Here is a 53,722-nt window from a genome sequence, read left to right on the forward strand (position 1 = left end):
AGAACCGCGCGCCGGTTTCGACCATTTCGGACATGGCCGACCATATCGACCATATCCGCGCGGTGGCGGGGATCGACCATATCGGCATCGGCGGGGACTATGACGGTATGCCCACCGGCCCGATCGGGATGGAGGATGTCACCGGCTATCCGGCGCTGTTCGTCGAACTCGCGCGGCGCGGCTATACGCAAGCCGAGCTCGAGAAGATCGCCTCGCGCAACATGATGCGCGTCATGCGCGCGGCGGAAGCCTATGCGGCGAGTGCGACTGATCTGCCGCCGTATGAATATCCGGCGGGCGAACCGCGCGACGGGGCAGAATAGGCCCCCGCCAGCGCGCGGTTTACAGTTCCTCGAGCGTCAGTGGATCGCGCTCGCCGCCGAAGAACTGGTCGAGCGCGTGCGCAAAAACCTGGGTATCCTCGTCGTCGCACGCCGCTTCGAACAGCGTCATCGAACTGCGGAACTTCATCGCATCGACTGCGCCGAGGATATCCTCGGCGTCCATCGTGCCGGCCCAGTCGAGCATCGCTTCGGTCGCTTCGAACAGCCGCGGACCCAGATCCTCGTGGCGGCAATAGGCGCGTGCTGCGCGGCGATCGGCAAGCGCGAACTTGCGCGCGGTGGCGCTTTTGCCGAGCCCGGCAATCTGCGGGAAGACGAACCACATCCAGTGGCTGGTCTTCGCCCCGGCACGGATTTCATCGAGCGCCCGCTCGTAAACTCCGCCGTCCTGTGCGGTCAGGAAATGCGCGAAGCCCGCAGGCTCAATCGTCGTCGTCGTCGACATGCTCGGGCAGGCCGTCGAGATCGGTCGAGGCGTAATCTTCCAGTTCCTCTTCGGTCATGGAATCGTACATGTCCTTCGATGAGCCCCTGAGGTCGCCGACCTTGGTGTCGCCGCGCTTGGCGGAAAGCGCCGCTCCGGCGGCACGCTGCTGGGCTTTGGATTGTGCAGGCATCAGTCTTGCTCCGACAGCTCGGAACCGCGTTTCAGCACTTTGTCGCCGTCTTCCTGTTTGATGAGATAGGCGGGGTTGTCCCCGTCGCCGTCCTTGGTGACTTCGGTCCCCTGCAGGGTGCGGGTGACCTCGCGTTCGAAACGCTCCTTCACTTGGCCCCGGCCTGTGCCGTTACCCCAGTTCCATTCGACATATTGGTCGGTCTGGAAGCTGTTCGGATTGCTCATGCGACCTCTCTTTCGCCGGCGCTCAATTCTCGACGATTTCGAGGCCGTCTTCGGTGGTTGCCTGGTCATCGGGTGTGGCGATCTGGTCGTCGCCCAGATCGGTGATGATGCTGTCGGTGGCGTCGCCGTCATCTTCCGTTGAGGAGATCTGGCCACTGACCGTGCCTTCCTCCTCGACATCGCCCGTGCTCAGCGCAGGCACGATCCAGGTGATCGAGAGCAACAGGATCGCCAGCAGCAGGCCGCCAGCCAGCACCCAGCGCACAACGCCTTCCTTCGACCCACCGCTTGCTTCGGTGTCGGTGACGTGGATTTCTTCGCCTTGCATGAAACTGTACTCCCTCGATGGACGCGATCCCGCGTGTGTCAGGGAGATTTACGTTTCTGCGCGGCGAATGTTCCGTATCGTCAGTCGCGCAGCAGCTCGTTGATGCCGGTCTTTTCGCGCGTCTGCACGTCGACCGTCTTGACGATCACCGCGCAGGCGAGGCCGGGGCCGCCATCCTTGCCGGGCATGGTGCCGGGCACGACGACCGAAAAAGGCGGGATATGGCCGCGGATGACCTCGCCGGTGTCGCGGTAGACGATCTTGGTCGACTGGGTGATGAAGACCCCCATCGCCACGACGCTGCCTTCGCCGACGATCACGCCCTCGACGATCTCGCTGCGCGCGCCGATAAAGCAATTGTCGCCGATGATGGTCGGGTTGGCCTGCATCGGTTCGAGTACGCCGCCAATGCCGGCGCCTGCGGAGATATGGCAATTCTCACCGATCTGCGCGCAGCTGCCGATGCTGGCCCAGGTGTCGACCATCGTGCCCTTGCCGACATAGGCGCCGATGTTGACGAAGCTGGGCATCAGCACGCAGCCGGGCGCGATATAGGCGCCTTCGCGCGCCACCGCGCCGGGGACCACGCGGAAACCGGCTTTGCGAAAAGCGGCATCGTCCCAGCCGGCGAACTTGCTCGGCACCTTGTCGAACGCCGGATGGCCCGCGCTGCCGCCTTCCATCACGCGGTTGTCATTGAGCCGGAAGCTGAGCAGCACTGCCTTCTTGAGCCACTGGTTGACCGTCCAGCCGCCCTTGCCATCAGGCTCGGCCACGCGGCCGCTGCCGCTGTCGAGCATGTCCAGCGCCGCTTCCACCGCCTCGCGCACGTCCGCGCTTTGCGGCGTGACATTGGCGCGGTCTTCCCACGCAGCTTCGATGCGGCTTTCGAGGTCGGCGCTCATGCTGGTCTCCGTTTGCAATTCCGGAGCGTTCGTTAGCAGCGTCGGCGCGCTAGTCCATCCCTGCAGCCTGCGCGAACTGGTACGCTCGCTCGACCAGCGGCGCGACGCGTTCGGACATCGACTTGGCATGTGCGCTCGATGCGGTCCCGTCGATCACGCGCTTCTTGATGCCCTGCATGATCCCCGCCAGCCGGAAGAGATTATAGGCGAAGTACCAGTCCATCGGCGGGACAGGATAGCCGGTGCGCGCAACGTAGCGTTCGACTGCTTCATCCTTGGTGGGAATGCCCAGTGCCTCGAGGTCGAGCCCCTCCAGCCCCGCGCGCCCGTCATGCGGGTTGTGCCAGTTGAGCATGAGGTAGCTGAAGTCGGCGATCGGATCGCCCAGCGTCGACAGCTCCCAGTCGAGCACCGCGATCACGCGGTTCTCGGTCTTGTGGAAGATCATGTTGTCGAGCCGGTAGTCACCATGGACCACGCTCGATTCGTGCTGCGGCGGGATCGTCTGGGGGAGCCATTCGATCAGCCGTTCCATCTGCGGCATATGCTCGGTCTCGGACAGCTTGTACTGTTTCGACCAGCGGCTGATCTGGCGTGCGCAGTAATCGGTCGGCTTGCCGTAATCGCCCAGCCCGATCGCCTCGGGATCCTTCAGGTGCAGATCGGCAAAGGTGTCGATCATCGCATTGTAGATCGCGCGGCGTTCTGCGGGCGTGTTGTTGGGCAGCGAGCCGTTCCACAGCGACCGCCCGTCGGCGAGACCCATCACGAAGAACTTGCTGCCGATGACCCCGGGATCCTCGCACAGGCCATAGGTCTTGGGCACGGGGAAGCCGGTCGGACCGAGCGCGTGCATCGCCTTGTATTCGCGGTCCACCGCGTGCGCGCTGGGCAGCAATTTGCCGAAGGGCTGGCGGCGCAGCACGTAGCTGCGGTCCGGCGTGTCGATGCGATAGGTCGGGTTCGACTGACCACCCTTGAACTTGGTGTAGCTGATCGGGCCGGAAAAGCCGTCGACATTGGCTTCGAACCAGGCCGTGAGCGCAGCAAGGTCGAGCTGGTCGGCTTCGGGCACTGCGACCGTGCCGACCATCTCCTTGTCGAAATCGATAGGCTGGTCTTCCGCCATCAGTCGAACACCACCACGCTGCGGGCCGAGGTGCCCTGTTTCATCTTCTCGAAGCCTTCGTTGATCTTTTCGAGCGGGATGCGTTCGGCGATGATCGTGTCGAGATCGAGCAGCCCGCGCATGTAGAAATCGACCAAGCGCGGCAGGTCGACGGGGAAGTGGTTCATCCCCATGATCGCGCCCTGCAGCTTCTTGCCCGACAGCAGATCCATCGCGCCCAGCCCGACCTTGCAGTCGAGCGGCATCATGCCGAGGATCGTCGCGGTCCCGCCGCGGCGCAGCACCTTGACCGCGAGGTCGGCGGATGCCTGCCGGCCGACCGCCTCGATCGCGTGGTGCACGCCGCCGCCGGTGATCTTCATCACCTGTTCGACCGCATCGTCGGCCATGGCGTCGACCGTATGCGTCGCGCCCAGCACTTCGGCCAGCTGGCGCTTTTCCGTCAGGGGGTCGATCGCGATGACCTTGCCCGCACCGGCGATCTTGGCGGCATTGATCGTCGCCAGCCCCACGCCGCCGCAGCCAATGACCGCGACGGTTTCGCCGGGTACCACCGAACAGGCGTTGAAGATCGCGCCCGCCCCGGTGGTCACCGCGCATCCGATAATGGCCGCGCGGTCGAGCGGCATGTCCTTGTCGATCGCGACGCAGGCATGTTCGTGGATCAGCATCTGCTCGGCAAACGCTGATAGGTTGAGCATCTGCGCAACGGGCTCGCCGCCATTGCGCGTGATGCGCGGCGCGGCGGTCTGCGCCCGGCGGGTATCGCCGCCGAGGCACAAGGCCATCCGCCCGGTCACGCAGAATTCGCAATGGCCGCAGAAGGCGGACAGGCAGGAGACCACATGGTCACCCGGCTTGACCGTTTTCACCTCGCTGCCGACCGCGCGCACCACGCCCGCTGCCTCGTGGCCCGGAATGGCCGGCAGCGGGTGCGGATAGGCGCCGTCGATAAAATGCAGGTCCGAATGACACAGGCCGCAGGCCTTGGTGTCGATCAACACTTCGTGCGGTGCGGGATCGGCCAGCTCGACCTCACCGATGGTGAGGCCGCCGACCTGCTCGAGGATTGCCGCCTTCGCCATCAGCGCTTCGCTCCCATGTCGCCCGAGCTGAAATTGGCATTGCCCGCATTGGGGATTTTGCCGTCACGCAGCGCATTGGCGCTGGGGCCTTCCTCGGGCAGATGCTTGGCAAACTCCATCCGCGCGATCGAGCGGGCATGGACTTCGTCGGGGCCATCGGCCAGCCGCAGCGTACGCTGGTGGGCATAGGCATTGGCGAGACCGTAATCGTCGCTCACGCCGCCGCCGCCATGCGCCTGGATCGCATTGTCGATGATCCGCAGCGCCATGTTCGGCGCCTGCACCTTGATCATGGCGATTTCCTGCTTGGCGGCCTTGTTGCCGACCGTGTCCATCATGTCCGCGGCCTTGAGGCACAGCAGGCGGGTCATGTCGATATCGATGCGCGCCTGCGCCACGCGCTCTTCCCAGACCGAGTGCTTGTAGATCGGCTTGCCGAAGGCTTCGCGTTCCTGGAGGCGCTTGCACATCTTGTGCAGCGCTTCCTCGGCCACGCCGATGGTGCGCATGCAATGGTGGATACGGCCCGGCCCGAGGCGGCCCTGCGCGATCTCGAAGCCGCGGCCTTCGCCCAGCAGCATGTTGCTGGCGGGGACGCGCACGTCCTTGAGTTCGACTTCCATATGGCCGTGCGGCGCATCATCATAGCCGAACACGGGCAGGTGACGCAGCACGGTGACGCCCTCGGCATCGGTGGGCATCAGCAGCATCGACTGCGCGGCATGACGGCCGGCCGAGAAATCGGTCTTGCCCATCACGATGGCGACCTTGCAGCGCGGATCGCCCAGGCCCGAAGACCACCACTTGCGGCCGTTGATGACGTATTCGTCGCCGTCCCGCTCAATCCGGGTTTCGATGTTGGTGGCGTCCGAAGATGCGGTGAAGGGCTCGGTCATGAGGAAGGCGGAACGAATCTCGCCATTCATGATCGGGGTAAGCCATTTGTCCTTCTGTTCGCGCGTGCCGTAGCGGTGGAACACCTCCATGTTCCCGGTATCGGGCGCGGAGCAGTTGAACACTTCCGAAGCAAAGCCGATGCGGCCCATTTCCTCGGCGCACAGCGCATATTCGAGATTGGTCAGGCCGGGCCCTTCGAACTCGAAACTTTCCTCGACATGATGATGGCCGTCGTTGCGGGGCGGCATGAAGAGGTTCCAGATACCTTCCTTCTTGGCCTTGGCTTTCAGTTCCTCGACCACGGGAATGACCTTCCAGCGATCGCCTTCGGCGTCCTGCTGCTTGTAGGTCGGCACGGCGGGGCGGACGTGATCTTCGATGAAGTTCTTCACCCGGTCGCGCCAGTATGCTTGCCGTTCTGTCGGTTGGAAATCCATCGTCTGATCCTCTTCTCTCTCAAATCGGTTGCGCCATGAAACTGGCAGAAGGTTGTGGCCAAGCCAAGTCCCGGCTCGGGGGTCAGGGGGTTATCGTATGTCCATCGGGGTCGGCGCGGACTGCCTCGTCCAACGGGTCACGCTCCGCCGGATCGGGATCGCGCGACCGGCGCGCCGCCACCCGCGCTTCGTGCTGCTCGCGTGAAATCGGGAAGCGCGACAGCCAGAACGCCGCCACCAGTGCCAGCGCAGTGGCCACCAGCATGAACAGCCATACGAGCCGGGTCACGGTTTCGGGCGCGACCTCGGCCTGCGGCGTGCCGGGCGCCAGATCGATCGACTGCACGATCAGGCTGGTCAGCAGGATGCCGCCGCCGGTCGCGCATTTCTGCACCAGCCAGTTGCCGGCGTAGAACGTGCCTTCGGCGCGCTGCCCGGTGCGTTCCTCGAAGGCCTCGACGATTTCCGCGACCATCGAGGTGGCCGAGATGATCGAGACCACGCTGGCGGTATTGGCGCAGACCAGAAAGCCATAAAGCAGCGCGGTCGATGCGGTGGTGCCCGGCGTCGGCCAGGCTCCCGCGAGATAGAGCGCATAGGGGCCGCAATAGAAGACCAGCCCGACCAGCGCGCCGATTGCCGCCGATTTGGGCTTGCCCCAGCGCCGGTGCAGCGGGCCGACGATGACGAACATCAGCACCACCGAAAGGAACAGGGCGACCGGGTAAAGCTGGAAGGCAAGCTCGGAAAACTGCCAAACGTAGAGGTTCACATATTGCGTGATCGAAAAGGTCATGCCCTGCAGCACATAGGCCGCCAGCCCGCCCAGCGCGAAGATGACGAACGCCTTCTCGCGAAAGGCATCGAAAATCTCGGCAAAGGCCCCGCGGATCGAAAAGGGCGGCGGGCGGCGCGCGGGCAGCTGCGCCACGATATGGTGCTGCGCCGCTGCCGAGCCGATCACCGCCAGCGCCATCAGCGCCGCGCCGAACATGCCGTAGCTGGCATAGCCTTCGGGCTCTAGCTGCGAAGCGGGCGTGGGCAGGAAGACGGTGAACGCCAGCACCATCATCAGCAGCCCGCCGAGCCATCCCGACAGGAAGCGATAGCGGAACAGCGTGGTGCGATCGTCATAGTCGTCGGTGATTTCGGGGACGAGGCTGACCGAGGGGACTTCGCAAGCCGACAGCAGCAGCCGTACGCCCACCGCCAGCGCTACGATCTCCCAGAAGCCCGGGGTCCCGGTAAAGGGCGGCGACCACAGCACCGTCCACAATAGCGCGAGTGGCCATGGCGCGAGATAGAGCCACGGCAGCCGCCTGCCCCAGCGGGTATAGGTGCGGTCCGACAAATTCCCGATCAGCGGATCGACGATCGCGTCGATCAGCAGCGCCGTCGCCAGCGCGGCGCCGACCGTGCTGGCATCGACCCCCAGCACGAGATTGTAGAACGGCAGCAGGAAGAAGCTGAAACCGCTGTCCTTGACCCCGAAGGCCACCGCACCGAAGCCGTGGACCAGCTTGAGGCGCTGGGGGAGGGGGCCGGTAACGAAAGGCATCAGGCGGCGGGCTGCGCCGCCTTCTTCGCCTGTTCTTCCATGGCTTCCAGCGCCGCGAACAGCCGGGGCTCCTCGGGGTCCCAGCTGTGCCGGGGGCCGAGCGTGATCCCGCCGTCGACGATCAGCGATGCGCCGGTCATGAAACCGGCTTCCTCGCTGGCGAGGAAGGCCACCGCATTGGCGATATCGATCGCCTGGCCGCCGCGCGCCACCGGCTGCGCATTCGAAGACATCTGCGCGATCGCCGCCTTGGCCATGGTCTTCATCTCGCCGGTCATCTCGAGGCTCGAGGTGAAGATATTAGTGTTGATGAAGCCGGGCTGGACTGCATTCACGCGGATGCCGTGCTGCGCCAGGTCGGTGGCGGCGCATTTGGTCAGGTGCAGCACACCCGCCTTGGCCACCGCATAGGTGGTCGGTGAATAGCCCGGGCCGACTGCGGCCACGCTGGAAACATTGACGATGCTCGCACCCTTGCGGTGTTTCATATGCGGCACCGCATAGCGGATGCCCATCGCCACCGAGCGCAGCAGCAGGTCCATCGTCCGGTCCCACGCGTCGGGCTCGACCTCGTCGATTCCCTCGCGCGCACCGCCTGCACCGGCATTGTTGAACAGCGTGTCGATCCCGCCGGTTTCTTCCGCGGCACGGTCCATCAGCGCCTTGATCGCCGCCGGATCACACACGTCGCATTCGACGAAGCGGACGTCGCCCTCGCTATCGGCGGCGAGCTGCTGGCCGCCCGCGACATCGATATCGCTGGCGAAAACCACCGCGCCTTCGCCCGCGAACAAGGCAGTTGCCGCCGCGCCGATACCCGATGCCGCGCCGGTCACGACGACGGTCTTTCCCGAGAATCGCATCCCTACTCTCTCCCCGAATTTCTCCGCGTGCAGCTTAGGGCAGCGGCGCATCGCGTCAACGAATTCCGGCTGACGTTACGGAAATGCAGGCGGCGGCAACTGGCCTTGCATAGGCGGGGCGAATCACCCTAACGTAAGCGTCAACATACCGCTGTTTTGAAAAGAGAGGATTCGGCCAATGTCCGACAGCGCCCTTGAAGCCTTCCGCGCGGAAACGCGCGCATGGCTCGAAGCGAATTGCCCGCCCGAAATGCGCGAACCCGTCCGCGACGAGGACGATGTCTATTGGGGTGGCCGCAACGCGACCTTCAAGAACGATGCGCAGAAAGCGTGGTTCGAGGTCTGCCGCGACAAGGGCTATACCGTCCCCGCCTGGCCCAAGGATTATGGCGGCGCCGGGTTGTCGCCTGCCGAAGCCAAGGTGCTGCGCGAGGAAATGACCCGCATTGGCGCGCGTCCGCCGCTGTCGAGCTTCGGCATCTGGATGCTCGGCCCCGCGCTGCTGCATTTCGGCACCGAAGGCCAGAAGCAGCGCTTCCTCAATGAAATCGCGCGCGGCGAAATCCGCTGGTGCCAGGGCTATTCGGAACCCGGTTCGGGCTCGGACCTCGTCTCGCTGCAGACCTATGGCGAAGACAAGGGCGATCACTGGGTGGTCAACGGCCAGAAGGTGTGGACCTCCTATGCCGACAAGGCCGACTGGATCTTCTGCCTCGTCCGCACCGACAAGGACAACAAGTACCAGGGCATCACCTTCATGCTCTACGACATGGCGAGCGAAGGCGTGGCAACCAAGCCGATCCTGCTGATCAGCGGCAACAGCCCGTTCTGTGAAACCTTCTTCGACGATGTGAAGGTGCCCAAGAGCTACGGCGAAGACGTGCCCGCCCAGGTCGGCGAGGTGAACCGCGGCTGGGACGTGGCGAAATATCTGCTCGGCCACGAACGTGAGATGATCTCGGGCGCCGATGGCGGCAACACCGGAACCATCGGCGCCGCACTGGCGCGCGCCAATGGCGACATCGATCCGGTGCTGCGCGCCGAACTGGCGCAGTTCGACGTCGATGCGCTGGCCTATGGCGCGATGGGCGAGAAATTCCTCGACGAAATCAAGGTCGGCAAGGCGCACCCCGCGCAGCCGAACATGATGAAATACGCCGGGACCGAGCTGAACAAGCGCCGCCACGAACTGATGATGGCGGCAGGCGGTTCGACCGCGCTCGAATGGGACAGCGAGGAGACCGGCGGCGGCAAGCCATCGCGCAACTGGCTGCGCACCAAGGCGAACAGCATCGAGGGCGGCACGTCCGAAGTCATGCTCAACGTCATTTCCAAACGTATTCTCGACCTGCCGGGAGCCTGATCGATGCCTCTTTATTACGACGACGACCAGGCGATGCTGGCCGATTCCGCAAGCCAGTTCATGGCCGAGGAAGGATCGACCAAGAAGCAGCTGCGCCATTGGCGCGACCGCGACTGCAAGGATGGTTTCGGCCACGCGCTGTGGCAGCAGTTCGCCGAAATGGGGTTCACCGGCATGCTGGTGGACGAAGATGACGGCGGGCTCGGCATGGGCCAGGTCGAAGCCAATATCGTGCTCGAGGAAATCGGCCGCAATCTGACCCCTTCGCCTTTCATGGCCTCCTCCGTGCTCGCGGCCACTGCGCTGAAGCACGGCAGCAATGATATGAAGGGCCGCTGGCTGCCGCACCTCATCTCGGGCGAGAAGGTCTATTCGGTCGCGATCGACGAAGGCGCCAAGCACCGCCCCGAACGCATCGCCTGCAAGGCGGAAAAGTCGGGCAATGGCTTCAAGCTGTCGGGCAGGAAGGACTTCGTGGTCTATGGCGCCAGCAGCGAGATGATCGTCGTCGCCGCGCGCACCTCGGGCAGCGATAGCGACAAGGACGGCGTGACGCTGTTCGCCGTACCGCAGGATGCCACCGGGATGAGCCATGACAGCGTCCGGTTGGTCGACAGTTCGATGGCCAGCCATGTCACCTTCGACAATGTCGAGCTCGATGGCGATGCGGTGATCGGCGAGGTCGATGGTGGCCGCGCCGTGCTCGATGCCATGCTGGTGGCGGGCCGGGTCGGCTCGGCTGCGGAAGGCGTGGGCGTGGCCCGCAGCGCGATGGATATGACCGTCGATTACCTCAAGCAGCGCAAGCAGTTCGGTAAGGTGATCGGCGAATTCCAGGCGCTGCAGCACCGCGCTGCGCATCTCTATTCGGAAGTCGAGATTGCCCGTGCCGTTACCGTCAAGGCTGCGCAGCTGGTCGACGGGGGCAGCGAGAAAGCCGATCTGATGGCCTCGGTCGCCAAGGCCAAGGTGGCCAAGGTCGCCGGACTGGCGGTGCGCGAAGGCGTGCAGATGCATGGCGGCATCGGCATGACCGACGAATACGACATCGGCCTCTATATGAAGCGCGACCGCGCGCTGCAGGAATTCCTCGGCGACCAGTATTACCATGCCGGACGCGTCGCGGAGCTCAGCGGCTACTAGAACCAGGACCAGCACCAAACCCAGTCATTGCGAGCGGAGCGAAGCAATCCAGGAAGCGGCACGATGGATTGCCGCGTCGCCTGCGGCTCCTCGCAATGACTGAAGTGGGAGAGAATTGAATGAACCTAGAAGACCTGTTCAGCCTCGAGGGGCGCGTTGCGCTGGTGACTGGCGGCAGCCGCGGCATCGGCAAGATGATTGTCGAGGGCTTCCTCGCCGCGGGCATCGACCGCGTCTACATCAGCGCGCGCAAGATCAACGAGATCGAGGAAACCTGCGCCGAACTGGGCGACCGGGTGATCGGCATCCAGGGCGATCTGTCGACCATCGACGGGATCGAGGCGCTGGTGGAAGAACTGTCGGGCCGCGAAAGCAAGCTCGACATTCTCGTCAACAACGCCGGGGCTGCCTGGGGCGTCGATTATCTCGACTTCCCCGAAGCCGGCTGGGACAAGGTCATGGACCTCAACGTCAAGACGCCCTTCTTCCTCACGCAGAAGCTGCACAAGCTGCTGACGGCGGGGGCCAGCGCGGACAAGCCGGGCAAGGTGATCAACATCACCTCGATCGACGGCCAGCGCGTCAATCCGTGGGAAACCTACAGCTATCAGGCATCGAAGGCCGCGCTGATCCACCTCACCCGCCGGATGGCCGCGCGGCTGGTCAAGGATCACGTCTATGTCACCAGCCTGGCGCCGGGGGCCTTCCCGTCGAACATGAACCGCGCGGCGCGCGACCACGAAGACGCGAGCGCGGCGGGCATTCCGTCGAAGCGCGTGGGCGACAAGTTCGATATGGGGGGCACCGCGGTCTATCTCGCCAGCCGCGCGGGCGATTATACGATCGGCGAAACGCTGACGGTCGATGGCGGGATCGTCAACGCCCTGCTGCCGACCCACTTCGCCGAACCCAGCTAAGGCCGGGTCGGCGGGGGCGACCCGTCAGGCGCAGAGGATGCAATTGCGGCCCGCGGCCTTGGCTCGATAAAGCGCCTGGTCCGCCTGCCGCAGCGATGCCGCATTGGCCTCGGCCCCGCCGGTGGCCAGTGCGACGCCGCCCGAGAACGAGATCAGCCCCATCGGCTCGTCGGTCTCGCGCAGCTTGAATTCCTTGTCGGCCAATTCGCTGCGGGCGAAATCGAGCAGCTTGACCGCCGCGGCCGCTTCGCCGGACGGAATGACGACGATGAATTCCTCGCCGCCCCACCGGCCGACGAAATGCGGGCTGCAGGCGTCGTCCAGCGTATCCGCAACCAGCTTGATCACGCGGTCGCCGACATTGTGGCCATAGCGGTCGTTGACCGATTTGAAGTGGTCGATGTCGCACAGCGCGATGATCCGCGGTTCGCCTTTCGCCGCGAGTTCGCCGAGATAGCCGTCGATCGCCCGGCGATTGGCAAGGCCGGTCAATTCGTCGCGCTGGGCATCGTGGCGCGCCGCCTCGAGCTCCTCGCGCAGCGCCTTGACCTCGTCCATCGCCGCGGTCAGCCGGGTCTGCGTGTCGAGTGATTGCTCGATCATCCGCGCGACGATCGACAGCGTATTGCTGCTGTCGCCCGAAAATGCGCCCGCCTCTTCGCTCAGTTCACGCGCGAAGGCGCCGGTGGCATCGGCTGCCGAGGACGCGAGTTCGCCCAGTTTGATCGCCTGGTGCCGCAGATGCGCGGTCAGTTCGCCGTCATTGCGTTCCTGCGACCCGAATATCGCGATCCCGCCGTGGCGATCGAAAATCTCGTCCGCCTCGTCCTGCTTGATGCGGTAGCCTTCGGCGATGATCGCCTCGACCGCGCGGCCCATGGGCGAGCCCGCGTCGTTCAACGCGATATAGGCGAGCGTGTAATTCTGCGGGGAGGGCGGCAGCCGGTGGCGTTCGAGGAACGCCATCACCTTCGCCGCATGATCGGACTGCATCGGGGACATATCTATCCGGCCGCCTCGAACTCTTGCCAAAACCCTGCCCGCCTAACGGTTGGCGGCGTGAAAAGGGCCCAAAGATTGAACATGAGCATATACTGCGGGGTATCCCGGGCCCGTGTCAGGCCATCAGTTCGCGCACGAAGGGGATCAGCCCCGTCTGGCGCTGGCGCTTCATGCGTTCGGCGTCGAGGATTTCGCTGACTTTGTCGAAGCAGCTGTCGACATCCTCGTTGATCACTACGTAATCATAGGCGTCCCAGTGGCTGATCTCGGCGCGGGCGCGTTCCATGCGTGCGGCAATCACCTCTTCGGGATCGGTATTGCGGCTGCGCAAACGGCGTTCGAGTTCGGCGATGCTCGGCGGCAGGATGAACACCCGGACGACGTCCTGCTGATCCTTCTGGAACAGCTGCTGCGTGCCCTGCCAGTCGATGTCGAACAGGAAGTCCTGCCCTTCCTTCAAGGCATTGCGGATACGCCCCTTGGGCGTGCCATAGCGATGGCCGAAGACATGCGCCCATTCGTAGAAATCGTCTTCCTCGACCATGCGATCGAATTCGGCATCGTCGACGAAATAGTAATGCACCCCGTCCACTTCGCCCGCGCGCGGCGGGCGCGTGGTGACGCTGACCGAGAGCTTGATCTCGTCGTCGCTGCCGAGGAGCATGCGCGAAATGGTGGTCTTCCCCGCCCCGCTGGGCGAGGAAAGGATGAACATCAGCCCCCGGCGGGCAAGCGTAGCGGATTGCAGGGTGGATTCGGCCATGCGCGCTGTTGCCGCATCGGACGCCGCCAAATCAACCCCTGCGCGCAGTATCCTGTCAGATCTTGCTGTCGGAGGACGCCTGTTTGTGCAGCATGCGGTCACCCTTGCGGCGCGCCTGGCGCTTCGACTGGCTGCGATCGAACAGAACCTTCAGCGCGAGTCCGGTGGTCACCACCAATGCGCCGGGCACCGACTTGGTCGCGACCTTGGTCACGCCGTAGGCCGCCAGCGTGTGCACGAGGCTGCGGCTTTCGACCGCATCCTTGGCAAACTGCTTGCCATATTGCCGGCCCAGCACTGCCTTTTCGACTGCCATGCGCGACAGCCGGCCCGCGCTGCGCAGCAGGATGTCGTGGATGATCAGATTGGTCGCTGGATTGGTGCTCGGGCCCGGCACCGGATCGTCATGTGACGGCGACCGGTCGGTCACGCGTTCGAGCCCATCGCCGACCACATCGGTCAGATGGTTCGCTTTGTCTTCGTCGGTCAGTCCGAGTTTCGCCATGTCATGTCCCGCTCTACCGGGAAGACCCGGCGCTTACTTCTTGCGGCCGAAATCGACCGTGACGACATTGGAGCCGTCATCTGCCCCTTCAACGGCTTCGCCTACCGCCTGTTCCGTCCCGTCATTATCGGGATGTTCGGTCGGCGCGGGGGCCATGTCGGCGACGGTCGCCTGGAACTGCAGTCCGAAATCCACCGCCGGATCGACGAATTGCGTGATCGCGGCATAGGGAATGTCGAGTTCGGCGGGGACCTGGTTGAACGACAGGCCGACGGCGAAGCCGTCTTCGCGCACGTTCAAATTCCAGAACTTGTTCTGCAGCACGATGGTCATCTCGTCGGGGAACCGCTCGCGCAGGGCGGCCGGAATCGAGACGCCCGGGGCGTGGGTCTTGAAGGTAATGTAGAAATGATGCGCGCCGGGCAGTTCGCTGCCGCCCTGCTCGATTTCGCCCAGCACGCGCCCGACCACGGCGCGCAGGGCTTCCTGCACGATGGAATCATAAGGGATCAGGCTGTCGGGCGTATCGTCGCTCATGCCGCGCTAGGTGGAGTGGCATGCGGGCGGGGTCAAGCGGTTTAAGAACGCCTTTACCGTGTAAGTGGTGCATTATCTTGCGCCTCGCCGCGCGCGGCTCTAGCGCGGCGGCATGCGTACAGGCCGGATCGAGCGAAACACTGCGGAAACCAAGATCCTCGTCGAGATCGATCTCGACGGGACGGGATCATATCAGGTCGAGACCGGGATCGGCTTCCTCGACCACATGGTCGAACAGTTCGCCAAGCATTCGCTGATCGACGTCAGGATGAAGGTCGATGGCGACCTTCATATCGACCAGCATCACACCACGGAAGACAGCGCGCTGGCGCTGGGCCAGGCGCTCGCCGCCGCGCTCGGCGACAAGGGCGGGATCGCGCGTTACGGCAGCGCCTATTCGCCGATGGACGAAACGCTGGCCCGCGTCGCGCTCGATATTTCCGGGCGCCCCTATCTGGTCTGGAAAGCGGGCTTCAGCCAGGAAAAGCTGGGCGAATGGGACACCGAGCTGATCGAACACTGGTTCCATTCGGTCGCGCAGACCTGCGGGCTGACGCTGCATGTCGAACTGCTCTACGGCAGCAACAACCATCATATCTGCGAAGCGATCTACAAGGGTTTCGCCCGCGCGATGCGCGCGGCGGTCGAAGTCGATCCGCGCAAGGGCGGCGCAATCCCCAGCACCAAGGGGCAGCTCGGTGGGTGAAATCGTCGCGCTTGTCGATTACGGCGCGGGCAATCTGCATTCGGTTGAGAACGCGCTGCGCCGGGTCGGGGCGACCGTCAAGGTAACCGCCGATCCCGATGTGCTGCGCGCCGCCGACCGGATCGTGCTGCCGGGCGTCGGCTCGTTCAGGGCCTGCGCCGAGGGGCTGCGCGCCGAACACGGCGTGATCGAGGCCATGCGCGAGCGGGTCTTCGTCGGCGGGGCGCCGTTCCTCGGCATTTGCGTGGGCATGCAATTGCTCGCCACGCGCGGCCTCGAACATGGCGAGACACCCGGTCTCGGCTGGATCGACGGGGCGGTGCGCAAGATCGAACCGAGCGATATCAGCGTGAAGGTCCCGCATATGGGCTGGAACGACGTCGCCCCGATGCCGCATGCGCGCGGGCACGATGTGCTGGTTGGCGGCGAGGCCTATTTCCTGCATTCCTACCATTTCAAGGTGCGCCACCACGAAGACGTGCTGGCGATGACCGATCATGGCGGCGGGCTGGTCGCCGCGGTCGGGCGCGACAATGTCATGGGCGTGCAATTCCATCCCGAAAAGAGCCAGGCCTACGGGCTCGACCTGCTGAGCAAATTCCTCGAATGGAAGCCGTGATTTCGCTCATCTCGCCTCGCTGCCCCCCGGCCGAAGCCGCACTGGACACCAGACCATGATCGTATTTCCCGCCATCGACCTCAAGAACGGCCAGGTCGTCCGTCTTGCCGAAGGCGATATGGACCGCGCGACCGTCTATGGCGACGATCCGGCGGCGCAGGCCGTTCTGTTTGCCGAAGCGGGCGCAGACCATTTGCATGTGGTCGACCTTGACGGCTCTTTCGCGGGTTCGGCGCAGAATCGCGGCGCGGTGGAGGCGGTCGTCGCCGCCTTTCCCGGGCGCGTCCAGCTGGGCGGCGGCATCCGCACGCCCGCCGATGTCGAAGGCTGGTTCGCGGCGGGCATTGCGCGGATCGTCATCGGCACTGCGGCGCTCAAGCAACCGCAATTCGTCAAGGACATGGCGCGCGACTATCCCGAGGCGATCGTGGTCGCGGTCGACGCACGCGACGGCATGGTCGCGACCGATGGCTGGGCCGAAGTATCCGACGTTCCGATCGCCGACATGGCGCGCCGGTTCGAGGATGCGGGCGTCGCCAGCCTGCTATTCACCGACATCGGGCGCGACGGAATGCTCGAGGGCGTCAATATCGATGCCACGGTGGGGCTGGCGCGGCAGGTGGATATTCCGGTGATCGCCAGCGGCGGGGTCAAGGGCCTCACCGATATCGATACGCTCGCGCAATTCGCGAAGGATGGCATCGAGGGCGTGATCACCGGCCGGGCGCTCTATGACGGGCGGCTGGATCTGGCCGCTGCGCTACGCGTGGCGACGCGCGCATGACCGTCCGCATCCGTGTCATACCCTGTCTCGACGTCCGCGACGGGCGCGTCGTCAAGGGCGTGAACTTCGTCGATCTGCGCGATGCGGGCGACCCGGTCGAACAGGCGCAGGCCTATGATGCGGCGGGTGCCGACGAGCTCTGCTTCCTCGACATCTCCGCCAGCCACGAGGGGCGCGGGACGCTGCTCGACATGGTTCGCCGTACTGCCGAGGTCTGCTTCATGCCGCTGACCGTGGGCGGCGGGGTGCGCAGCGTCGAAGATGCGCGCGCGCTGCTGCTGGCCGGGGCGGACAAGGTCGCGGTCAACTCGGCCGCGGTGACGCGCCCCGAACTGGTGCGCGAGATCGCCGAGAAATTCGGCAGCCAGTGCGTCGTCGCCAGCGTCGATGCGCGCGCATCGACCAGCGGCGATGTGCGCGGCTGGGAGATCTACACGCATGGCGGGCGCAAGCCGACCGGGATCGACGCGGTCGAACACGCGATCCGGCTGGCCGAGCTCGGGGCCGGCGAACTGCTGGTTACCTCGATGGACGGCGACGGCACGAAGAACGGATATGATGTCGATCTGACCCGCGCGATTGCCGATGCCGTGTCGGTGCCGGTCATCGCCAGCGGGGGCGTCGGCCAGCTCGACCACCTCGTCGAAGGGGTGACGCGCGGCCATGCGAGCGCGGTCCTTGCCGCCTCGATCTTCCATTTCGGCGAACACACCGTGGCCGAAGCGCATGCCGCGCTGCGCGCCGCGGGGTTGCCCGCGCGCGGCTGACGCGGGCGTCCCTTCACGGGACAGGGCCAGCGCGGTTCATCCTGTGTAGCAGGGATCCGTGATATGGAGCATCCATGACCAGCCAGTTCATTTCACTGGCCGCGCTATTCGCGGATCTCGGCGGCCCCGCCGGTCTCTCCGCGCGGCTGGTCGAACCGAGCACGCTGACGCTGGTCGCGGTCGGGATTGCGGGCGTGCTGGTCGGCCGCTTCATGATCGGCTGCAACTGAGATTGACGCTGTGCGCAGGCGCCGTGCATAGCATGCCGCATGGACACGCTTTCCCGTCTCGCCCAGACCATCGCGCAACGCCGCGCGGCCGATCCGTCGCACAGCTATGTCGCCAGCCTCCATGCCAAGGGCTTGCCGCAGATCGCGCGCAAGCTGGGCGAGGAAGGCGTCGAGGCCGCCATTGCGACCCTGTCGGGCGATGACGGAGAACTGGTCGGCGAGGCGGCGGACATCCTCTTCCACCTGCTCGTCGCGCTGGATGCGCGCGACATCGAATTTGCCGACGTACTGGCCGAACTCGACCGGCGCGAGGGCGTGTCCGGGATCGACGAGAAAGCCAACAGGAGCGCATAATGCCGATCGACCCGACGCTGCCCTTCGATGACGACAATGTCTTCGCCAAGATCCTGCGCGGGGAAATCCCCTCGACCAAGGTCTATGAGGACGAGTGGGCCTATGCCTTCGAGGACATCAACCCGCAGGCCGAAGTGCACACGCTGGTCATTCCCAAGGGGCGTTATGTCAGCTGGGACGATTTCAGCGCCACCGCGAGCGCGGAAGAGATCGCGGGCTTCGTCCGCGCAGTCGGCCAGGTCGCGCGCGACAAGGGGCTGGTCGAACCCGGCTATCGGATGATGGCCAATATCGGCGCGCACGGCGGGCAGGAAGTGCCGCACCTGCATGTCCATATCTTCGGTGGTGAGCCGCTGGGGCCGATGATCGCCCGGCGATAGGGCGCGCGGGGCGCGACCGGCGCGGTCGGTTGGATACCTTCTGCGCACCCGAATAAGGTTGACCGAATCCCCGCCGCCCGTTAACGGCCCGCTTGATTTCGACGCGTCGGGACACCATTTCCGGCGCGCATTTATTTCCAGAGAGACATCATGAAGATCCGCAACAGCCTCAAGTCGCTCAAGGCCCGTCATCGCGATTGCCGCGTCATCCGTCGCCGCGGGCGCACCTATGTCATCAACAAGACCAACCGCCGCTTCAAGGCCCGCCAGGGCTAATTGGCGCGTCGCCCGCTGGGCGGCAGTCTTGCAGATCGGCCCGGCTCCGAGAGGAGTACGGGCCGTTCGCGTTTGAGGTGATGTGATGCAGGTTGAAGCCGTCGTATTCGATGTGGGCCGCGTGCTTTACCAATGGCAACTGGCGCATCTGTTCGAGAAGATCGTTTCCGATCCGGGCCGTCTCGCCAAGCTGCTCGACGAAGTGGTGACCGAGGAATGGCACTTCGAGGCCGATGCCGGGCGCGCGCTCGCCGACATGGTCCCCGAACGCATCGCGCTCTACCCCGACTTCGAAGCCGAGATCCGCGCCTATGCGGCGCGCTTCAACGAAACCATTCCGGGTCCTGTCCCGGGCAGCCATGCGCTGGTCGAGCGACTCGATGCGCGCGGCATGCCGCTATTCGCCATCACCAATTTCGGGGCCGAGTTCTGGGCGGGTTTTCGCCCCACCGCGCCGATCTTCGATCGCTTCGGCCATATTGTCGTCTCGGGCGAGGAAAAGCTGACCAAGCCCGACCCGGCGATCTTCGCGCTGGCGCAGGGCCGCTTCGGCAAGCCTGCTGAAGCCATGCTTTTCATCGACGACAACCCGGCCAATGTGGAGGCCGCCGCGGCCTGCGGCTGGCAGGTTCATCATTTCACGCAGGCTCCCGCGCTCGAGGCGGATCTCGCGAGTCGCGGGCTGATATGAAAAAGGCCCCGGCGATCGAATCGCCAGGGCCCGCAAGGTAGCCACCCGAAGGAGAGGGGTGGGATCGGATACGGATCAGCCGTTGCACTGCGCCAGCTTGTCGGCCTCGAGAACCTTGTCGTCCGCGGTGAACGCGGCGATTTCGCCATGTTCGCGCTGAAGTTCGCGGCACATGCGCAGCGGGCGCGAGCGGCCCTTCTGGGCGACGCAGGTCGTGCCCTGGCATATCCAGGCGACGCCGCCGGCCACGGTGGTGGTCCGTTCGGCAACCGGCTGCGCCAGTTCGACGGTGTAGAAAATGCCGTTGGAACGGGCTTCGGCAGCGGTCGGTGCGAGCAGCGCGCCGAAGGTGAGCGAAGTGTAGGCAAAGGCGGCGGCGATAACGCCGACATTGATCGACCGGGGGAGGGGGGAGGTCATGGGGAAGTCCTTCCTGATTGCAATTATATCAACAGGGCTTGTGATCCACGCAATTGAGTTTCATTTAGCAACCTGTTGTGGGAAGGCTGTCTAGTCGTATAGGTTGCGTAATGCAACCCACATATCTAAAAATTTGGCAAAAGCCGATTATTCGCTAGATAGGTTGCTGGAAAAGGACTGAATTTATGGGTGACATCCGCGAACCGCTCCGTGAACTGACCGAATGCGGCCTGCCGCAAGCACTCGAAGTCATGGGCGAGCGATGGTCATTCATGATCCTGCGCGCCAGCTTCAACGGCCTCCACCACTTCGAGGAATTCCTCAGCGAACTCGGGATCGCGCGCAACATCCTGTCCAACCGGCTGGCCAAGCTGGTCGAGCACGGGATCCTCAAACGCGATCCCTGCGCCGATGACAAGCGCAAGATCGAATATCGCCTGACCGACAAGGGGCTCGACCTGCTTCCCGCCATGGTCGCGCTGCGCCAATGGGGCCAGAAGTACGGCGCCGAAGTGGTCGAGAACCCGGTGCTGGTCGACGAACGCGACCGCCTGCCGATCGGCCCGACTGCTATTCTCAGCCATGACGGCCGCATTCTCGGTCCGGCCGATCTCCATTTGGTGGAACGCGCCAATCTCGGAATTCGCGCCGATGGTAGCAAGGCCGAAGCCGGCGCCGCGTTGAAGCGTGGCGGCGTGGTCGACATCGCCAGCGCCCGCAAGGCCAAGAGCGCGGCCTGAACGACTCGGTCGAGCGTACCGGCGACGGACGCTATATCATCGTTCGCGGCCGGTTGTGGCGCGCCAGCAATCCCGCCCTGCCCGAGGCCGAACGCCAGCGTCTGGTCGATCGGCTGATGGATGCCCGCCGCGCGGTGGCGGCCGCCAAACGCGCGCAGGATGCCGCTGCCGAAAGCGCAGCCCGCGCCCAGGTCGACGCTGCAAAATTTGCGCTGGGAGAGCGCGGGCCGGTGTGGTGGGACGACGGCGCGCCCGACTACAACCGCCATCTGATCAAGAACACGCCCTATGCGGAGGCAGCACCAGAAGCGGATTAATTGCGCAGCCGCCGCCGCGCCGCTTCGCCCGGATCGATCTCGTAGGAGATCCTGATTCGCACCCATTCGCCGACCATCGGGCGGCCCCCGCGCTGGGGCGGGCGGACCTTGAATTGCCACGCTGCCGCCAGCACCGCCTGGGCGATACCCGACCCCTGCGGCGATTCGCCCACCACGACGCAATCCTCGACGCGGAAATCGGCTACGGTACGGCAGTCGATCAGCCCCCAGCCGGGCCCCTGCGCGGTCGACAGATACCCGGCGAGCTCATCGTCGTAGGGCCGCCGATACCACCGCGCGGCATAAAGCGGTTCGCCGTTTGGCCCGCTACCCGCGATCCGCGGCGTGTCGCCGGGCGAGGAGGTGTCGGGCGGACCATAGGCCTGCGGCTTCTCGGCCGGCGCTGGCGGGGCCTGCCGGGGCACGCGTTCGAGCGAGAAATCATTGCGCAGGACCGGGCGCGGTACGGGCAGCGGCGGGGCGACTTGCGGGCGGGGCTCCACTGCCGCGTCCTCAGGCTGCGTTTGCGCGACCTGTGGCTGTGCCGCTTCGGGGATCTCCGCAGGCATGGGTGCGTCGGCGACCGCCTCCTCTTCGTCTTGCGACGATGTGGTGAAGGCGACCAGCGTATCGGTCATGGCGACCACCTCGCGCTTCACGCTGCCAAGCGAGAGCAGCACCAGCACCAGCAGGATCTCGACCGCCAGCGCGAGAGCGAGCGCGGGAATGCGCTGACGCCATTCGGGCGGCAGGTCGTCATACCGCTGCCGCAACCCGGCGATCGGGGAGGCGGGTTCGGTCACGGGAACAGGGTTTCTCGAAATCGCGGTGTCTCGCCGGTTACCGGCACGCGCCGGTCGCACATCTACGCCCCACATCTGCGCGCATGGGCGATTGCGCGCGCGCCTTCAAGCAAAGACTGCGGGCCGGTAACGATTGCCGCGCCCGCCCCACCGAACGCCGCAGTGGCACCGTGACGTCATTGTTAAAACGATCTCAACAAGTCGCTGTCACAAAGCACCATTGTAACGAATCCACCCAGCAGAGCCGGACCTGCCTTGTGATCGAAATCGAAGTTCAAAACGAGACGCACCAGGATGTGCACCGCATCAAGGTGATGAACGTGCCACGCATTGGCGAAGGTATTCGCCTGCGCGAGCCCAGCGGCCAGTGGGCGTCCTACGATATCCTCGACGTGTGGTACCAGCAGGCCGAATATGGTGAAGTCTGGGTGCCCTATATCCACGTCCGGATGACGCCCGACGAGATGAAGACCGCCGAAATGGCGCGCGTGAACCCCTTGGTCGACAAGGGGCAGCAGGTGCCGATCGAGGATTTCCTCAAGAAGTTCGAAGGCGACCACGAGCACGAAACGGTCAAGCTCAACCTCGACATGAGCGAGGACGTCTGAGGCTCAGGCGCGCGGCGGTTGCCGCCGATAGCTGAGCGCTTCGGCGACATGGATGCGCCCGACCTGCCCGGTCCCCGCCAGATCCGCAATCGTCCGCGCAACGCGCAACATCCGCGTATAGCTGCGCGCCGATAGCCGCATTGCGGTCGCGGCCTGCAACAACAGCTGCCGTCCGGCCTCGTCGGGTTCGGCGAATTCCTCCAGTGCGCTGCCCTCGAGCTCGGCATTGGTCCGCGCTGCGGTTGCCTCTGCGCGCGCCGACTGGCGCTGGCGTGCCGCCGCGACTCGCGCGGCTACGTCTGCGCTGCCCTCCGCGGGCGGGGGCAGCGCCAGATCGGCGGCGCTGACCGGATCCACCTCGACATGCAGGTCGATGCGGTCGAGCATGGGGCCCGAGACCTTGCCCTGGTAATCGGCGGCGCAGCGCGGGGCGCGGCTACACGCCAGCGCAGGGTCGCCCAGATGGCCGCAGCGGCACGGGTTCATCGCCGCGATCAGCTGGACATTGGCGGGAAAGGTGACGTGGGCATTGGCGCGCGCGACATCGACCTTGCCCGTTTCGAGCGGCTGGCGCAGCGAATCGAGCACCGCGCGCTGGAACTCCAGCATTTTAGCGCAGAGGGGACCAATAGGGCGTCCTTCCCATGAGGAGGGGTTTTCTAGGGGTAGGCGAGCCTACCCCTAGAAAATTTCGGACATCCGCCATCGCCCTCAGCGAAGCTTACGCTATTTTTGACGGCACGCGGTCACCGCGAGCCTACAGCCCGACCCGTGTTGCCGTCTTCGAAGGAGATGGTTTCATGGAAAAGGAAATTTCTACGGAAAGAGCTCGGCAGCTTTGGATCACAGCCATCATCGTATCAATGTTCGGGGTCTTTCTCATGTGGCCGCTCGACCAGGTCAGGGCTGCCACGGTGGAGCGGGTTCTCCCGCCATACGAAGTCCTCAATGAAGGAAAGCCCCGGCTCGTCACCGACTTTGTCGGAAATGGATCCGATGCGACCCTTTACCTCGATCCCGTGAATCTGGGATCCAGCCGCGGCATGCTCAATCAGCATGGGCTCCTCGCGTTGTTGTCCAGCACGGAGAGGAGCGAGGGTAATTACGCGCTCTTCGCTCCAGATTTCGGTGCCATCGAGAGCAAGAAAAGCAATGCCATCGAGAAGCAGGGAAAGATGGCGACCAGTCGTGCTGCCAAGATTCTCGATCATTATCCGCATGGGGACCGGACTGCCGGCTCTCACGTTCGCCGCCCAGTCTTCGATCAGGCTAATCCCGATCACCGCACATCGAGGGCGCATTCGCTCCTCAAACTCGGCGCGCTGAAGATTCTGAGCATCAGTAGCGACGGCGACCGCATCCACCGCAGCCTTCGTGCCGCGATGGACGTAGATGAGGGTGATTACGAGCAGCAGGATGCTCGCCAGCGTCAGCCACAGATTATACCAAGCCCAAAGCGCCGATTCTTTGGACCCCTGAGCGGCCTGCCATTGGGCGCACAGATCGCTATTGCGATACTCATCACCCTCTTCGCATGGCCTCTGTATCGGGTATTCCAATGGACGATCGATAAATCCTTGGCCACCGACGGTCCGTATGGCCTGGGCTTCACGGGTCTTGGATTCGTTATCGGCTACCTCTGGCTGGCCTCCGTCACCTACGCTTGGGCTAGCGCTTCCTACGGCATTCTCTGATGGAACAAGGCCTGTGGGCGGAGAGGCAGCCTCCAACGGGCAGGCCACGCAGACCGCCAGAATCGAAAACATCAGGAATTGTCGAATCAAATACATGCCGAGGCTGATGGCATCCGCATGGTCATGATCGCGTTAACGCTGATGATGCGTTAGCTTCTATTGCGAGGCTACGGAATGAAAGAAGGCAGGCCTCGCGGCTGTTGGAGTTCAGACCAAGGCTTGGGCCTGATATCATGCTTCCTCGGGGCGAACGGCTTCCGCGCCTTCCATTGTTTCCCGCCCGGCTGTCTGCGCTGAGCAGGCAGAGCGTCCCGTCCGAACAACGCGATGATGTCCTTCTGACTCATGCCTTCGGCCTCATCATCCGCAAGGTTCTCGTCCTCGATCAGCAGCGTCGCTTCAAGGTCAGGTTCTTCCGAAGTGATTTCCAGATGGCGCTGCCAGTATCCCTTCATCGTGCGGGAAACGGGATTGCCGAGCAGACCGATCAGGATCGACTGGAACCGCTCCCTCTGGGTATCCCTTCGCTTGTCTTCGCGCCACACGGCATCGCAGGCGTAGCCCCACAGGTAGTCGCCGGCGATATGATGGTGCGTTCCCATCTCCATCCGGTCCACGCGCGAGAAGTAGCTCTCCGCCTGGTTCGTGCAGATGCCCTTGTCGTAATAGCGCTGAGAATGGTTGACCTGGTCGATGTCGAAGGCCGCAGCCAGCGCGTCCCAGTGGCTGCCGTCGTCCGCATAGACCTTGGCGAACCGGTCGACGCTGTCCACGATGAAGGGACGTGAGTCGGCTTCGTGCGGCACGACCGTGCACACGCTCAGCCCCACCCGGTCCTTCGTGCTGCGTTCGCGGGCCACGACCACCGACATCTCCTTGCCGGTGATATTCCCGAGCTTGCGTCGGTCGATGCGTTCCGACTTCTCGTTCACCTGGTGATAGTAGCCGCCATAGGTCGAGCCATCGATCTCGACGATGCCCGAAAGCTGCCGGCCCAGCTGGTTCTTGATCTGCGCCTCGCGCATCTTGTGGGCAAGGACCCATGCGGTCTTGATCGCCATTTCGCCGTCAGCTCCCAGCTGGATCGACGAGATGCCCTTGGCGCCCGAGATGAACAACCTGATGGCCATCAGGATCGTCACGAAATCCTTCTTCCGGCTGTGGAGCAGGGTTCCGCTCGTGACGGAGAACTTCTTCCTGCACGGATTGCTCTTGCACCGAAACTGGCGCTTGTCCCCGGGTCGGGAATGGTCGCCCAGCGTCCATGCCTCTGAATCGCATTCAGGGCACTTGGGCACCCCGTCTTTCCATCGGGCCTGCAGAAAGATTTCATAGGCTTCCGCGTCACTCAGGCACGCGATCTTCCTGACCGGAAGGTCGCGATAGCGTGCCGAGAGGAGGAAGTTTTGAGCCAAGTATCACCGTCTGAGGATGTTCGCATCATCATATATGGTGTTGCCGTTCCGTTGTCGAGTCTAAATGTCATCAGATTCGATGTTCCGGAAATTGGAAAATGATGACGTCCACTTGGCATACGTGCCGATCCAATCCTACAAGGCAGCTTGCATGGAAAGGATCAGTGCGATGCCCATCGAAGAGAAAGCCTGGGAAGAGATGGTCAAGAACATACTGCGCGCCGAGATGATGCGCCGAGGGGTATCCTATGCCGGTCTCGCCGATCGGCTCAGCAATTACGGGATCGAGGACAACGAACTCAACCTGCGCAATAAGGTGAGCCGCGGTCGCTTCACCGCCGTCTTCTTCATGCAGTGCATGCAGGCCCTGGGCGTCGAAATCCTGCAGATACCGCATGCCATCGAGGAAGCCGCCAAAAAGGGCGGCGCACAGAAGCTGGCCAAGAAATCTAAGACACCTGAATCCTGAGCGCCAGGACCAGCAGCTGAGATAGGCGATGACCGCAGTAGAAAATCACAAGGAAGCGAAAGTTGCCTAGAGTCTTCGACAACATTTCTGATCGTCTTCTCGACGCCCTCGATCACACCATGGCGGACGCCGTTTCGGCCGACTTCTGCGTCGGATATTTCAACCTTAGGGGATGGCAGCGCATAGATCATCGTGTTGACCCTCTCGAAGGCGGACCGGGAAAGCAGTGTCGGGTCCTGGTCGGCATGCAGAAAGCGCCCGAACAAGAGCTGCGGGACATCCTCAGTGTGCACGGAGAGGATGGACTTCTCGATAATCAGGCCGCGTCACGGCTTCGGCAGAAACTTGCCGAAGAATTTCGAACCCAGCTGACGATTGGCATACCGACCTCGAGGGACGAAGAAGCTCTACGGCGGCTTGCTGCCCAGATTCGCTCGGGTCGCGTAGTTGTCAGGCTCTTCCTCAGGCATACGCTCCATGCAAAACTCTATCTTGTCGACAGGCGCGACACTGTGGCTAGCAAGGTCGGCTATGTGGGGAGCAGCAATCTCACTATGTCGGGACTCGCTTCCGGCGGCGAGCTCAACGTAGATGTGATGGACGACGACGCTTGTCGCAAGCTCGGGACGTGGTTCGAAGATCGCTGGAACGATCGCCGTTGTATCGACATCTCCACGGAACTTGCAGAAATTATTGAAACGAGCTGGGCACGTGAAGACGTCGTCCCTCCCTATCACGTCTATCTCAAGATGGCCTTCCATCTTTCGCAAGAGGCGCGTTCGGGGCTCGCGAACTTCCGCGTTCCGCGAGACTTCGACGAGGATATCCTCGGCTTCCAGGCGGCCGCCGTGCGTATCGCGGCACATCACCTCAATAAGAGGGGTGGCGTCGTGCTCGGGGATGTCGTCGGCCTGGGCAAGACACTCATGGCCACCGCGCTCGCCCGGATCTTCGAGGACGACTTCGGTCATGAAACCCTGATCCTGTGCCCCGTTAACCTAGTGAAAATGTGGGACGATTATCGGCAACGATATCGTCTCCGAGCCACAATCGTCCCTATCTCGCAAGCGCCAACACGTCTTGCTGAACTGCGGCGTCATCGGATCGTCCTGATAGACGAGAGCCATAATCTCCGAAATCGCGAAGGACAGCGTTACCGCGCCATCCGCGACTACATCAAGGAGAACGACAGCAAGGTCATCCTTCTGTCCGCTACCCCCTACAATAAGTCATATCTGGACCTCTCGAGCCAATTGCGCCTCTTCCTCGATGGTGACGAAGCATTGCCGATACGACCAGAGGCACTGCTTCGCGAGATCGGAGAAGCGCATTTCCTCGCCGAACATCAATGTCCCCTGAATTCGCTGCTCGCATTCGAACAGAGCGAAAATACCGACGATTGGCGGGACCTCATGCGCTACTTCCTGGTGCGGCGAACGCGCAGCTTCATCAGGGACAATTACGCCGAGACCGACCCCGCCAACGGGAGGCGCTACCTCACCCTTTCCGGCGATCGCCGATCATACTTTCCCGACCGAGTCCCGCGCACGCTCAGCTTCCCGATCACCGATGACGATCCGAACGATCAATATGCGCGCCTCTACGGGGACCGCACAGTCGCAGACATCAATTCGCTGCAGCTGCCGCGGTATGGCCTGGCCAACTACATCAAGGCGAAAGCCGATCCGGCCCCCACCGCCGCGGAGCAGCTCACTGTGGCGGATATGAGTCGAGGGGGCCGGCGCCTGATGGGCTTCTGCCGAACCAATCTCTTCAAGCGCCTAGAAAGCGGCGGACATACTTTCATCCAAAGTCTCGATCGCCATATCCTACGGAACCACGTCGTCCTGCACGCACTCGAGAACGGCTTGCCCGTTCCGGTGGGGACGCAGGACCATCTGATGCTGGAGACGGATCGGGACCCAGAACTCGAAGGCATGCTGCCCGCCGCTGTGGATTTCACGGACGATCCAGGATCGCACTACCGCGCTCGGGCGGATCGAGCATACGAAACCTACCGCACACAGCACGCCAAGCGCTTCAGATGGATGGGAAGCCATCTCTTCAATCGCAAGTTGGCCAACGATCTGCGCTCCGATATCGAAAAGCTGGTCGGCATTCTCGAGCGTTGTGGCGAGTGGGATCCGGAAAAGGATTCGAAGCTCGAGCGACTCGAGCGGCTGCTCAAAGACGATCACCCCGATGCCAAGGTCATCATCTTCTCCCAGTTCGCGGATACCGTCGCCTACATCGAAGGAGAGCTTAGGCGGCGAGGCATCGAGAAGGTTGCCGGCGTCACTGGCGATAGCGACGATCCATCCGCGATCGCTTGGCGGTTCAGTCCGGAAAGCAACGACAAACGCGATACCATCAGGCCGTCAGACGAACTCCGGGTGCTCGTAGCCACGGACGTGCTGTCAGAAGGACACAACCTCCAAGACGGCGCAATCGTCGTCAACTTTGACATCCCCTGGGCCATAATCAGGCTCATCCAGCGTGCTGGCCGCGTCGACCGTATCGGGCAACAGGCTGAAGAAGTCATCTGCTACACCTTCCTTCCGGCGGAGGGCGTCGAACGCATCATCCGCCTGAGAGGCAGGATCACCCAGCGCCTGGACCAGAACCGGCAGGTCATCGGGACCGACGAAATGTTCTTCGACGAAGAGAACGTCGACGGCCTCGCTGACCTCTATCATGAGAAAGCGGGGGTCCTCGATGCGGACGACCCGACCGAGGTCGATCTATCGTCATACGCCTTTCAAATCTGGAAGAACGCTACTGACGCAGACCCGTCGTTGGCCAGAAAGGTCCAGAATCTACCCAACGTGGTCTACACAGCGAAGGAGCACTCAGAAGGCCCATTCTCGCCCGAGGGTGCCCTGGTCTACGTGCGCACCGCCGAGGACGTCGATATGCTCGCCTGGATCGGCGAGAACGGCAAGCCCGTAACGGAATCCCAGTTCACCATCCTCCAGGCTGCAGCCTGCCAATCCACCACGCCAGGCATTCCTCGCGCATCCAACCATCATGATCTGGTTGCGGAGGGAGTTCGCGCTATTGCAGAACTCGACACACAGGGCGGGGGCCAGTTGGGGCGCCCATCCAGTGCTCGAAGACGGGTCTATGATCGTCTCAAGGCATTTCTGGACGACAACGCGGGAACGCTGTTCGACACAGAGGAGCGGCGGCGAGCCCTCGATGAAATCTATCGATTCCCGCTCAAGGAAAATGCTCGTGCACTGCTCAATCGTCAGCTGCGCGCCGGGATCACCGGAGAGGAGCTGGCAGATGTTGTCGTCACACTGCGAGACGAGGAACGCCTCTGCGTAGTCGAGGAGGACGACGATGATGGTGAGCCCAGAATCATATGCTCTATGGGGCTGCGCTCGACAGGGGGAATAGCAGAATGCGAATAAATCGGGACGCGGCGCTCAAGTCACTTGAGAGCGGGGACTTCCGCCGGCTGTTTATCGAGGAGCTCGGTTGGGATCACGCACGGCAGACGTTGCAGATACCTTTCGAGGGCACGACGATCGCCGTCGAGACCGTAGCAGAGAAAAGGTCGTTCAAAGTCTTCATGGTCAAGGTTCCGAATGACGCCGGCCAGCTCTCGATGGCGCAGCGGCGCCACGTCCGAGACAAGCTGCTTCCCCTGGCGCGCGAGAATATCGTTATCTTTCTATCCTCCGACGAGAGAGGCCAGATCTGGCAGTGGACACGACGCTCGGTCGACAAACCCGCAGCCCTGCGTGAACACGCTTTCAGTATCGGGCAGACCGGAGAAGGCCTTCTTCAGCGCCTCGACCACCTCATTGTCGATCTCGAGGATGAGGACGGCCTCACCATCATCGACGTAGCAGACCGCGTGCAACGGGCCTTCGATGTCGAGCGGACCACTCGAGCGTTTTATGAGCGCTTCAAAACCGAGCACGACGCCTTCCTTGAGAGGATCGAAGGCGTCGATACGGAAGACGACAGAGCTTGGTATGCGTCAGTAATGCTGAACCGGCTCATGTTCGTATATTTTATTCAGCAGCGCGGCTTCCTTGACGGCGATCGCAACTACCTCAGAAACAAGCTGCGCCAGGTCCAAGAGAAACACGGACCGGACGAATTTCAGAGCTTTTATCGGGCCTTCCTTCTGCGCTTGTTTTTCGATGGGCTCGGCGGTCGAGAATCTGAACGCTCCCCCGAACTCGCCGAACTCATCGGAAGGGTTCCATACCTCAACGGCGGCATGTTTGTAGAGCACTTCCTCGAAGCGACCTATGACATCGATATTCCAGATGCGGCCTTCACGGCAGTCCTGGATTTCTTCGACGAGTTCGATTGGCATCTCGACGACCGCCCCGTTTCAACTGACAACGAAATCAATCCTGACGTTCTGGGCTACATCTTCGAACGCTACATCAACAACAAGCAGATGGGCGCCTACTACACCAAGGAGGACGTCACCGAATACATCTCGCGCACCACCGTGGTGCCGCGCATTCTGGATCTGGTCGCAGCACGCACTCCGCACGCATTCGACTCCGATGGACCGATCTGGTCACGTTTGCGGGACAACCCGGACGACTACATTTTTCCGTCAATGAAAGTCGGTGCCGGCGAAGGATTGCCGGACGGAGTGGACCAAGCTTCAGTCGAAGGCTCCGCCGAAGCACCGGACGGACGCTCGCTGCCTCGTGAAACCTGGCGGGGAGTGATCGACCGAACAACGCGCTACGAGAGCCTCAAGGAACTGCTCAGCTCCGGCGGAATCGACCAGGTCGATGACCTTGTCACCCACAACCTCGATATCCGCCAGTTCGCTCAGGACGCTATCGAACGTTCTGACGACCCGACTGTCATCGACGCATTCTTCAAGGCATTGAACAGCCTCAGCGTGCTCGACCCGACTTGCGGATCGGGCGCCTTTCTTTTCGCGGCGCTCAATGTTCTGGAACCCATCTACGAAGCGACGGTCGACCGGATGCGAGCCTTCCTCGACGAAGCCGGGCGTTCCGGATGGCAGTGGAATGCCGATATTCGGACCCGCTTCGAAGAGACCTTAGCGGAGGTCGATAGTCACTCGGACCAGCGCTACTTCATTTTCCGATCGATAGTCGTGAACAATCTCTTCGGCGTGGATATCATGGAAGAAGCCGTCGAGATCTGCAAACTGCGGCTCTTCCTGAAGCTCGCCAGCCAGATCGATGATGTCGATATGATCGAGCCGCTTCCCGACATCGACTTCAATATCCGCTGTGGCAATGCGCTCGTGGGTTATACCGATCACCCCGGTGCCTCGAACCGAGGTCTTGATCTCGCCAATACGCAGGACGAACTGGAACGCCAGGCGATCATGCTCAGCGACCTCTATGAGCAATACCGTGACAACCAGTTCGGTGATCGCCAGCTTGCAGCCACGCTGAAGCGTCTCATCGTCGAAATGCAAGAAGAGCTGGACGAGATGCTCAATGTGTCGCTCGGCGAGCGCTACGGCGCGAAGACCGAATCGAAACTTCAGCAATGGAAAAACGCTCATACGCCGTTCCACTGGTGGGCGGCCTTTTATGAACAGCTAGATGGCGGAGGCTTCGACGTCATAGTCGGAAATCCGCCCTATATCTCGTCCGCCAAGGTCCGGAAGGAATATACGGTCCATGACATTGAGACGGAGCGTGCAGCCGACATCTACGCCTGGGTGATGGAAAGGTCGGCGAATCTCCTCGCAGATGGCGGACGCTCTGGAATGATTGTGCCGCTCAGCTTGACCTTCAGTTCGCGCTTCGGTGCTCTACGTGACGTGTTGTCGCGTGACTACGCTGCGAACTGGTATTCGTCATTCGGGCGCATACCTTCCGCGCTCTTCGCTTATGACGTGCGTGTCCGCAATACGATCCACATCGGACGAAGGCCGATGGCCGGCGAGCGCGAGCGGCTGCAATATACCGGCAGACTGCACCGATGGTTCGAACAGGAAAGACCTCACCTTTTCGAAACCCTCGCCTTTACACCGTTCCAGCGCCAACTGTGGGGCGGGATGGTGCCAAAGGTCCACACGTCAAAGCTGGTGAACTTCATCGAGCATCAGAGCGCCGCCATGGTCCCGACGATCGAAGCGCATTTGCGTCGCGGCGGGCGCCATCAGCTCCACTTCAAGAAGTCGGCCTATAACTGGCTCAACTTCTGTGAGGACCTGCCGCCTTGCTACGATGCTAACGGCGCGGAAATTGCACACACCAAGTTCGGCACAGTGTCATTCGCGGACGAAGGAGATCGTGACCTCGCCTTCCTGTTGCTGAACGGAAAATGGGAGTTCGCCTACTGGTATATGATCGGCGATGACTTCGATGTCACGCAAGGTTCGTTCGAAGGGCTCCCCGCTCCGTTTGCGAGGCTTCACGGTGAAAAACGCGCCCGGTTGCTGAGCTTGGTAGGCGACCTCAAGGAGGCAATGACCGTAGCAACGCAGTTCAAGCTCAATGCGGGCAAGAGGGTCGGCAACTACAACCTTGCCAAGTGCCGGCACGTCACGGATGTGAGCGACGCTATGTTCGCCGAAGCCTTCGGCTGGGAAGACGTCTGGCCCGAGGTCCAGCTGCTATATTCACAGGCCGTGAAGACGACCTACACTGACGATGAGGAAGGGGACTAACCCATCTCGCCGCGGGTAGCGGATACGATAGCTCGCCAATCGAATCTGAATCCCTCTCCTGGGAAAAAATAGCCATTACCGCGGTTCTCCAGAAGCCCAAGCTTATTCCAGAGCTTCGCCTCGTCCCGAAAGAAGGTCGGCTTTCCTTTCCCCTTGTTCTTCGGCGGACGTATCACGCCAGCTGAGACGAGTTCAGCGTCGATCGCATGCAAGAAGGCATCCGAAGTCTTGCGGTCCTTCTTCTTGATCCCTCGAGCTTGCTCTTCCATCCACAGGATAAGTTCCAAATGGTTTCCGTCGAGCAGGACCGAACGAGCAAGTTCGGCAAGAAACGCATCGCTGTCGGGACCATAGACCTTCCCGATATGGAGAAGTGAAAGGCCTCTCATGGTCAAGCCGCCTTCCGGCGACAGCAGGCGACAATGCCGCAAGCTATACTGCGCGTTGATCCTATGCGACGTATTGTGAACTGATACACTGATCTTTCGAGCAGTTCCTTCCCATGTGAGCGCCTTCCCCTTCTGACGGAACTGGTTCCAGAACGTATCGTAAGCTTGGTCGAACTGCCGTCCTTGCTTCTGGTCGATGATCCTGAGCAATTCGAAGAGGTCGTAGTGTGACAAGTCACGCCAATATGCCCAGAAAGTCCCACGCCCTCTGCGCTTGGGTCCCTTGAATTTCGGGCCTGTCCGCTTTTTCAGTTTACGATGAACAGTCAGCTGTTCGACCGACTTGTCGTAAGACATCAGCAAGATCGGACGGTCGCCCAATTCTCTACGGATGACCCCCTCAAGGTGGTCGGCAATGAGGAAGCCATCTGTCGACTTCTTCGGCAACACCAACCCGGCAAACTCGAAACTTTCCAGGTAGGTCAGCATCTGCCCGAGCCCGGTGACGTATTCCCGTTTCGAATGGTTCGGAGGCTTAAATTCAATCGCCAGTGAAGACCCGGTGACCGGATCTTCGAATGCTATATCGGGCCTCGGCCAATCGGCTATGCCCTGCCATAAGGTGCATTTCCTGGTTAGGCGACTTGGAATGCTCCAATTGGCTGCACCTCCGGATCTAACCTCTGACAGTAGAATTTTCGAGACAGCTTGAGCCATCGCATTGTGCTGGTAGCTCATTCGATAGGTCTCAACGCTAAGTCAATCATGCTTCGATCAGCCTCAAATTTGTCACGTCTCCTACTTGCCATAACTCCGCGCCGCCGCTTTACAATGCAATCTCTGGGGCTTGTCCAATCGGAACTTAAGAATGTGATCAATTCGCCCTCGAATTAAGAGCCAAGGCACTCAACCAGCTCTAACGCCCGGGCACGAACAATACTCTTCATCTTCATAAGCCTGACCGCTGCAGAGTGTTCGTTGCGATCCGCCAGTGAGAGGACAGCCTCGGTCACCGCGTCCGAGTGCCGCATGAGGACGACGAGCGCCGTGCCACTGGGCCCATTGCGAGCCAGCAGCCAGTTGTGGACCGTCCGCTCATTGGTTCCGGTCAGACGCGCCAGATGCTTCACATGAGACGGTATGGTGCCGAAGTCCGCCTTCAGGGCCTCTGCCACCACCTCCGCCAGCAATGCGCCCGTTTCCGCAGCGGGATCGATCGGAAACCGATTTCCGTTTCCACCGCGAAGTTTTCGGTCATCCGTAGAAAAAGACATTCCACCATACTCCCCTTATGCCGAACGGGTTCATCGGGAGAGATGCCCGACTCGCTAGACCCGGTGCCAGGCATGATGGAAGCGGAAGGAAAAAAGAATAAGACTAGGGCCGCACAATACGTGCGCATGTCTACAGATCATCAGCGCTATTCGACCGAGAACCAGGCCGAAATCATCGAAGCCTATGCCGCGCGGCGAAATTTCGAGATCGTCAGGACTTATGCCGATGAAGGACGCAGCGGTCTCAGCATCTCAGGACGGGATTCGCTCAAGCGCCTCATCGACGATGTCCAACAGGGGCGCGCCGACTACGAGGCTGTCCTCGTCTACGACATCAGCCGGTGGGGCCGTTTTCAGGACGCCGACGAGAGCGCCTACTACGAATTCATCTGCCGCGAGCGCGGCATCAACATCCACTATTGCGCCGAGCAGTTCGATAATGACGGCAGCCTGCCCTCGACCGTGATGAAGAATATCAAACGGGCGATGGCAGGGGAATACAGCCGCGAACTCTCAGCCAAGGTGTTCACGGGACAATGCCGGCTGATCCGGCTGGGCTATCGTCAGGGAGGCCCCGCCGGTTACGGCCTGCGTCGCTACCTCGTGAACGAGCGGGATGAACCCAAAGCACCTCTGGCGCGTGGCGAGCACAAGAGCCTCCAGACAGACCGGGTTATCCTCGTGCCGGGACCGGAGGAAGAGGTGCGGACGGTCGAAAGGATTTACCGCCTTTTCGTTCTTCAACGCCGCTCCGAACGCGAGATCGCCGAAATACTCAACCGTGAAGGCATCACCACCGACCTCGAGCGCGCATGGACCAGGGCAACGGTCCGGCAGATACTGACCAACGAGAAATACATCGGCAACAACGTCTACAACCGCATCTCCAACAAGCTGAAGCGTAAGCGGGTGGTCAACGACCCGGAGATGTGGGTGCGAGGAGACGGTGCATTCACCGCAATCGTCGATCGCGAGTTGTTCAATGCGGCACAGGCGATCCTCGCTGCGCGGGCACGGCGCTTCAGCGATGACGAACTGCTCGCCATGCTGTCCGGCCTCTTGGCATCGAGAGGTTCATTATCGGGTCTGCTGATCGACGAAAGCGATGAGATGCCCTCGACTGCCGCCTATCGCCACCGGTTCGGCAGCCTCGTGCGTGCATACCAGCTCATCGGATATACGCCGGATCGCGATTACCGCTATCTCGAGACAAACCGCGTGCTCCGGCTTCTCCAGTGCGATGCTTTCGAACATACTGTGGATCGCATCCGCGAAATGGCGATGAGCATCGAGGTCAGTCCGCAGACCGATATCATCGTTGTGAACGGTGAAGTGTCGATTTCGCTTGTCATGATCCGGTGCACTGAGACAGCTGCTGGCTCGCTTCGCTGGAAGCTGCGTCTCGACAGCAAGCACCGACCCGACATTACTCTTGCTGTCAGGATGAACGCGGACAACCGGACTGTCCGCGACTATTATCTTCTGCCGTGGCTCGACCTCGGGCAAATCGCAGCAATGCGAATGGGCGAGGAAAACGGTATCGCGCTGGACGCCTATCGCACCGACGATCTCGATCCTCTGTATCACATGCTCAGGCGCCACCCGATCGGACGGGCGGCATGAGCAGCGAGATCGTCAGCATTCCGATCGAAGCAATCGAAGTCCTCAATCCGAGGGCGCGCAACAAGCGCATCTTCGAAGAGCTTGTCGAAAGCATAGCGAAGGTCGGACTGAAACGCCCGATCACGGTCCGCAGAGCGGAAGCCGGTGAGGGCTACGAACTCGTTTGTGGGCAGGGGCGGAAGGAAGCCTTTCAGAAGCTCGGTCAATCCATGATCCCCGCGATGGTCGTCGATGCCACCCGCGAAGAATGCTTCGTCATGAGCCTGGTTGAGAACCTCGCCCGGCGCAATCTTTCACCGCTCGAACTCATCCGGGAAGTCGGGCGTCTACGCGAGCAGGGTTACACGCATTCGGCGATCGGAGAGAAGATCGGTTTCAGCGCAGAATATGTGCATTCGATCGCCGGCTTGCTCGAACGGGGAGAGGAGCGCCTTCTCGATGCCGTCGAGCGCGGCATCATTCCGCACACGATCGCCGCCGAGATATCCAAGGCCAACGACGAGGACGTGCAGCGGGCGCTGACAGAAGCCTACGAGAAGGGAAGCCTTCCGGGCGATCAGATCCTCGCCATCCGCCGCATCGTCGACGATCGCAATCTGATCGGGAAAGGGATTAAGAGTATCCGCGCGGGCAAGCCACGTTCCAGCGTCCCGACCTCGGCCACGCTGGTTCGTGCCTATCAGAAAGAGGTGGACCGGCAACGTCAGCTGTTGAAGAAGGCGGGTCTGGCGCAAAGTCGTCTAGCCTTCATCACTTCCGCCATGGGTCGTCTCTTGGCCGAGGATCACTTCGTCGCGCTCCTGCGCGCCGAGGGAATGACCACGCTGCCCCAGCCCATTGCCGAGCGCCTCGGCCTCGCGGAGGCATAAGATGAGCGACGCAATACGGATATCGTTCGAACAGAAGGTGCTCGATCTTCCCGTGGAAAGGCTGCTGCCGCTGCGGCCCATGACGGCGCGCATCACCGACTCAAGGAAATATGCGAGGATCGCAACCTCGATAAAGGAAATCGGAGTCATCGAACCCCTGGCAGTGACGAAGGAGGACTCCTCGGGTCGACACATGCTGCTGGATGGACATCTGCGACTGCATGCCATCAGGGAAGAGGGAAAAGCGACCGCACCCTGCATCATCGCAGATGACGACGAAGCGTTCACATACAACAAACGGGTTAACCGGCTCGCGACTGTGCAGGAACACTATATGATCCAGCGGGCGCTCGATCGCGGCGTTCCTGCAGGCATGATCGCAGCGGCTCTCGGGATCGATATCAAAGCTGTGCAGCGTCGCAGCAAGATGCTGGATGGAATCGCACCCGAAGCGGTCGACATCCTGAAGGATCGCCCCGTCAATCCGCAGGTTTTTGATACACTGCGCAGGATGAAGCCGGAGCGCCAATTCGCCACGGCTGAACTCATGGCTTCGATGAACAATTTCACCGGCGCCTACGCTAAGGCCATCCTCGCGGCGACAAGGCAGGAAGATCTGGCGAGACCCGAACGACCGAAGAAGGTCCACGGCGTCACACCCGAACAGATGGCGCGGATGGAACGGGAGCTCGAATCTCTAAACAAGGATTTCCGGGCAGTCGAAGCGACGTTCGGCGATGATGTCCTCCATCTCGTCCTGGCATCGCGCTACATCGAACGCCTTATCGCGAACGATGCGATTTCGGCCTATGTCGAGGGCAAGCATCCTGAGATCCTCGCCGAGTTCCACAATATCGTCGCCGCCGGCACACTCGATGCAGCGTCCTGAAGGACGCTGGGATTGAAGCGAGCGGCCATTGAAAGTCGCTCCAACCTCACCCGGCGCGGAAGTCAGCGGAACAGGCTGACGGCGCCACGGATGACGGACCACAGCATCGATAAGGCGCCCACCATCACCAGCGCGCCGACTCCCCAGACCTCAGCTCTATGCCAGATCGGTTCTTTTTTCGGCTCGTCGGTTTCCCATTCCCTCATGTCGACCAGATACCGCACAAGTGTTCGCAACGGCAATATGAAGAAAGCGAGGGCACTCACGGCTGTTCATGGGTCATACCTCGAAGGATCGCAAAGATACCGCTGCGGAATTGGCTGCATCTATCGTGGCGAGTTGGAAAACGGCATGTCCACGAGGGACCACTGTAGCAGTCCGCCCTTCGTCGGCTCGCTGGATTTAACCATTCCTCGATCGCGAAGGTTGCGAAGTGCGGCTCCCACTCGCTTCTGGATGGTCTTGACGAGCTTTTTGTCGGAAAGATTGAGTTCACGCTCATCCATAAGCCGTAGAGTGATCGTGCGACCGTCCATCGAGTCTCCAGCCTTTCGTAGCATATCGAGGATCGAACGGGTCACCTGCCCCTTGAACGCATGATGGCGGGGAGGCATCGGCTTCGTCTTGATTTCGTCCAGCTCTGCATCGGGATCGAAAAGAAGGATCGTGCAGTCGACGTGGTCGAGATCTATCAGGGCCTGCCGAAGCTGATCCTGGAGTGCATCCACGCGACCGGCGATCTCGCCTCTCTTACTCTTAAGTGCCGCTACGGCGTTGGGATTCTGCATAAGCCCATTCAAGCATCAATCTAGCAGGGAATCACGGGATTCATTGGTCCCCTCTGCGCTAAAATGCTGTGGAACTCGGGCAGTTCATCAAGGAACAGCACCCCCAGATGCGCCAGGCTGACCTCGCCCGGCTTCACCCGCAGCCCGCCCCCGGTGAGCGCCGCCATGCTCGCCGAATGATGCGGCGCGCGGAACGGACGCGCGCGGCTGATGCGCCCCTCGGCCAGCGTCCCGGCGACCGATTGCACCATCGACACTTCGAGCGCCTCGGCAGGCGCAAGCGGCGGCAGGATGCCCGGCAGGCAGCTCGCCAGCAGCGATTTGCCCGCGCCCGGCGGGCCGATCATCAGCAGATTGTGCCCGCCGGCCGCCGCGATCTCGAGCGCGCGCTTGGCGGTTTCCTGTCCCTTGACCTGCTTGAGGTCGCCGCCGCTCGTCTCGCTCTCTACCACGCCCGGTTCGGGCTGGGGCAGCAGCTGCGTGCCCTTGAGGTGGTTGAGCAGGCTGGCGAGGTCGGGGGCGGCGCAGACCGGTATCTCGCTTGCCCAGCGCGCTTCGGAGCCCTGTGCGCGTGGGCAGATCAGGCCGGCCTCCGCCTCGCTCGCGTGGATCGCCGCCAGCAGCACGCCGGGCGAGGGCTCGATCCGCGCGTCGAGCGCCAGTTCGCCCACCGCGATCCAGTCGCCCAATTGCTCGGCATCGGTCACCCCCATCGCTGCCAGCAGTGCCAGCGCAATCGGGAGGTCATAATGCGAGCCTTCCTTGGGCAGGTCGGCGGGCGAGAGGTTGATGGTGATCCGCTTGGGCGGTAGCGCAAGGCCCATGCTGGACAGCGCGGCGCGCACGCGTTCCTTGCTCTCGCCTACCGCCTTGTCCGCCAATCCGACGATATTGAACTTGGGCAGACCCGGCGCGACCGAGCACTGCACTTCGACGCTGCGTGCCTCGAGCCCGAGATAGGCCACCGTTTTGACCAAAGCGACCAGGATTAACCCCCACCCCCGCAATCACCCCTAGCTGATGCCGCGAAAGCCCTAGTTTGTCGAGGGTTAACGGGTTCGCACTGGAGGTGAAGCAGCATGGTTAACAGCGGGTTATCCATACCTCTTGAGCCGCTGGAAAGCGCGCGTGCGGCAAAAGATTGCCATGTTCAGAATTACAGCAATCCTCCTTTCCGCTCTTGGTACCCTGATCGCCGCTCCGGTGGCCGCACAATCGCTGACCCTGGTCAGCCTGCCGGTCGTCTATGTCGCCAGCCCGGTCGTCCAGCAGACGCACCAGGGCCGCGCGGTCCTTCCTGCCGCGGTAGTGCGCCCCCAGGCACAGCCGGTGCGCGAGCGGCAGAACCTTGCCGCTGTCCGCCCGCAGACCTACACGCCCGCCGAATTGCCGGTGTGGAAAGCCCCCGCCTTCATCGATCGCCGCTTCCGCGACTATAACCGCGGTCTTGCGCAGTACGGCCCGTTCCGCGTGATCGACGCGCGCCGGGTGGCGCTGGTGGGCGAAACCGATGCTGCGACCCCGGGCTATTTCCGCGCGATGATGCGCGACTTTCCCGGCATCGAGCAGCTCGACATGGTCGAATGCCCGGGCACCCGCGACGACCGTGCCAACCTCAAGGTCGGCCGGATGATCCGTGCAGCGGGCCTCGTCACCCACGTTCCCGCGATCGGCTCGGTCCGTTCGGGTGCGGTTGAACTGTTCCTCGCCGGAGTCGACCGCGACATTGCGCATGGCGCCGAGTTCGCCGTGCACAGCTGGATGGATGCCTATGGCCGCGAAGCCGACGATTTCTCGTTCGACGCTCCTGAGAACCGCCAGTATCTCGACTATTACCGCGAGATGGGTATGAGCACCGACCAGGCGCGTGCGTTCTACGATTTCACCAATTCGGTTCCGCATGCGCGTGCCCTGTGGCTTGGTGCGAGCGACATGCGTCGCTGGTCGGGCCGCCCGCAGCAGGCCAAGACGCCCGCGCGGACCAAGGCTGTCCGGTCGGCCCCGACGCTGGCCTATGCCGACGTCACTTTTTCTTGACGCGAGAGGGCGGTTCGCCTAGGCGCGCGGCCCTGTAGGTCGTCGCTCGCAGGGGCGGCCCTTTTTGCTGGTCCGAATCACTCGAGCCGGCAGCCAACCGAAATCTTTTGTAAGGACGATCCGATGAAGCGGACATTCCAGCCCTCGAACCTCGTGCGTGCACGCCGTCACGGTTTCTTCGCCCGCAAGGCTACCCCGGGTGGCCGCAAGGTCCTGCGCGCCCGTCGCGCCCGTGGCCGCAAGAAACTCTGCGCGTGATGTGACGCGCCGCGCCTGAGGCGCGGCGACAATCGCACCACACTGGCGGGCTCCCATTCGGGGGCCCGTTCGCGTATCTGCCATCCATGCACCCGAGCCTCTCCGTCATCCGCAAGCGCGCGGAATTCCTCGCGGCGAATCGCGGGCTGCGGGTTGCGCGCCCCGGCTTCGTGCTGCTCGCGCGCCCCAATGACGGGCAGGGCAAGCGCTACGGCATCACCGTGACCAAGAAGATCGGCAATGCGGTGGTGCGCAACCGGATGAAACGGCGATTTCGCGAATTGCTGTGGGACGCGCTGCCCGGTGCGGGCCTGCCCGATCACGATCATATCCTGATCGGCCGCGAGGGCGGGATCGAGCGCGATTTCGGCGCCCTGCGCACGGAACTGGCCGCCGCGCTCGCGCGCGCTGCCGAAGGCAAGGGCGACCGCCCGCGCAAGCCGCGCCATAATCGCAGCCGCCGCGCATGAAATATCCGCTGATCTGGATCGCGCGGCTGTGGCAATTGGGCCCCAGCCTGCTGCTGCCGTCGACCTGCCGCTACCATCCCTCGTGCAGCCAGTATGCGATCGAGGCGCTGGGAAAATACGGCGCGATCAAGGGTGGATGGATGGCCTTCAAGCGTATATTGCGCTGCAACCCCTGGGGCGGCCACGGCCACGACCCGGTGCCCTAGTACTGTCTTGACAGGCTAAGACACCACCCCACATTCTGACTTTCGACCGGACAAAGACGGGACCGACCTTGGACAACCATCGCAATTTGATCCTCGCCATAGTGCTTTCCTTCCTGCTGTTGCTGGGATGGACCTCGGCGATGGACTACCTCTACCCGCAGCCCGAACAGGCGCTGGTCGGGGACCGGGCGGATACGCCGAGCGAACAGGCCGCCCAGGCGGCCGACGGGGCGGCAACGCGGCATTCGCGGACCGGCGGCCTCGTCGATCCGGCGATGCGCGCGCAGGAAGTGGCCGATCTGAAGACCGCGCTGGCCAGCCCCGACCGGCTGCCTATCGACGCACCGCGCGTGGCGGGGTCGATCAACCTGCGCGGCGGGGTGATCGATGACATCGTGCTCAAGGGCTATAACGAGACCACCAGCAAGGATAGCGAACCGGTTCGCATTTTCTCGCCCAGCGGCACGCCCGCGCAGCAATTCGCGCAATTCGGCTGGGTCGGTTCGAACCTCACGGTTCCCGGCCCGCAGACCTTGTGGGAAGCCGATGGCGATGTCCTGACCGCCGACACGCCGGTCACGCTGACGCATGACAATGGCGAAGGGCTGACCTTCGCCATCCGCTATTCGATCGACGACAAGTTCATGGTCACCGCCGAACAGTCGGTTGACAATAGCGGCGGCGCCCCCGTCGTCATCCAGCCCTTCGGCCTCGTCAATCGCACCAGCCGCACCGCGAGCGAGGATCTGTGGATCGCGCATTCGGGCCCGATCGGCGTATTCGGCGACAGCGCCGATTACGATGTCGATTACGACGATCTCGACGACGACCAGCGAATCTCGCCCGAAGGCCGCACCAGCTGGGCCGGCTTTACCGACATCTACTGGCTCGCCGCGCTCGTCCCGCAGGACGATACCGCGCCCGAAACCACCTTCCGCGCGCTGGGCGACGAAACCTATCGCGCCGACATGATCTACGAACCGAGCAATCTCGCTGCGGGACAGGCATACACCGTCACCTCGCGGCTCTACGCCGGGGCCAAGGAAAGCGTGATCCTCGACAGCTACGAGGATGCCGGGTTGCAAAAGTTCGGTCTCGCGATCGATTGGGGCTGGTTCCGCTGGTTCGAAAAGCCGTTCCTGTGGCTGCTGCGCACGATCTACGACGCGGTCGGCAATTTCGGCATCGCCATCATCTGCCTGACGATCATCGTGCGCGGGGCCATGTTCCCGATCGCCCAGAAGGGCTTTGCCAGCATGGCGTCGATGAAGGCGATTCAGCCGAAAATGAAGGCGCTCCAGGAGCAGTACAAGGACGACAAACCCAAGCAGCAACAGGAGATCATGGCGCTCTACAAGAAGGAGAAGGTCAACCCGGTCGCGGGCTGTCTGCCGATGCTGCTCCAGATCCCGGTCTTCTTCGCGCTGTACAAGGTGCTCTATCTCGCGATCGAAATGCGTCACCGCGACTTCCTGTGGATCACGGACTTGTCCGCGCCCGATCCGGCCAATCTGGCCAATGCGCTGTCCTATGTCGGGATCGAGGTGCCGCAGTTCCTGATGATCATCTTCGGGCTCGGCGTGCTCGGTGTCCTGCTCGGCTTCACCATGTGGCTGACCTTCAAGCTCAACCCGAGCACGCTCGATCCGATGCAGCAGAAGATCTTCGACATCATGCCGTGGATCCTGATGTTCGTGATGGCGCCGTTCGCCGCCGGCCTGCTGCTCTACTGGGTGACCTCGAACATCCTCACGTTGGCGCAGCAGAAATACCTCTATTCGAAGCATCCGCAGCTGCGTGCCGCGATCGAAGAGGACAAGGCGAAGAAGGCCGCCGAAGCGGCCAAGGCGGGCTCGTGACCGAAGCCGAAGCCGCCGAACAAGCCGCGCTCGAACGGCGCGCGGGCAAGCTGTTCTCGGGCCGGGTGGATTTCCTCCTCTCGGCACCGCAGCTCAAGTTCCTGCCCGAACCGACCGTGCCCGAGATCGCCTTCTGCGGGCGCTCGAACGTGGGCAAGAGCTCGCTGCTCAATGCGCTGACCGGGCGCAAGTCGATCGCACGCGCCTCGGTCACGCCTGGCCGCACGCAGGAACTCAACTTCTTCGAAGTGGGCGAACCGACGCTGTTCCGTCTCGTCGACATGCCCGGCTACGGCTTTGCCAAGGCGCCGGTGAAAGTGGTCGAGAAGTGGAAGAGCCTCGTGAAGACCTATCTGCGCGGCCGGCCCGTACTGGCCCGCACGCTGGTGCTGGTCGACGGGCGCCACGGCCCCAAGGATGTCGACCGCGAGATGATGACCATGCTCGACGAGGCCGCCGTGGGTTACCGCGTCGTGCTGACCAAGGCCGACAAGATGAAAGCCAGCGAACTCGCCAAGGTGATCGAGGCCACCGAAGTCGAGGCCCGCAAGCACGTCGCCGCCTTCCCCGAGATCCACGTGACCAGCGCCGAAAAGGGCATGGGCATTGGGGAGTTGAGGGCGGCAGTGCTGGGAGATGCAGGGGTTTAGGGGGCGTCCGTTTTTCGGCTCGTCATATCGCTGGGTTAACGACCGGATTTGGGGTGGTTAGCGGACAATTGGAATTAGGCGATAGATAGAATTCACACCAGACGTAAGACATGGATGCGAGTTCGCAAACCTCGCTGAAACGACAGAGCCTTGTAACCCCCGGCTAGCAGCGCCAATTACCCATCACGCCATTGCGATTTATCGCAGTTCTGTCTGGCGGTGTCTCTTCACGATCAAAAATTCATTTGATTGGCGTTCCTGAGACAGGAAACGCAATCGACGTGCCCGGGGTGTCGGCAGCCCGGCGCGGTCGATCCAAAGGTCCTGCCATATGATCGCTTATTTCCTTCTCGTTCATCGTTATCCAGCTCAGTTCAAACGCTTGTTCAAGGCAATCTACCTGCCAGGGAACCAGTATGTCGTACACGTCGACAAAGGCTCTGGTGCGACCCTGACTGAGGAAATCACAGACTTTCTGACACCTTATCAGGGTGTCGAAATGCTGGAATCGAAAGATGCCCTTTGGGGCGGATACAGCCTTGTGGACGCTGAACTGCGAGGGATGGCTCGCCTGCTCGAGATGGATAGTAGGTGGACCCACTATATCAATCTTTCAGGTCAGGATTTCCCACTCAAGAGCCAAGACTACATTCGCCAGTTCTTTGCCGCGCACCCCGGCAAGCAGTTTATCCGCGCGCTCGACCAGGCCAAGGAACGGCCCGATACGATGAATCGCATCAGCCATGTGTTCAAAGAGGAGCAAGGGAAAATGACTGCGACGGGCATCGCGCGCGCCTACATGCTTGGTGACACGCCGTTCATCGGGACGCAGTGGAAGGCTGTGACGCGCAGTTTTTGCGATTATGTTTGCCATGACCCCGGAGCAGAACGGTTCAAGACGTTTTATAGTAACAGCTTTATCGCGGACGAAGCGTTCTTCCAGACCGTGATGATGAACAGTATCGACCACGGCACTGTTATGAATGATGATCTGAGAATGATCGACTGGGTGCCTGATGGTGACATCAAGTTGCGCCCCCGCAATTACGACGAGAAGGATTTCGAGGAATTGAAGCGAAGTACCGATCTTTTCGCACGGAAGTTCGATGCCGAGTATGAGACAGAAATCCTCTCCCTGCTTGAAAGTCACCTGAGATCACCGGCAGCGATCAGATACCGTGGTTCGGGCGAGGTGCCAGGAATACTTCTCGCTGTGAAAGAGCTGGAGTTGATCTCTGCTCGACCCACTCAACCCTCGCGAACCATTGCGGGGACGGTGAGGAACAATTCCTCTAAGCCCACGCATGAGAATTGTATTTCTCACGATCTTCCAAAAATGGAAACAGGTCGAAAAAGCGAAGAGCTGTGCAACTGAGTGCAGCGAAATGCCGCAGTGAACAGGTACGTCATTTGGAACGATCATTAAATGACCCATTGGCCAATCGACGGATTATCGCGGCCACGGCTGCTGAAGCATGGGGTCTAGAAGCATTGAGAGCCGAAGAAAGAGAAGCAAAAAACCCCACCTCTCTTAGTAAAGAGGACGCTGAAATCGTTCGCCAGTTTGCCGAAGAGGCGGATGCGGAGAGCAAGAAACGCCGGGACTAGGCAAATTGCCATCCTGTCATCAATGGAAGTCTCAAAACGGGTTGTTAGCCGACGGGCTGCTGAAACAGCCATCTAACGCGCAAACAGCATCGCGTCGTCGGCGAAGGCCTTCATCTCCAGCGCGTTGCCGCTGGGGTCGCGGAAGAACATCGTCGCCTGTTCGCCGGGTTGCCCCTTGAAGCGGATGGTCGGCGGTATTGCGAATTCGGTACCCGCGGCCTCGAGCCGATTGGCCAGGTCCTGCCAGTCACTCATTGCCAGCACCACGCCGAAATGGGGCACGGGCACGCCGTGCCCGTCGACATGGTTGCTCGCGCGGTCGCCCGCTTCGCCGGGGGCGAGATGCGCGACGATCTGGTGGCCGTAGAAATCGAAATCGACCCATTCGGCGCTGCTGCGTCCCTCGCGGCAGCCCATGGCCTCGCCATAGAACGCGCGCGCGGCGGCAAGGTCGTGAACCGGGAAGGCGAGGTGGAAGGGCCTGAGCGACATGTCTACTCCGTCGCCCCTGCGGAGGCAGGGGCCTAGATAAGGGGTCTTGCTGGCACACCTTGCGCCTGATGGAAACCGCATCGAGCATCGCCGCCGTTATCCGGATTCCCGCCTGCGCGGGAATGACGAACCGGGGCCGGGCGACCTTGCCTGTTCAGCCTCGACAGTGCCGGGCGGGGCCTCTACCGCCGCCCCACGCAAGGTGGGTGCACACATGAAGCTGATCATCGGCAACAAGAATTATTCGAGCTGGAGCCTGCGCGGCTGGCTCGCGGCGAAGCAGTCGGGCCTGTCGTTCGAGGAAATCACCGTGCCGATGTTCGGCAAGCAATGGGATGCGCTCAAGAGCGAGGATGGCGGCACGCAGCCCTCACATGGCAAGGTGCCGATCCTGTGGGACGACGAGGCGGTGGTGTGGGACAGCCTCGCGATCCTCGAATATCTCGCCGACAAGGTCGGACGCGATCGGTTCTGGCCCAAGGACGCGGTGGCGCGCGGCATGGCCCGCTCGATGGTCGCGGAAATGCATTCCTCCTACCATGCGCTGCGCGGCGAATGCCCGATGAATGTGCGCAAGCGGTTCGAGGGCTTCACCCCGAGCGAGGCCTGCCGGCAGGACATCCTGCGCATTCTCGGGCTGTGGGCCGAGGCGCGCAGCCGCTTCGGCAGCGGCGGCCCGTTCCTGTTCGGCACTTTCGGCGCGGCGGATGTCTATTTCGCCCCGGTAGTGTCACGCTTCATCAGCTATCAGATCGCCGTACCCGGCTTCGCCGCCGCCTATATGCAGGCGGTGTGGGAGCATGAGTGGTTGCAGGCGTGGATCGAAACATCGGAAAGCGAAGAATGGGTCATCGAACAATACGAAACCATTGGCTGAGCGCATGCGCCGCGCTGGCGGCGCTGCTGCTCCCCGCGCAGGCGCAGGCCTGGGGCTTCTACGCGCATACCGTGACCGCCGATATCGCGCTGGAAAACGTGCGCCCGCAGACGCGCGCGGATATCGCCCGGCTGTTGCAGGCCTCGCCCCTGCTGGGCACGCCCGATTGCGATCTGGACAGCCTGCAGGATGCGAGCGTGTGGCCCGACTGCCTGCGCGGCCAGTACTGGCGCTGGGGGCATACCTTCGCCTGGCACTACCAGACCGAGCCGGTCACCGAGGAATATGACGCGCGCAAGAACTGCTCGGGCCTGGGCTGCGTCAGCGCGCAGGTCGAACGCAACCAGCGCATCCTCGCCGACGAAAGCCTGCCCGACAATGTTCGCGTGGAAGCGCTCGCCTTCCTCGTCCACTTCATCGGCGACATCCACATGCCGCTGCATTCGGGCGATCACGACGACCGCGGCGGCAACGATCGCGAGGCCGCCTATGGCATCGTCCCGGGGCTGAACCTGCACTGGGTGTGGGACGGGCCGCTGGCCGAACGCGCGATCAGCGGCAATCCGCCGATCGCGCGACGCTACAGCGCGGCCGAACGCGCCGAACTGGCGGGGGGCAAGGCCGCCGACTGGGGCCGTGAAAGCTGGCAGATCTCGCGCGACTTCATCTATCCCGAAACCTTCGGCTGCGACCCGTGCGAGGGTGAACTGCCGCGCGAGACCGCGCTGTCGCAGGAACTGATCGAACGCTCGGCCCCGATTGCGCGGCGCCGCGTGCTGCAGGCGGGACTGCGCATGGCCGAATATCTCGACCGCGCTTTCGAGCCGGGGCCGCTGCCCGAAGAGGTGCGCGACTAGGGCAGGCGCTCGGTCGGATAGCGGGTCCCGTCCTTGTGGGCATAGCCCTCGGCATCGAAGACCATGTCGATATCGGGATATTCGCCCGAATCCACTTCATTGCTGCCACCGCTGACGACCACAAAGACGCAATCGGCAGCCGAGCGGTTGTGCAGCCGGTGGCCATTCTCGACCCCTGCGGCCCATGCAACGACATCGCCGGGGCGGACCACGACCTCACCCGTATCCTCGATCAGCACGGCCTCGCCTGCCAGCATGACCAGCAGTTCGTCCTTCTGCCGGTGCCAGTGTCGCTGCGAGGAGAAGGCATCGGGCTTCAGCACGACATGGCTGGCCCCCAGATGAGTCAGCCCCGCCACAGGTCCCAGCCGGCGGTACCAGCGCCCCTGCACCTCGGCATCGTAGGGGGCCGGGTAACCCGTCGCTTTGGTCTGGGGGATGGCATCGAGATCGAGCTTGGGCATCGCTGCGCACTCCTGCTAGCGGACACAGCATGACTGATGTTCTCGATCTCGCCAAGCGGCTGATGGCCGCGCCCAGCGTCACCCCCGCCACCGGCGCAGTGTTCGATGCGATGGAAGCGATGCTCGTCCCGCTCGGTTTCGAGGTGACGCGGTTCACCCGCGGAGAAGGCGCCGCGGGCACGCCCGAGGCGCCGGTGGAGAACCTCTTCGCGATCCGCCGCGGGCCCGAAGGCTCGAAGCATCTCGCCTTTGCCGGGCATCTCGATGTGGTTCCGCCGGGTGGCGGCTGGACCAGCGAGGCGTTCGATCCCGAAGTGCGCGGCGAGCTGCTCTATGGCCGCGGCGCGGTCGACATGAAGGGGGCGATCGCCTGCATGGTCGACGCGGTCGCCGAGGTGCCCGTCGAGGCAGGCACGATCAGCTTCATCATCACCGGCGACGAGGAAGGCCCCGCGCTGCATGGCACGCGTGCGCTGATCGATTTCATGCGCGAGCAGGGCCACCAGCCCGATCTGTGCCTCGTCGGGGAACCCACGTCGGTCAACCGGCTGGGCGATATGATGAAGATCGGGCGGCGCGGTTCGGTCAACATCTGGCTCGAAGTGCAAGGCACGCAGGGGCATGTCGCCTATCCGCACCTGGCGGACAATCCGATCCCCAGGCTGGTGGCGATGCTTGCCGAACTCGACGCGCTGGTGCTCGACGAAGGCACCGACTGGTTCCAGCCGAGCAATCTCGAAGTGACCGAGATCGACGTGCCCAATGATGCGCACAATGTGATCCCGGCGCTCGCCAAGGCGCGGATCTCGATCCGCTTCAACGATCTGCATTCGGGCGCGTCGCTGTCCGAGAAAGTCGGCGCAATTGCGGAAAAGCACGGCGGCAGCGCGCTGCCGATCATCAGCGGCGAGCCGTTCCTGACCCCGCCGGGCGCCTTCAGCGACAGTATCGCTGCGGCGGTCAAGGCGGAAACGGGCGTCGATCCCGAACCCTCGACCACCGGCGGCACTTCGGATGCGCGGTTCCTGCGCAGCGTCTGCCCGGTAATCGAATTCGGGCTGGTCAATGCGACCATGCACAAGACCGACGAGGCGGTCGCGGTGGAGGATCTGGCCACGCTGAGCCGGATTTACGCGCGGATCGCCCGCGACGTGCTCGCCGGGTGAACGCGCGCCTCCTCACAAGGCTTTGCAAGCCACGATAACTGCGGCATGAATCCGCGCGCGGCTTTGACCGCTCGCAATGACAAGACGAGGGGTTGGGAAGTTGCTGAGGACCTGGTTCGAAATTCCGCTGTGGCAGCGCGTGATTACCGCGCTCATCCTCGGTGTGCTCACCGGCTGGGCCTGGGGCCCGGAAGCCGAAAGCATCAAGTGGATCGGCGATTTCTTCATCAAGTCGATCAAGATGCTGGTCGTCCCGCTGATCTTCTTCAGCCTCGTCTCGGGCGTCGCGGCGATTGGCGATTTGCGCAAACTGGGCGCGGTCGGCGGGCGGGCGATGCTCTTGTTCGTGGTCACCGGCCAGATCGCGGTCTGGCTCGGGCTGGGCCTCGGCACGCTGGTCCAGCCGGGCGCGGGGCTGGATACCGATGCGATCCAGAAGGGCGCGACGCCCGAACCCAACGAGACTTCCGCGGTGGACATGATCCTCTCGATCGTGCCCGAAAGCCCGGTGCAGGTGATGGCCGATGTCGCGGTGCTGCCGCTGATCGTGTTCAGCATGTTGATCGGCATCGGCATACTGATGGCCAGGGAAGACGGCATTCCCGTCCAGAAGGTCTTCGATAGCGGCGCGGTGATCATGCAGAAGGTCACCATGATCGTGATGGAACTGACCCCCTTCGGCGTTTTCGCGCTGATGGCGTGGGTGGCGGGCACGCTCGGCCTCGATGCGCTGGTCAGCCTCGCCAAGCTGGTCGGGCTCAACTACCTCGGCTGCCTGCTGATCATCACGCTGATCTACGGCAGCATGATCAAGTTCCTCGCCAAGCTGCCCGTGCGCGACTTCTTCCGCGGCATCCTCGATGCGATGGCGGTGAGCTATTCGACCGCCAGCTCCAATGCGACGCTGCCTGTCACGCTGCGCTGCGCCGAGCGCAATCTCGGCGTGTCGAATTCGGTGGCCAGCTTCGTCATCAGCCTCGGCGCGACGATCAACATGAACGGCACCGCGATGTATCTCGGTCTCGCGACGCTATTTGGCGCGCAGATCTTCGGCGTCGACCTGTCGATGGGCGATTATTTCCTCATCTCGATCCTCGCGACGCTTGGCGCGGTCGGCGCGGCGGGCATCCCGGGCGCGGGCCTGATCATGATGGCGCTGGTGTTCGGCGCGGTCGGCGTGCCACTGGAAACGATCGCCTTCGTCGCCGGCGTCGACCGGATCATGGACATGATGCGCACCACCACCAATGTCAGCGGCGATGCTGCGGTAGCGACCACGGTGGCGGTGATGACGGGCGAGATCGACACACGCGAGATGATCTCTGCGGACGATGTCTAGCTGGTCGGAACTCAGTCCCTATTCCCGTGCGCTGCGCTTATCCCTAGGTTTGATAGCGCTGGCTCCGCTATGGCTTGGGCTTCCCACAATTTTGGATAGTTTGGGCGTCGAAGCTCGGAATCGCGAGCCTGTGCTCTTTGCGTTTCTCATCATATTTGGAATCGCAAGCCTCGCTTCTTTGCTGATCCGATGCCGAAACTGCGGACGATCACTCTTCGTGAACGACTACCTTTGGGGAGTTGTCACATTGCCCGGTCCTGTGCCTGCGAAAATTTGTTCGAAGTGCGGAACCGATCAGACAAGGGCAGTTGATTGACGCCCCCTGGGCTTCTCCAGCGCCTTCTTGCGATAGCTGCACAGATCCACCGCCGGGCAGCGCCAGCATTCGGGCGTGCGCGCCTTGCAGATATAGCGGCCGCGCAGGATCAGCCAATGATGCGCGCCCAGCCGGATGGGCTGCGGCACGCGCTTTTCCAGCTTGGCTTCGACCGGCTCGGGTCTCGTCGGGATTGGCGTTTCGATCTCCGTCAACAATCCACGAATTACGGTTCAGGCCGCGACCGGTTGCAGTTCCGCTTGCTCCGGTTCGGCTGGGTCGCCCGCAATCGCCGCCAGCCATAGCGCGCCGATATGCCGGTCGAGTTCGGGCGGATCGAACGGGTCGAGTCCCGAGCCGGGATAGAAGGTGACCTCGCCGAATTTCGGCCGGCCATCGATCTCGTAGAAATCGATCCGCGCAAAGTCGAAGGGCCGCGCCAGCGTCTCGGCTGCGGCCAGCATGTGGTCGAGATTCGCCGGCGCGGGGGAGGGTGCCTCGTCCGGCATCGAGACCTGCGTCCATGCCCGGTCGTAAAGGGTCCAGCGGTGATTGCGCCCACGATCGAGATGTACCTGCACCAGCACCGCGTGCCCGCCGAAGACATAGATCTTGTAATCCACCGGAAGCCGGTCGCCGCTGCCGAGAAAGGGTTCGACGATGTAGCCGCGCGGCAGGTCGCGGTAAGCCCATTCGTCGAGCCACAGGCCGTAGGCCCTGCGCGTCCAGCCCGCCGCCCGCCGCCGCGCCGCCTGCCAGTCCGCCGCGTCATGGCACACCGCGTTCTGGTTGCAGCCATGGCTGGCCTTGAGAATGAACGGAAAGGGGGCGGGCGGGCCTGCGGGCAGGACGCTGCCCGTCCAGCGCGTGGGGATGATCCATTGCTCGCCCAGCATTCGGGCGGCCTGCTGCTTGGCGGAGATCTTGTCGACCCACACGGGCAGCAGGGGATTGCGGTCCTCCAGCTTGCGCTGCTGCACCAGTTCGGTGAAGCGGCGCGGGCGGCGCAGGTCGGGCCAGCGGCGGTGACGCCACAGATAGGTGAGTCCGATCCGGACCTTGGGCAGGGGCAGGAGCCAGTGCGGGAGGGAGGGCAGCTTCCGCAGGTCCATCGTCAGCGATACGCCGGTCGCGGGTTTGCGTTCCGCACGGGGTGAACCGGAGAAGGGGGCGGAGGCCGTTGCACCTAGCGCCCCCTGGGCTTCTCCAGCACCTTCTTGCGATAGCTGCACAGATCGACCACCGGGCAGCGCCAGCATTCGGGCGTGCGCGCCTTGCAGACATAGCGGCCGTGCAGGATCAGCCAGTGATGCGCGCCCAGCCGGAAGGGCTGCGGCACGCGCTTTTCGAGCTTGGCCTCGACCTGCTCGGGGGTCTTGCCCTTGGCGAGGCCGGTGCGGTTGCCGACGCGCAGGATATGCGTGTCCACCGCGAAGGTTTCCTGCCCGAACCAGCAATTGAGCACGACATTGGCAGTCTTGCGGCCCACGCCGGGCAGGCGGACGAGATCCTCGCGCGTGTCCGGCACCTCACCGCCATATTCGTCGACCAGCAGCTGCGAGAGCGCGATCACGTTCTTGGCCTTGGAATTGAACAGGCCGATGGTCTTGATGTGCTTCTTGAGCCCGTCTTCGCCCAGGGCGAGCATCGCTTGCGGCGTCTCGACTTCGCGGAACAGCGCGCGGGTCGCCTTGTTGACGCCGACATCGGTTGCCTGCGCGGAGAGCGCGACCGCCACCACCAGCTGGTAGGCATTGCCATACTCCAGCTCGGTCTCGGGCGCGGGATTGTCCTCGGCGAGCCGGCGGAAAAACTCGAAGATCTGGTCCTTGGTCATAATCCGGCGGTCACTCGGGGATCGAGCCTTCCATGTCCTCCAATGCGCGCGCCATCGCTTCGCGGCGGCGCTGCATCGCATCGCTGAAGGCGGCGGCGACGATGCCGGTGGGCAGCGCCACCAGCAGCACTCCGCCGATTGCCACCACCGAACCGATCAGCCGCCCCGCAGTGGTCACCGGATAGACATCGCCATAGCCGACCGTCGTCAGCGTGATCACTGCCCACCACAGCGCCCGCGGGATCGATCCGAACTGCTTGGGCTGCAGGCTGCCCTCGACCCAATATAGTCCCGCCGCGCCCAGCAGCACCAGCACCAGCGCCAAGGTGGCACAGACGATCAGGTCGTAGCTGCGTTCGCGCAGCGCGGCGCCGATTTCACGCATGGCGGCGGAAAAGCGGCTGAACTTGAGGATCGAGACGATCCGCAGCAACCGGATGACGCGCAGTACCGCAGCATTGGCGATGAAGAAGGGCGCCAGGCTCACTGCGACCACGATCAAATCGATGATCCCGATCGGCGACAGAATGAAGCGCCAGCGCTTGGCCCAGGCCGAACCCGGCCCCTCGCGTTCGGGCGCGGCATAGATGCGCCCGACGTATTCGACGAGGAAGATCATCCCGAAGACGAACTCGGCAATCAGGATTTCGCGCTGGTAGGGGATGCGGATCTGCGGCTCGGTCGCCACGATCCCGACCAGCAATGCCAGCAGGATCGTCCACACCACGAAGATGTTGAGCCCCGTCAGCCGGCCATTCGGCCACGAGCCGATATGCAATTGCCGGTGCAGGCGGGCGCGCAGGGTCACAGGCTCAGATCCCCAGCACCTGGTCCATCGAGTAGCGGCCGGGATCGCGCCCGATCATCCATTCGGCTGCGCGCACCGCGCCGCGCGCGAAGATCGAGCGATTCTCCGCGCTG

62 protein-coding genes and 3 pseudogenes (2 of these 65 running past the window's edge) are annotated in these 53,722 nt (G+C 62.7%); 35 read left to right on the plus strand and 30 right to left on the minus strand.

Features of this window, described 5'->3' with window-relative positions:
• Positions 1 to 323, plus strand: partial view of a dipeptidase gene (locus V6B15_RS00790; RefSeq protein WP_334199667.1) — the final stretch only. The gene continues 952 nt to the left of window position 1, outside the view; the window shows 323 of its 1,275 coding nt (coding positions 953-1,275); its start codon lies beyond the left edge, outside the window; the stop codon is at positions 321 to 323.
• Positions 324 to 342: 19 nt separating this feature from the next.
• Here V6B15_RS00790 and V6B15_RS00795 read toward each other — a convergent pair whose 3' ends face one another.
• From V6B15_RS00795 to V6B15_RS00840, 10 genes are all read right to left on the minus strand, one after another.
• Positions 343 to 789 (minus strand): DUF1810 domain-containing protein, encoded by a 447-nt coding sequence (locus V6B15_RS00795; RefSeq protein WP_334199668.1) that lies wholly within the window; start codon positions 787 to 789, stop codon positions 343 to 345.
• A complete protein-coding gene (locus V6B15_RS00800; RefSeq protein ID WP_334199669.1) occupies positions 767 to 961 on the minus strand; it encodes a DUF3008 family protein in 195 nt (64 codons plus the stop codon). The genes V6B15_RS00795 and V6B15_RS00800 overlap by 23 nt, the downstream gene beginning before the upstream one ends.
• Positions 961 to 1,188: a DUF2945 domain-containing protein gene (locus V6B15_RS00805; RefSeq protein WP_334199670.1), complete on the minus strand. Its 228-nt coding sequence runs from the start codon at positions 1,186 to 1,188 to the stop codon at positions 961 to 963. Before V6B15_RS00805 ends, V6B15_RS00800 begins: the two co-directional genes overlap by 1 nt.
• Before the next feature lie 22 nt (positions 1,189 to 1,210).
• Positions 1,211 to 1,516 (minus strand): hypothetical protein, encoded by a 306-nt coding sequence (locus V6B15_RS00810; RefSeq protein ID WP_334199671.1) that lies wholly within the window; start codon positions 1,514 to 1,516, stop codon positions 1,211 to 1,213.
• An 80-nt stretch (positions 1,517 to 1,596) separates the two neighbouring features.
• Entirely contained in the window at positions 1,597 to 2,421 is an 825-nt protein-coding gene (gene dapD, locus V6B15_RS00815) for a 2,3,4,5-tetrahydropyridine-2,6-dicarboxylate N-succinyltransferase (protein WP_334199672.1), read from the minus strand.
• A gap of 49 nt (positions 2,422 to 2,470) precedes the next feature.
• Entirely contained in the window at positions 2,471 to 3,550 is a 1,080-nt protein-coding gene (locus V6B15_RS00820; protein ID WP_334199673.1) for a phosphotransferase family protein, read from the minus strand.
• Positions 3,550 to 4,635 carry a Zn-dependent alcohol dehydrogenase gene (locus V6B15_RS00825; RefSeq protein ID WP_334199674.1) on the minus strand — a complete coding sequence of 362 codons (1,086 nt, stop codon included), beginning with the start codon at positions 4,633 to 4,635 and terminating at the stop codon, positions 3,550 to 3,552. Before V6B15_RS00825 ends, V6B15_RS00820 begins: the two co-directional genes overlap by 1 nt.
• Positions 4,635 to 5,969: an acyl-CoA dehydrogenase family protein gene (locus tag V6B15_RS00830; RefSeq protein WP_334199675.1), complete on the minus strand. Its 1,335-nt coding sequence runs from the start codon at positions 5,967 to 5,969 to the stop codon at positions 4,635 to 4,637. The genes V6B15_RS00825 and V6B15_RS00830 overlap by 1 nt, the downstream gene beginning before the upstream one ends.
• Positions 5,970 to 6,051: 82 nt before the next feature.
• Positions 6,052 to 7,527 (minus strand): MFS transporter, encoded by a 1,476-nt coding sequence (locus V6B15_RS00835; protein WP_334199676.1) that lies wholly within the window; start codon positions 7,525 to 7,527, stop codon positions 6,052 to 6,054.
• Positions 7,527 to 8,390 (minus strand): SDR family NAD(P)-dependent oxidoreductase, encoded by an 864-nt coding sequence (locus V6B15_RS00840; RefSeq protein ID WP_334199677.1) that lies wholly within the window; start codon positions 8,388 to 8,390, stop codon positions 7,527 to 7,529. The genes V6B15_RS00835 and V6B15_RS00840 overlap by 1 nt, the downstream gene beginning before the upstream one ends.
• Positions 8,391 to 8,568: 178 nt before the next feature.
• Here V6B15_RS00840 and V6B15_RS00845 point away from each other — a divergent pair, with 178 nt between their 5' ends.
• The 3 genes from V6B15_RS00845 (at position 8,569) to V6B15_RS00855 (ending at position 11,813) form a co-directional block, all read left to right on the plus strand.
• Positions 8,569 to 9,753: an acyl-CoA dehydrogenase family protein gene (locus V6B15_RS00845; RefSeq protein WP_320181594.1), complete on the plus strand. Its 1,185-nt coding sequence runs from the start codon at positions 8,569 to 8,571 to the stop codon at positions 9,751 to 9,753.
• A 3-nt stretch (positions 9,754 to 9,756) separates the two neighbouring features.
• Positions 9,757 to 10,896: an acyl-CoA dehydrogenase family protein gene (locus V6B15_RS00850; RefSeq protein WP_334199678.1), complete on the plus strand. Its 1,140-nt coding sequence runs from the start codon at positions 9,757 to 9,759 to the stop codon at positions 10,894 to 10,896.
• 119 nt (positions 10,897 to 11,015) lie between these two features.
• A complete protein-coding gene (locus V6B15_RS00855) occupies positions 11,016 to 11,813 on the plus strand; it encodes an SDR family NAD(P)-dependent oxidoreductase (RefSeq protein ID WP_334199679.1) in 798 nt (265 codons plus the stop codon).
• 24 nt (positions 11,814 to 11,837) lie between these two features.
• Here the strand turns inward: V6B15_RS00855 and V6B15_RS00860 are convergent, their stop codons facing one another.
• The 4 genes from V6B15_RS00860 to V6B15_RS00875 all read right to left on the minus strand — a co-directional run bounded on the left by V6B15_RS00860 (position 11,838) and on the right by V6B15_RS00875 (position 14,620).
• The gene (locus V6B15_RS00860) at positions 11,838 to 12,806 is read right to left on the minus strand and encodes a GGDEF domain-containing protein (RefSeq protein WP_320181597.1); all 969 of its coding nucleotides are present in this window, start codon (positions 12,804 to 12,806) and stop codon (positions 11,838 to 11,840) included.
• Between the two features lie 124 nt (positions 12,807 to 12,930).
• Positions 12,931 to 13,578 carry a guanylate kinase gene (gene gmk, locus V6B15_RS00865; RefSeq protein WP_320181598.1) on the minus strand — a complete coding sequence of 216 codons (648 nt, stop codon included), beginning with the start codon at positions 13,576 to 13,578 and terminating at the stop codon, positions 12,931 to 12,933.
• 55 nt (positions 13,579 to 13,633) lie between these two features.
• Positions 13,634 to 14,083: a hypothetical protein gene (locus tag V6B15_RS00870; RefSeq protein WP_334199680.1), complete on the minus strand. Its 450-nt coding sequence runs from the start codon at positions 14,081 to 14,083 to the stop codon at positions 13,634 to 13,636.
• A 33-nt stretch (positions 14,084 to 14,116) separates the two neighbouring features.
• Positions 14,117 to 14,620: an SspB family protein gene (locus tag V6B15_RS00875; protein ID WP_253522039.1), complete on the minus strand. Its 504-nt coding sequence runs from the start codon at positions 14,618 to 14,620 to the stop codon at positions 14,117 to 14,119.
• Positions 14,621 to 14,732: 112 nt separating this feature from the next.
• Here V6B15_RS00875 and hisB point away from each other — a divergent pair, with 112 nt between their 5' ends.
• From hisB to V6B15_RS00920, 9 genes are all read left to right on the plus strand, one after another.
• The gene (hisB, locus tag V6B15_RS00880; RefSeq protein WP_334199681.1) at positions 14,733 to 15,326 is read left to right on the plus strand and encodes an imidazoleglycerol-phosphate dehydratase HisB; all 594 of its coding nucleotides are present in this window, start codon (positions 14,733 to 14,735) and stop codon (positions 15,324 to 15,326) included.
• Positions 15,319 to 15,945, plus strand: a complete 627-nt coding sequence (hisH, locus tag V6B15_RS00885; protein ID WP_334199682.1) for an imidazole glycerol phosphate synthase subunit HisH — start codon at positions 15,319 to 15,321, stop codon at positions 15,943 to 15,945. Before hisB ends, hisH begins: the two co-directional genes overlap by 8 nt.
• Before the next feature lie 55 nt (positions 15,946 to 16,000).
• Positions 16,001 to 16,729, plus strand: a complete 729-nt coding sequence (gene hisA, locus V6B15_RS00890) for a 1-(5-phosphoribosyl)-5-[(5-phosphoribosylamino)methylideneamino]imidazole-4-carboxamide isomerase (RefSeq protein WP_334199683.1) — start codon at positions 16,001 to 16,003, stop codon at positions 16,727 to 16,729.
• Positions 16,726 to 17,496 (plus strand): imidazole glycerol phosphate synthase subunit HisF, encoded by a 771-nt coding sequence (gene hisF / locus V6B15_RS00895; protein WP_334199684.1) that lies wholly within the window; start codon positions 16,726 to 16,728, stop codon positions 17,494 to 17,496. The genes hisA and hisF overlap by 4 nt, the downstream gene beginning before the upstream one ends.
• Before the next feature lie 74 nt (positions 17,497 to 17,570).
• Positions 17,571 to 17,726, plus strand: coding sequence for a hypothetical protein (locus tag V6B15_RS00900; RefSeq protein WP_334199685.1), 156 nt, complete (start codon positions 17,571 to 17,573; stop codon positions 17,724 to 17,726).
• A gap of 39 nt (positions 17,727 to 17,765) precedes the next feature.
• Positions 17,766 to 18,080 carry a phosphoribosyl-ATP diphosphatase gene (locus V6B15_RS00905; RefSeq protein ID WP_334199686.1) on the plus strand — a complete coding sequence of 105 codons (315 nt, stop codon included), beginning with the start codon at positions 17,766 to 17,768 and terminating at the stop codon, positions 18,078 to 18,080.
• Positions 18,080 to 18,460, plus strand: a complete 381-nt coding sequence (locus V6B15_RS00910) for a histidine triad nucleotide-binding protein (RefSeq protein ID WP_334199687.1) — start codon at positions 18,080 to 18,082, stop codon at positions 18,458 to 18,460. The genes V6B15_RS00905 and V6B15_RS00910 overlap by 1 nt, the downstream gene beginning before the upstream one ends.
• Before the next feature lie 150 nt (positions 18,461 to 18,610).
• Positions 18,611 to 18,736 carry a type B 50S ribosomal protein L36 gene (ykgO, locus tag V6B15_RS00915; protein ID WP_118857849.1) on the plus strand — a complete coding sequence of 42 codons (126 nt, stop codon included), beginning with the start codon at positions 18,611 to 18,613 and terminating at the stop codon, positions 18,734 to 18,736.
• An 85-nt stretch (positions 18,737 to 18,821) separates the two neighbouring features.
• The gene (locus V6B15_RS00920; protein ID WP_334199688.1) at positions 18,822 to 19,427 is read left to right on the plus strand and encodes an HAD family hydrolase; all 606 of its coding nucleotides are present in this window, start codon (positions 18,822 to 18,824) and stop codon (positions 19,425 to 19,427) included.
• Between the two features lie 75 nt (positions 19,428 to 19,502).
• On the opposite strand, the gene V6B15_RS00925 is transcribed toward V6B15_RS00920, so the two are convergent.
• Positions 19,503 to 19,847, minus strand: a complete 345-nt coding sequence (locus tag V6B15_RS00925; RefSeq protein ID WP_253522056.1) for a CC_3452 family protein — start codon at positions 19,845 to 19,847, stop codon at positions 19,503 to 19,505.
• Between the two features lie 185 nt (positions 19,848 to 20,032).
• Here V6B15_RS00925 and V6B15_RS00930 point away from each other — a divergent pair, with 185 nt between their 5' ends.
• On the plus strand, positions 20,033 to 20,587 hold the full coding sequence (locus tag V6B15_RS00930) for a winged helix-turn-helix transcriptional regulator (RefSeq protein WP_253522057.1): 555 nt from the start codon (positions 20,033 to 20,035) through the stop codon (positions 20,585 to 20,587).
• A gap of 53 nt (positions 20,588 to 20,640) precedes the next feature.
• Positions 20,641 to 20,904 (plus strand): hypothetical protein, encoded by a 264-nt coding sequence (locus V6B15_RS00935; protein ID WP_334199689.1) that lies wholly within the window; start codon positions 20,641 to 20,643, stop codon positions 20,902 to 20,904.
• On the opposite strand, the gene V6B15_RS00940 is transcribed toward V6B15_RS00935, so the two are convergent.
• Complete coding sequence (locus tag V6B15_RS00940) at positions 20,901 to 21,707, minus strand: hypothetical protein (protein WP_334199690.1); 807 nt, start codon at positions 21,705 to 21,707, stop codon at positions 20,901 to 20,903. The genes V6B15_RS00935 and V6B15_RS00940 overlap by 4 nt on opposite strands.
• 257 nt (positions 21,708 to 21,964) lie before the next feature.
• Between V6B15_RS00940 and V6B15_RS00945 the strand changes: the two genes are divergently transcribed.
• A complete protein-coding gene (locus V6B15_RS00945; RefSeq protein ID WP_253522059.1) occupies positions 21,965 to 22,315 on the plus strand; it encodes a hypothetical protein in 351 nt (116 codons plus the stop codon).
• Positions 22,316 to 22,318: 3 nt separating this feature from the next.
• Here V6B15_RS00945 and V6B15_RS00950 read toward each other — a convergent pair.
• Positions 22,319 to 22,918 (minus strand): annotated as a pseudogene (locus tag V6B15_RS00950) (ATP-binding protein); the annotation flags it as partial.
• A 197-nt stretch (positions 22,919 to 23,115) separates the two neighbouring features.
• Here V6B15_RS00950 and V6B15_RS00955 point away from each other — a divergent pair.
• Entirely contained in the window at positions 23,116 to 24,009 is an 894-nt protein-coding gene (locus V6B15_RS00955; RefSeq protein ID WP_334199691.1) for a hypothetical protein, read from the plus strand.
• Between the two features lie 167 nt (positions 24,010 to 24,176).
• Here the strand turns inward: V6B15_RS00955 and V6B15_RS00960 are convergent, their stop codons facing one another.
• On the minus strand, positions 24,177 to 25,424 hold the full coding sequence (locus V6B15_RS00960) for an IS1595 family transposase (RefSeq protein WP_334199692.1): 1,248 nt from the start codon (positions 25,422 to 25,424) through the stop codon (positions 24,177 to 24,179).
• A gap of 64 nt (positions 25,425 to 25,488) precedes the next feature.
• Here V6B15_RS00960 and V6B15_RS00965 point away from each other — a divergent pair, with 64 nt between their 5' ends.
• From V6B15_RS00965 to V6B15_RS00975, 3 genes are all read left to right on the plus strand, one after another.
• Positions 25,489 to 25,893, plus strand: coding sequence for a DUF6471 domain-containing protein (locus V6B15_RS00965; protein ID WP_334199693.1), 405 nt, complete (start codon positions 25,489 to 25,491; stop codon positions 25,891 to 25,893).
• 62 nt (positions 25,894 to 25,955) lie between these two features.
• Positions 25,956 to 29,309, plus strand: coding sequence for a helicase-related protein (locus tag V6B15_RS00970; protein WP_334199694.1), 3,354 nt, complete (start codon positions 25,956 to 25,958; stop codon positions 29,307 to 29,309).
• Complete coding sequence (locus V6B15_RS00975; protein WP_334199695.1) at positions 29,300 to 32,533, plus strand: Eco57I restriction-modification methylase domain-containing protein; 3,234 nt, start codon at positions 29,300 to 29,302, stop codon at positions 32,531 to 32,533. The genes V6B15_RS00970 and V6B15_RS00975 overlap by 10 nt, the downstream gene beginning before the upstream one ends.
• On the opposite strand, the gene V6B15_RS00980 is transcribed toward V6B15_RS00975, so the two are convergent.
• Entirely contained in the window at positions 32,530 to 33,660 is a 1,131-nt protein-coding gene (locus V6B15_RS00980; protein WP_334199696.1) for a hypothetical protein, read from the minus strand. The genes V6B15_RS00975 and V6B15_RS00980 overlap by 4 nt on opposite strands.
• 152 nt (positions 33,661 to 33,812) lie before the next feature.
• A complete protein-coding gene (locus V6B15_RS00985) occupies positions 33,813 to 34,196 on the minus strand; it encodes a hypothetical protein (RefSeq protein ID WP_334199697.1) in 384 nt (127 codons plus the stop codon).
• A 72-nt stretch (positions 34,197 to 34,268) separates the two neighbouring features.
• On the opposite strand from V6B15_RS00985, the gene V6B15_RS00990 reads away from it, so the two are divergent.
• The 3 genes from V6B15_RS00990 to V6B15_RS01000 are packed head-to-tail and all read left to right on the plus strand — an operon-like array spanning position 34,269 to position 37,577.
• Positions 34,269 to 35,819 carry a recombinase family protein gene (locus V6B15_RS00990; protein ID WP_334199698.1) on the plus strand — a complete coding sequence of 517 codons (1,551 nt, stop codon included), beginning with the start codon at positions 34,269 to 34,271 and terminating at the stop codon, positions 35,817 to 35,819.
• Positions 35,816 to 36,688 (plus strand): plasmid partitioning protein RepB C-terminal domain-containing protein, encoded by an 873-nt coding sequence (locus tag V6B15_RS00995; RefSeq protein WP_334199699.1) that lies wholly within the window; start codon positions 35,816 to 35,818, stop codon positions 36,686 to 36,688. The genes V6B15_RS00990 and V6B15_RS00995 overlap by 4 nt, the downstream gene beginning before the upstream one ends.
• A gap of 1 nt (position 36,689) precedes the next feature.
• Positions 36,690 to 37,577 carry a plasmid partitioning protein RepB C-terminal domain-containing protein gene (locus V6B15_RS01000; RefSeq protein WP_334199700.1) on the plus strand — a complete coding sequence of 296 codons (888 nt, stop codon included), beginning with the start codon at positions 36,690 to 36,692 and terminating at the stop codon, positions 37,575 to 37,577.
• Between the two features lie 62 nt (positions 37,578 to 37,639).
• On the opposite strand, the gene V6B15_RS01005 is transcribed toward V6B15_RS01000, so the two are convergent.
• The 3 genes and pseudogenes from V6B15_RS01005 to V6B15_RS01015 form a co-directional block, all read right to left on the minus strand.
• Positions 37,640 to 37,783: a hypothetical protein gene (locus V6B15_RS01005; RefSeq protein WP_334199701.1), complete on the minus strand. Its 144-nt coding sequence runs from the start codon at positions 37,781 to 37,783 to the stop codon at positions 37,640 to 37,642.
• 120 nt (positions 37,784 to 37,903) lie between these two features.
• Positions 37,904 to 38,365 carry a hypothetical protein gene (locus V6B15_RS01010; RefSeq protein ID WP_334199702.1) on the minus strand — a complete coding sequence of 154 codons (462 nt, stop codon included), beginning with the start codon at positions 38,363 to 38,365 and terminating at the stop codon, positions 37,904 to 37,906.
• 71 nt (positions 38,366 to 38,436) lie between these two features.
• Positions 38,437 to 39,351, minus strand: a pseudogene (locus V6B15_RS01015) (YifB family Mg chelatase-like AAA ATPase); the annotation flags it as partial.
• Positions 39,352 to 39,511: 160 nt separating this feature from the next.
• Between V6B15_RS01015 and V6B15_RS01020 the strand changes: the two are divergent.
• The 8 genes from V6B15_RS01020 (at position 39,512) to V6B15_RS01055 (ending at position 45,453) form a co-directional block, all read left to right on the plus strand.
• Positions 39,512 to 40,402, plus strand: a complete 891-nt coding sequence (locus V6B15_RS01020) for an alpha/beta hydrolase (RefSeq protein ID WP_334199703.1) — start codon at positions 39,512 to 39,514, stop codon at positions 40,400 to 40,402.
• Between the two features lie 123 nt (positions 40,403 to 40,525).
• On the plus strand, positions 40,526 to 40,660 hold the full coding sequence (rpmH, locus tag V6B15_RS01025) for a 50S ribosomal protein L34 (RefSeq protein WP_057884309.1): 135 nt from the start codon (positions 40,526 to 40,528) through the stop codon (positions 40,658 to 40,660).
• An 86-nt stretch (positions 40,661 to 40,746) separates the two neighbouring features.
• Positions 40,747 to 41,130 (plus strand): ribonuclease P protein component, encoded by a 384-nt coding sequence (gene rnpA, locus V6B15_RS01030; RefSeq protein ID WP_334199704.1) that lies wholly within the window; start codon positions 40,747 to 40,749, stop codon positions 41,128 to 41,130.
• Positions 41,127 to 41,336, plus strand: a complete 210-nt coding sequence (yidD, locus tag V6B15_RS01035) for a membrane protein insertion efficiency factor YidD (RefSeq protein ID WP_253522070.1) — start codon at positions 41,127 to 41,129, stop codon at positions 41,334 to 41,336. The genes rnpA and yidD overlap by 4 nt, the downstream gene beginning before the upstream one ends.
• 68 nt (positions 41,337 to 41,404) lie before the next feature.
• Positions 41,405 to 43,195: a membrane protein insertase YidC gene (gene yidC / locus V6B15_RS01040; protein ID WP_334199705.1), complete on the plus strand. Its 1,791-nt coding sequence runs from the start codon at positions 41,405 to 41,407 to the stop codon at positions 43,193 to 43,195.
• Positions 43,192 to 43,845 carry a ribosome biogenesis GTP-binding protein YihA/YsxC gene (yihA, locus tag V6B15_RS01045; RefSeq protein WP_334199706.1) on the plus strand — a complete coding sequence of 218 codons (654 nt, stop codon included), beginning with the start codon at positions 43,192 to 43,194 and terminating at the stop codon, positions 43,843 to 43,845. Before yidC ends, yihA begins: the two co-directional genes overlap by 4 nt.
• 331 nt (positions 43,846 to 44,176) lie before the next feature.
• Positions 44,177 to 45,220, plus strand: coding sequence for a beta-1,6-N-acetylglucosaminyltransferase (locus V6B15_RS01050; RefSeq protein WP_334199707.1), 1,044 nt, complete (start codon positions 44,177 to 44,179; stop codon positions 45,218 to 45,220).
• Positions 45,211 to 45,453: a hypothetical protein gene (locus V6B15_RS01055; RefSeq protein WP_330767332.1), complete on the plus strand. Its 243-nt coding sequence runs from the start codon at positions 45,211 to 45,213 to the stop codon at positions 45,451 to 45,453. The genes V6B15_RS01050 and V6B15_RS01055 overlap by 10 nt, the downstream gene beginning before the upstream one ends.
• A gap of 72 nt (positions 45,454 to 45,525) precedes the next feature.
• Here the strand turns inward: V6B15_RS01055 and V6B15_RS01060 are convergent, their stop codons facing one another.
• Positions 45,526 to 45,945, minus strand: coding sequence for a VOC family protein (locus V6B15_RS01060; protein WP_334199708.1), 420 nt, complete (start codon positions 45,943 to 45,945; stop codon positions 45,526 to 45,528).
• A 214-nt stretch (positions 45,946 to 46,159) separates the two neighbouring features.
• Here V6B15_RS01060 and V6B15_RS01065 point away from each other — a divergent pair, with 214 nt between their 5' ends.
• Positions 46,160 to 46,822: a glutathione S-transferase family protein gene (locus V6B15_RS01065; protein ID WP_050599750.1), complete on the plus strand. Its 663-nt coding sequence runs from the start codon at positions 46,160 to 46,162 to the stop codon at positions 46,820 to 46,822.
• Complete coding sequence (locus tag V6B15_RS01070; RefSeq protein ID WP_334199709.1) at positions 46,789 to 47,679, plus strand: S1/P1 nuclease; 891 nt, start codon at positions 46,789 to 46,791, stop codon at positions 47,677 to 47,679. The genes V6B15_RS01065 and V6B15_RS01070 overlap by 34 nt, the downstream gene beginning before the upstream one ends.
• On the opposite strand, the gene V6B15_RS01075 is transcribed toward V6B15_RS01070, so the two are convergent.
• Entirely contained in the window at positions 47,676 to 48,143 is a 468-nt protein-coding gene (locus V6B15_RS01075; protein WP_334199710.1) for a cupin domain-containing protein, read from the minus strand. The genes V6B15_RS01070 and V6B15_RS01075 overlap by 4 nt on opposite strands.
• Before the next feature lie 29 nt (positions 48,144 to 48,172).
• On the opposite strand from V6B15_RS01075, the gene dapE reads away from it, so the two are divergent.
• Positions 48,173 to 49,309, plus strand: coding sequence for a succinyl-diaminopimelate desuccinylase (gene dapE, locus V6B15_RS01080; RefSeq protein WP_334199711.1), 1,137 nt, complete (start codon positions 48,173 to 48,175; stop codon positions 49,307 to 49,309).
• Between the two features lie 100 nt (positions 49,310 to 49,409).
• On the plus strand, positions 49,410 to 50,648 hold the full coding sequence (locus V6B15_RS01085) for a dicarboxylate/amino acid:cation symporter (RefSeq protein ID WP_334199712.1): 1,239 nt from the start codon (positions 49,410 to 49,412) through the stop codon (positions 50,646 to 50,648).
• A 294-nt stretch (positions 50,649 to 50,942) separates the two neighbouring features.
• Here V6B15_RS01085 and V6B15_RS01090 read toward each other — a convergent pair.
• The 5 genes and pseudogenes from V6B15_RS01090 to dapB all read right to left on the minus strand — a co-directional run.
• Positions 50,943 to 51,146 (minus strand): annotated as a pseudogene (locus V6B15_RS01090) (endonuclease III domain-containing protein); the annotation flags it as partial.
• A 51-nt stretch (positions 51,147 to 51,197) separates the two neighbouring features.
• Positions 51,198 to 52,076, minus strand: coding sequence for an ATP-grasp fold amidoligase family protein (locus V6B15_RS01095; protein ID WP_334199713.1), 879 nt, complete (start codon positions 52,074 to 52,076; stop codon positions 51,198 to 51,200).
• A gap of 74 nt (positions 52,077 to 52,150) precedes the next feature.
• The gene (gene nth, locus V6B15_RS01100; RefSeq protein ID WP_334199714.1) at positions 52,151 to 52,801 is read right to left on the minus strand and encodes an endonuclease III; all 651 of its coding nucleotides are present in this window, start codon (positions 52,799 to 52,801) and stop codon (positions 52,151 to 52,153) included.
• Between the two features lie 10 nt (positions 52,802 to 52,811).
• Positions 52,812 to 53,609, minus strand: coding sequence for an ion transporter (locus V6B15_RS01105; RefSeq protein ID WP_334199715.1), 798 nt, complete (start codon positions 53,607 to 53,609; stop codon positions 52,812 to 52,814).
• 4 nt (positions 53,610 to 53,613) lie between these two features.
• Positions 53,614 to 53,722, minus strand: partial view of a 4-hydroxy-tetrahydrodipicolinate reductase gene (gene dapB / locus V6B15_RS01110; RefSeq protein WP_334199716.1) — the 3' portion only. Its footprint extends 620 nt past the window's final position; 109 of the gene's 729 nt are visible here — the last part of the coding sequence; its start codon lies beyond the right edge, outside the window; it ends in the stop codon at positions 53,614 to 53,616.

It is taken from the genome of Qipengyuania sp. Mu-71, from assembly GCF_036867055.1.
GTDB lineage: Bacteria > Pseudomonadota > Alphaproteobacteria > Sphingomonadales > Sphingomonadaceae > Qipengyuania > Qipengyuania profunda.

Excerpts from the sequence above, each read along its gene's own strand:
- V6B15_RS00795 (WP_334199668.1), bottom strand. The coding sequence starts at position 789 with ATGTCGACGACGACGACGATTGAGCCTGCGGGCTTCGCGCATTTCCTG.
- V6B15_RS00800 (WP_334199669.1), bottom strand. The coding sequence starts at position 961 with ATGCCTGCACAATCCAAAGCCCAGCAGCGTGCCGCCGGAGCGGCGCTT.
- V6B15_RS00805 (WP_334199670.1), bottom strand. The coding sequence starts at position 1,188 with ATGAGCAATCCGAACAGCTTCCAGACCGACCAATATGTCGAATGGAAC.
- V6B15_RS00810 (WP_334199671.1), bottom strand. The coding sequence starts at position 1,516 with ATGCAAGGCGAAGAAATCCACGTCACCGACACCGAAGCAAGCGGTGGG.
- dapD (WP_334199672.1), bottom strand. The coding sequence starts at position 2,421 with ATGAGCGCCGACCTCGAAAGCCGCATCGAAGCTGCGTGGGAAGACCGC.
- V6B15_RS00820 (WP_334199673.1), bottom strand. The coding sequence starts at position 3,550 with ATGGCGGAAGACCAGCCTATCGATTTCGACAAGGAGATGGTCGGCACG.
- V6B15_RS00825 (WP_334199674.1), bottom strand. The coding sequence starts at position 4,635 with ATGGCGAAGGCGGCAATCCTCGAGCAGGTCGGCGGCCTCACCATCGGT.
- V6B15_RS00830 (WP_334199675.1), bottom strand. The coding sequence starts at position 5,969 with ATGGATTTCCAACCGACAGAACGGCAAGCATACTGGCGCGACCGGGTG.
- V6B15_RS00835 (WP_334199676.1), bottom strand. The coding sequence starts at position 7,527 with ATGCCTTTCGTTACCGGCCCCCTCCCCCAGCGCCTCAAGCTGGTCCAC.
- V6B15_RS00840 (WP_334199677.1), bottom strand. The coding sequence starts at position 8,390 with ATGCGATTCTCGGGAAAGACCGTCGTCGTGACCGGCGCGGCATCGGGT.
- V6B15_RS00845 (WP_320181594.1), top strand. The coding sequence starts at position 8,569 with ATGTCCGACAGCGCCCTTGAAGCCTTCCGCGCGGAAACGCGCGCATGG.
- V6B15_RS00850 (WP_334199678.1), top strand. The coding sequence starts at position 9,757 with ATGCCTCTTTATTACGACGACGACCAGGCGATGCTGGCCGATTCCGCA.
- V6B15_RS00855 (WP_334199679.1), top strand. The coding sequence starts at position 11,016 with ATGAACCTAGAAGACCTGTTCAGCCTCGAGGGGCGCGTTGCGCTGGTG.
- V6B15_RS00860 (WP_320181597.1), bottom strand. The coding sequence starts at position 12,806 with ATGCAGTCCGATCATGCGGCGAAGGTGATGGCGTTCCTCGAACGCCAC.
- gmk (WP_320181598.1), bottom strand. The coding sequence starts at position 13,578 with ATGGCCGAATCCACCCTGCAATCCGCTACGCTTGCCCGCCGGGGGCTG.
- V6B15_RS00870 (WP_334199680.1), bottom strand. The coding sequence starts at position 14,083 with ATGGCGAAACTCGGACTGACCGACGAAGACAAAGCGAACCATCTGACC.
- V6B15_RS00875 (WP_253522039.1), bottom strand. The coding sequence starts at position 14,620 with ATGAGCGACGATACGCCCGACAGCCTGATCCCTTATGATTCCATCGTG.
- hisB (WP_334199681.1), top strand. The coding sequence starts at position 14,733 with ATGCGTACAGGCCGGATCGAGCGAAACACTGCGGAAACCAAGATCCTC.
- hisA (WP_334199683.1), top strand. The coding sequence starts at position 16,001 with ATGATCGTATTTCCCGCCATCGACCTCAAGAACGGCCAGGTCGTCCGT.
- hisF (WP_334199684.1), top strand. The coding sequence starts at position 16,726 with ATGACCGTCCGCATCCGTGTCATACCCTGTCTCGACGTCCGCGACGGG.
- V6B15_RS00900 (WP_334199685.1), top strand. The coding sequence starts at position 17,571 with ATGACCAGCCAGTTCATTTCACTGGCCGCGCTATTCGCGGATCTCGGC.
- V6B15_RS00905 (WP_334199686.1), top strand. The coding sequence starts at position 17,766 with ATGGACACGCTTTCCCGTCTCGCCCAGACCATCGCGCAACGCCGCGCG.
- V6B15_RS00910 (WP_334199687.1), top strand. The coding sequence starts at position 18,080 with ATGCCGATCGACCCGACGCTGCCCTTCGATGACGACAATGTCTTCGCC.
- ykgO (WP_118857849.1), top strand. The coding sequence starts at position 18,611 with ATGAAGATCCGCAACAGCCTCAAGTCGCTCAAGGCCCGTCATCGCGAT.
- V6B15_RS00920 (WP_334199688.1), top strand. The coding sequence starts at position 18,822 with ATGCAGGTTGAAGCCGTCGTATTCGATGTGGGCCGCGTGCTTTACCAA.
- V6B15_RS00925 (WP_253522056.1), bottom strand. The coding sequence starts at position 19,847 with ATGACCTCCCCCCTCCCCCGGTCGATCAATGTCGGCGTTATCGCCGCC.
- V6B15_RS00930 (WP_253522057.1), top strand. The coding sequence starts at position 20,033 with ATGGGTGACATCCGCGAACCGCTCCGTGAACTGACCGAATGCGGCCTG.
- V6B15_RS00955 (WP_334199691.1), top strand. The coding sequence starts at position 23,116 with ATGGAAAAGGAAATTTCTACGGAAAGAGCTCGGCAGCTTTGGATCACA.
- V6B15_RS00965 (WP_334199693.1), top strand. The coding sequence starts at position 25,489 with ATGTCATCAGATTCGATGTTCCGGAAATTGGAAAATGATGACGTCCAC.
- V6B15_RS00975 (WP_334199695.1), top strand. The coding sequence starts at position 29,300 with ATGCGAATAAATCGGGACGCGGCGCTCAAGTCACTTGAGAGCGGGGAC.
- V6B15_RS00980 (WP_334199696.1), bottom strand. The coding sequence starts at position 33,660 with ATGAGCTACCAGCACAATGCGATGGCTCAAGCTGTCTCGAAAATTCTA.
- V6B15_RS00985 (WP_334199697.1), bottom strand. The coding sequence starts at position 34,196 with ATGTCTTTTTCTACGGATGACCGAAAACTTCGCGGTGGAAACGGAAAT.
- V6B15_RS00990 (WP_334199698.1), top strand. The coding sequence starts at position 34,269 with ATGATGGAAGCGGAAGGAAAAAAGAATAAGACTAGGGCCGCACAATAC.
- V6B15_RS00995 (WP_334199699.1), top strand. The coding sequence starts at position 35,816 with ATGAGCAGCGAGATCGTCAGCATTCCGATCGAAGCAATCGAAGTCCTC.
- V6B15_RS01000 (WP_334199700.1), top strand. The coding sequence starts at position 36,690 with ATGAGCGACGCAATACGGATATCGTTCGAACAGAAGGTGCTCGATCTT.
- V6B15_RS01005 (WP_334199701.1), bottom strand. The coding sequence starts at position 37,783 with ATGAGGGAATGGGAAACCGACGAGCCGAAAAAAGAACCGATCTGGCAT.
- V6B15_RS01010 (WP_334199702.1), bottom strand. The coding sequence starts at position 38,365 with ATGCAGAATCCCAACGCCGTAGCGGCACTTAAGAGTAAGAGAGGCGAG.
- V6B15_RS01020 (WP_334199703.1), top strand. The coding sequence starts at position 39,512 with ATGTTCAGAATTACAGCAATCCTCCTTTCCGCTCTTGGTACCCTGATC.
- rpmH (WP_057884309.1), top strand. The coding sequence starts at position 40,526 with ATGAAGCGGACATTCCAGCCCTCGAACCTCGTGCGTGCACGCCGTCAC.
- rnpA (WP_334199704.1), top strand. The coding sequence starts at position 40,747 with ATGCACCCGAGCCTCTCCGTCATCCGCAAGCGCGCGGAATTCCTCGCG.
- yidD (WP_253522070.1), top strand. The coding sequence starts at position 41,127 with ATGAAATATCCGCTGATCTGGATCGCGCGGCTGTGGCAATTGGGCCCC.
- V6B15_RS01050 (WP_334199707.1), top strand. The coding sequence starts at position 44,177 with ATGATCGCTTATTTCCTTCTCGTTCATCGTTATCCAGCTCAGTTCAAA.
- V6B15_RS01060 (WP_334199708.1), bottom strand. The coding sequence starts at position 45,945 with ATGTCGCTCAGGCCCTTCCACCTCGCCTTCCCGGTTCACGACCTTGCC.
- V6B15_RS01065 (WP_050599750.1), top strand. The coding sequence starts at position 46,160 with ATGAAGCTGATCATCGGCAACAAGAATTATTCGAGCTGGAGCCTGCGC.
- V6B15_RS01070 (WP_334199709.1), top strand. The coding sequence starts at position 46,789 with ATGGGTCATCGAACAATACGAAACCATTGGCTGAGCGCATGCGCCGCG.
- V6B15_RS01075 (WP_334199710.1), bottom strand. The coding sequence starts at position 48,143 with ATGCCCAAGCTCGATCTCGATGCCATCCCCCAGACCAAAGCGACGGGT.
- dapE (WP_334199711.1), top strand. The coding sequence starts at position 48,173 with ATGACTGATGTTCTCGATCTCGCCAAGCGGCTGATGGCCGCGCCCAGC.
- V6B15_RS01095 (WP_334199713.1), bottom strand. The coding sequence starts at position 52,076 with ATGGACCTGCGGAAGCTGCCCTCCCTCCCGCACTGGCTCCTGCCCCTG.
- nth (WP_334199714.1), bottom strand. The coding sequence starts at position 52,801 with ATGACCAAGGACCAGATCTTCGAGTTTTTCCGCCGGCTCGCCGAGGAC.